The sequence below is a fragment of the Psychrobacter sp. JCM 18901 genome (assembly GCF_000586435.1).
Classification (GTDB): Bacteria; Pseudomonadota; Gammaproteobacteria; order Pseudomonadales; family Moraxellaceae; genus Psychrobacter.
In genome coordinates, this window is sequence record NZ_BAWH01000013.1 from 1 (window position 1) to 57,671 (window position 57,671).

At 42.5% G+C, this 57,671-nt stretch carries 45 protein-coding genes, 15 pseudogenes and 1 riboswitch (1 of these 61 running past the window's edge); of the genes and pseudogenes, 31 read left to right on the forward strand and 29 right to left on the reverse strand.

Annotated features, from left to right (window positions below):
- The coding region (locus tag TT11_RS10135) for a hypothetical protein (protein ID WP_261870331.1) at positions 1–348 on the forward strand (348 nt) is incomplete at its 5' end.
- A 34-nt stretch (positions 349–382) separates the two neighbouring features.
- Entirely contained in the window at positions 383–1,261 is an 879-nt protein-coding gene (locus TT11_RS10140; RefSeq protein WP_261870332.1) for an HNH endonuclease family protein, read from the forward strand.
- A 384-nt stretch (positions 1,262–1,645) separates the two neighbouring features.
- Here TT11_RS10140 and TT11_RS10145 read toward each other — a convergent pair whose 3' ends face one another.
- From TT11_RS10145 to TT11_RS10150, 3 genes and pseudogenes are all read right to left on the reverse strand, one after another.
- A complete protein-coding gene (locus TT11_RS10145) occupies positions 1,646–1,876 on the reverse strand; it encodes a hypothetical protein (protein ID WP_261870335.1) in 231 nt (76 codons plus the stop codon).
- Positions 1,877–1,900: 24 nt separating this feature from the next.
- A pseudogene (locus tag TT11_RS17285) lies at positions 1,901–2,086 on the reverse strand (ABC transporter substrate-binding protein); the annotation flags it as partial.
- On the reverse strand, positions 2,040–2,543 hold the full coding sequence (locus tag TT11_RS10150) for a hypothetical protein (RefSeq protein WP_261870337.1): 504 nt from the start codon (positions 2,541–2,543) through the stop codon (positions 2,040–2,042). The gene TT11_RS10150 and the pseudogene TT11_RS17285, both read right to left, overlap by 47 nt.
- Before the next feature lie 170 nt (positions 2,544–2,713).
- Positions 2,714–2,830: riboswitch (TPP riboswitch) on the reverse strand.
- On the opposite strand from TT11_RS10150, the gene TT11_RS10155 reads away from it, so the two are divergent.
- The 3 genes and pseudogenes from TT11_RS10155 (at position 2,791) to TT11_RS10165 (ending at position 4,126) form a co-directional block, all read left to right on the forward strand.
- Positions 2,791–2,952 (forward strand): hypothetical protein, encoded by a 162-nt coding sequence (locus TT11_RS10155; RefSeq protein ID WP_261870339.1) that lies wholly within the window; start codon positions 2,791–2,793, stop codon positions 2,950–2,952. It overlaps the preceding riboswitch by 40 nt.
- 384 nt (positions 2,953–3,336) lie before the next feature.
- A complete protein-coding gene (locus TT11_RS10160; RefSeq protein ID WP_261870340.1) occupies positions 3,337–3,600 on the forward strand; it encodes a YbaN family protein in 264 nt (87 codons plus the stop codon).
- A gap of 317 nt (positions 3,601–3,917) precedes the next feature.
- Positions 3,918–4,126: pseudogene (locus tag TT11_RS10165) on the forward strand (cold-shock protein).
- 240 nt (positions 4,127–4,366) lie between these two features.
- Here the strand turns inward: TT11_RS10165 and TT11_RS10170 are convergent.
- Complete coding sequence (locus tag TT11_RS10170) at positions 4,367–5,488, reverse strand: YeiH family protein (RefSeq protein ID WP_261870342.1); 1,122 nt, start codon at positions 5,486–5,488, stop codon at positions 4,367–4,369.
- A 221-nt stretch (positions 5,489–5,709) separates the two neighbouring features.
- Here TT11_RS10170 and TT11_RS10175 point away from each other — a divergent pair, with 221 nt between their 5' ends.
- Positions 5,710–6,186 (forward strand): LysR family transcriptional regulator, encoded by a 477-nt coding sequence (locus TT11_RS10175; protein ID WP_261870343.1) that lies wholly within the window; start codon positions 5,710–5,712, stop codon positions 6,184–6,186.
- Positions 6,187–6,256: 70 nt separating this feature from the next.
- On the forward strand, positions 6,257–6,574 hold the full coding sequence (locus tag TT11_RS10180) for a LysR substrate-binding domain-containing protein (RefSeq protein ID WP_261870345.1): 318 nt from the start codon (positions 6,257–6,259) through the stop codon (positions 6,572–6,574).
- 182 nt (positions 6,575–6,756) lie between these two features.
- On the opposite strand, the gene TT11_RS10185 is transcribed toward TT11_RS10180, so the two are convergent.
- Together TT11_RS10185 and TT11_RS10190 are read right to left on the reverse strand one after the other, a co-directional pair.
- On the reverse strand, positions 6,757–7,218 hold the full coding sequence (locus tag TT11_RS10185; protein ID WP_057761630.1) for a universal stress protein: 462 nt from the start codon (positions 7,216–7,218) through the stop codon (positions 6,757–6,759).
- Between the two features lie 99 nt (positions 7,219–7,317).
- A complete protein-coding gene (locus tag TT11_RS10190; RefSeq protein ID WP_261870347.1) occupies positions 7,318–7,779 on the reverse strand; it encodes a universal stress protein in 462 nt (153 codons plus the stop codon).
- A gap of 295 nt (positions 7,780–8,074) precedes the next feature.
- Here TT11_RS10190 and TT11_RS10195 point away from each other — a divergent pair, with 295 nt between their 5' ends.
- Positions 8,075–11,140 (forward strand): insulinase family protein, encoded by a 3,066-nt coding sequence (locus TT11_RS10195; protein ID WP_261870348.1) that lies wholly within the window; start codon positions 8,075–8,077, stop codon positions 11,138–11,140.
- A gap of 83 nt (positions 11,141–11,223) precedes the next feature.
- On the opposite strand, the gene TT11_RS10200 is transcribed toward TT11_RS10195, so the two are convergent.
- The gene (locus TT11_RS10200) at positions 11,224–11,787 is read right to left on the reverse strand and encodes an NUDIX hydrolase (protein WP_261870350.1); all 564 of its coding nucleotides are present in this window, start codon (positions 11,785–11,787) and stop codon (positions 11,224–11,226) included.
- Between the two features lie 567 nt (positions 11,788–12,354).
- On the opposite strand from TT11_RS10200, the gene TT11_RS10205 reads away from it, so the two are divergent.
- Positions 12,355–13,068: a CoA pyrophosphatase gene (locus tag TT11_RS10205; protein WP_261870352.1), complete on the forward strand. Its 714-nt coding sequence runs from the start codon at positions 12,355–12,357 to the stop codon at positions 13,066–13,068.
- Positions 13,069–13,200: 132 nt separating this feature from the next.
- Here TT11_RS10205 and TT11_RS10210 read toward each other — a convergent pair whose 3' ends face one another.
- The 3 genes from TT11_RS10210 to nhaA form a co-directional block, all read right to left on the reverse strand.
- Entirely contained in the window at positions 13,201–14,574 is a 1,374-nt protein-coding gene (locus tag TT11_RS10210; protein WP_261870353.1) for an oxygenase MpaB family protein, read from the reverse strand.
- Between the two features lie 82 nt (positions 14,575–14,656).
- On the reverse strand, positions 14,657–15,250 hold the full coding sequence (locus tag TT11_RS10215; protein WP_261870355.1) for a DUF2799 domain-containing protein: 594 nt from the start codon (positions 15,248–15,250) through the stop codon (positions 14,657–14,659).
- 215 nt (positions 15,251–15,465) lie between these two features.
- Positions 15,466–16,680 (reverse strand): Na+/H+ antiporter NhaA, encoded by a 1,215-nt coding sequence (nhaA, locus tag TT11_RS10220; RefSeq protein WP_261870357.1) that lies wholly within the window; start codon positions 16,678–16,680, stop codon positions 15,466–15,468.
- A 453-nt stretch (positions 16,681–17,133) separates the two neighbouring features.
- On the opposite strand from nhaA, the pseudogene TT11_RS10225 reads away from it, so the two are divergent.
- A pseudogene (locus TT11_RS10225) lies at positions 17,134–17,888 on the forward strand (TSUP family transporter).
- A 116-nt stretch (positions 17,889–18,004) separates the two neighbouring features.
- Here TT11_RS10225 and TT11_RS10230 read toward each other — a convergent pair.
- The 3 genes and pseudogenes from TT11_RS10230 to radC all read right to left on the reverse strand — a co-directional run bounded on the left by TT11_RS10230 (position 18,005) and on the right by radC (position 23,860).
- Positions 18,005–19,381 (reverse strand): dicarboxylate/amino acid:cation symporter, encoded by a 1,377-nt coding sequence (locus TT11_RS10230; protein ID WP_101206037.1) that lies wholly within the window; start codon positions 19,379–19,381, stop codon positions 18,005–18,007.
- A gap of 515 nt (positions 19,382–19,896) precedes the next feature.
- Positions 19,897–22,826, reverse strand: a pseudogene (locus tag TT11_RS10235) (acyl-CoA dehydrogenase).
- A gap of 350 nt (positions 22,827–23,176) precedes the next feature.
- Positions 23,177–23,860, reverse strand: coding sequence for a DNA repair protein RadC (radC, locus tag TT11_RS10240; protein ID WP_160023559.1), 684 nt, complete (start codon positions 23,858–23,860; stop codon positions 23,177–23,179).
- Between the two features lie 128 nt (positions 23,861–23,988).
- On the opposite strand from radC, the pseudogene coaBC reads away from it, so the two are divergent.
- Together coaBC and TT11_RS10260 are read left to right on the forward strand one after the other, a co-directional pair.
- A pseudogene (gene coaBC, locus TT11_RS17290) lies at positions 23,989–25,388 on the forward strand (bifunctional phosphopantothenoylcysteine decarboxylase/phosphopantothenate--cysteine ligase CoaBC).
- A 68-nt stretch (positions 25,389–25,456) separates the two neighbouring features.
- A pseudogene (locus TT11_RS10260) lies at positions 25,457–26,240 on the forward strand (TSUP family transporter).
- Between the two features lie 45 nt (positions 26,241–26,285).
- Here the strand turns inward: TT11_RS10260 and TT11_RS10265 are convergent.
- The 3 genes and pseudogenes from TT11_RS10265 to TT11_RS10275 form a co-directional block, all read right to left on the reverse strand.
- Positions 26,286–27,189 (reverse strand): annotated as a pseudogene (locus TT11_RS10265) (histone deacetylase).
- A gap of 110 nt (positions 27,190–27,299) precedes the next feature.
- The gene (locus TT11_RS10270) at positions 27,300–28,055 is read right to left on the reverse strand and encodes a YbjN domain-containing protein (protein ID WP_261870367.1); all 756 of its coding nucleotides are present in this window, start codon (positions 28,053–28,055) and stop codon (positions 27,300–27,302) included.
- A gap of 79 nt (positions 28,056–28,134) precedes the next feature.
- On the reverse strand, positions 28,135–29,244 hold the full coding sequence (locus TT11_RS10275) for a hypothetical protein (RefSeq protein ID WP_261870368.1): 1,110 nt from the start codon (positions 29,242–29,244) through the stop codon (positions 28,135–28,137).
- Between the two features lie 163 nt (positions 29,245–29,407).
- Here TT11_RS10275 and ccmA point away from each other — a divergent pair, with 163 nt between their 5' ends.
- The 5 genes and pseudogenes from ccmA (at position 29,408) to ccmE (ending at position 32,900) form a co-directional block, all read left to right on the forward strand.
- Complete coding sequence (ccmA, locus tag TT11_RS10280) at positions 29,408–30,037, forward strand: heme ABC exporter ATP-binding protein CcmA (RefSeq protein ID WP_261870369.1); 630 nt, start codon at positions 29,408–29,410, stop codon at positions 30,035–30,037.
- Positions 30,038–30,120: 83 nt separating this feature from the next.
- The gene (locus tag TT11_RS10285) at positions 30,121–30,828 is read left to right on the forward strand and encodes a heme exporter protein CcmB (protein ID WP_102094084.1); all 708 of its coding nucleotides are present in this window, start codon (positions 30,121–30,123) and stop codon (positions 30,826–30,828) included.
- A 300-nt stretch (positions 30,829–31,128) separates the two neighbouring features.
- Positions 31,129–31,916 (forward strand): annotated as a pseudogene (ccmC, locus tag TT11_RS10290) (heme ABC transporter permease CcmC).
- 16 nt (positions 31,917–31,932) lie between these two features.
- Positions 31,933–32,154 carry a heme exporter protein CcmD gene (ccmD, locus tag TT11_RS10295; protein WP_261870371.1) on the forward strand — a complete coding sequence of 74 codons (222 nt, stop codon included), beginning with the start codon at positions 31,933–31,935 and terminating at the stop codon, positions 32,152–32,154.
- 244 nt (positions 32,155–32,398) lie between these two features.
- Positions 32,399–32,900, forward strand: a pseudogene (gene ccmE, locus TT11_RS10300) (cytochrome c maturation protein CcmE).
- A gap of 75 nt (positions 32,901–32,975) precedes the next feature.
- Here ccmE and TT11_RS10305 read toward each other — a convergent pair.
- The 9 genes and pseudogenes from TT11_RS10305 to TT11_RS10340 form a co-directional block, all read right to left on the reverse strand.
- Positions 32,976–33,728: an aldo/keto reductase gene (locus TT11_RS10305; RefSeq protein ID WP_261870373.1), complete on the reverse strand. Its 753-nt coding sequence runs from the start codon at positions 33,726–33,728 to the stop codon at positions 32,976–32,978.
- 446 nt (positions 33,729–34,174) lie between these two features.
- Entirely contained in the window at positions 34,175–35,143 is a 969-nt protein-coding gene (locus TT11_RS10310) for a MetQ/NlpA family ABC transporter substrate-binding protein (protein ID WP_261870374.1), read from the reverse strand.
- A gap of 170 nt (positions 35,144–35,313) precedes the next feature.
- Positions 35,314–35,970: a methionine ABC transporter permease gene (locus TT11_RS10315; RefSeq protein ID WP_370587210.1), complete on the reverse strand. Its 657-nt coding sequence runs from the start codon at positions 35,968–35,970 to the stop codon at positions 35,314–35,316.
- A 49-nt stretch (positions 35,971–36,019) separates the two neighbouring features.
- Positions 36,020–36,220 carry a hypothetical protein gene (locus TT11_RS10320; RefSeq protein WP_261870376.1) on the reverse strand — a complete coding sequence of 67 codons (201 nt, stop codon included), beginning with the start codon at positions 36,218–36,220 and terminating at the stop codon, positions 36,020–36,022.
- Positions 36,214–36,645: an ATP-binding cassette domain-containing protein gene (locus TT11_RS10325; RefSeq protein ID WP_261870378.1), complete on the reverse strand. Its 432-nt coding sequence runs from the start codon at positions 36,643–36,645 to the stop codon at positions 36,214–36,216. Before TT11_RS10325 ends, TT11_RS10320 begins: the two co-directional genes overlap by 7 nt.
- 401 nt (positions 36,646–37,046) lie before the next feature.
- Positions 37,047–37,683: pseudogene (locus tag TT11_RS17295) on the reverse strand (sensor histidine kinase); the annotation flags it as partial.
- Positions 37,684–37,925: 242 nt separating this feature from the next.
- Positions 37,926–39,167, reverse strand: a pseudogene (locus TT11_RS17300) (HAMP domain-containing protein); the annotation flags it as partial.
- 85 nt (positions 39,168–39,252) lie between these two features.
- Positions 39,253–39,975: a response regulator transcription factor gene (locus tag TT11_RS10335; protein ID WP_057761578.1), complete on the reverse strand. Its 723-nt coding sequence runs from the start codon at positions 39,973–39,975 to the stop codon at positions 39,253–39,255.
- A gap of 227 nt (positions 39,976–40,202) precedes the next feature.
- Positions 40,203–41,444, reverse strand: coding sequence for an efflux RND transporter periplasmic adaptor subunit (locus tag TT11_RS10340; RefSeq protein ID WP_261870380.1), 1,242 nt, complete (start codon positions 41,442–41,444; stop codon positions 40,203–40,205).
- Positions 41,445–42,131: 687 nt separating this feature from the next.
- Here TT11_RS10340 and pilG point away from each other — a divergent pair.
- From pilG to TT11_RS10410, 14 genes and pseudogenes are all read left to right on the forward strand, one after another.
- Positions 42,132–42,510 (forward strand): annotated as a pseudogene (gene pilG, locus TT11_RS10345) (twitching motility response regulator PilG).
- 179 nt (positions 42,511–42,689) lie between these two features.
- Positions 42,690–43,052 (forward strand): PleD family two-component system response regulator, encoded by a 363-nt coding sequence (locus TT11_RS10350; protein WP_057761573.1) that lies wholly within the window; start codon positions 42,690–42,692, stop codon positions 43,050–43,052.
- A 141-nt stretch (positions 43,053–43,193) separates the two neighbouring features.
- Positions 43,194–43,585 (forward strand): annotated as a pseudogene (locus tag TT11_RS10355) (chemotaxis protein CheW).
- Between the two features lie 516 nt (positions 43,586–44,101).
- A pseudogene (locus tag TT11_RS10360) lies at positions 44,102–45,174 on the forward strand (methyl-accepting chemotaxis protein); the annotation flags it as partial.
- 185 nt (positions 45,175–45,359) lie between these two features.
- Positions 45,360–46,211 carry a protein-glutamate O-methyltransferase CheR gene (locus TT11_RS10365; RefSeq protein WP_261870381.1) on the forward strand — a complete coding sequence of 284 codons (852 nt, stop codon included), beginning with the start codon at positions 45,360–45,362 and terminating at the stop codon, positions 46,209–46,211.
- Between the two features lie 37 nt (positions 46,212–46,248).
- Entirely contained in the window at positions 46,249–48,765 is a 2,517-nt protein-coding gene (locus tag TT11_RS10370) for an Hpt domain-containing protein (RefSeq protein ID WP_261870382.1), read from the forward strand.
- Positions 48,666–49,202, forward strand: a complete 537-nt coding sequence (locus TT11_RS10375; protein ID WP_261870383.1) for an Hpt domain-containing protein — start codon at positions 48,666–48,668, stop codon at positions 49,200–49,202. Before TT11_RS10370 ends, TT11_RS10375 begins: the two co-directional genes overlap by 100 nt.
- Positions 49,189–49,566 (forward strand): Hpt domain-containing protein, encoded by a 378-nt coding sequence (locus TT11_RS10380; RefSeq protein WP_261870384.1) that lies wholly within the window; start codon positions 49,189–49,191, stop codon positions 49,564–49,566. Before TT11_RS10375 ends, TT11_RS10380 begins: the two co-directional genes overlap by 14 nt.
- Positions 49,567–49,711: 145 nt before the next feature.
- Entirely contained in the window at positions 49,712–51,019 is a 1,308-nt protein-coding gene (locus tag TT11_RS10385) for an Hpt domain-containing protein (protein WP_261870434.1), read from the forward strand.
- Positions 51,000–51,623, forward strand: coding sequence for a hypothetical protein (locus TT11_RS10390; RefSeq protein ID WP_261870386.1), 624 nt, complete (start codon positions 51,000–51,002; stop codon positions 51,621–51,623). Before TT11_RS10385 ends, TT11_RS10390 begins: the two co-directional genes overlap by 20 nt.
- Before the next feature lie 22 nt (positions 51,624–51,645).
- Positions 51,646–53,124, forward strand: a complete 1,479-nt coding sequence (locus TT11_RS10395; protein WP_261870387.1) for a response regulator — start codon at positions 51,646–51,648, stop codon at positions 53,122–53,124.
- Positions 53,114–54,109 carry a chemotaxis protein CheB gene (locus TT11_RS10400; protein WP_261870389.1) on the forward strand — a complete coding sequence of 332 codons (996 nt, stop codon included), beginning with the start codon at positions 53,114–53,116 and terminating at the stop codon, positions 54,107–54,109. The genes TT11_RS10395 and TT11_RS10400 overlap by 11 nt, the downstream gene beginning before the upstream one ends.
- Before the next feature lie 17 nt (positions 54,110–54,126).
- A complete protein-coding gene (locus TT11_RS10405) occupies positions 54,127–54,624 on the forward strand; it encodes a hypothetical protein (protein WP_261870390.1) in 498 nt (165 codons plus the stop codon).
- A 138-nt stretch (positions 54,625–54,762) separates the two neighbouring features.
- Positions 54,763–55,356: a cytochrome b gene (locus TT11_RS10410; RefSeq protein ID WP_261870391.1), complete on the forward strand. Its 594-nt coding sequence runs from the start codon at positions 54,763–54,765 to the stop codon at positions 55,354–55,356.
- Between the two features lie 19 nt (positions 55,357–55,375).
- Here the strand turns inward: TT11_RS10410 and minE are convergent, their stop codons facing one another.
- From minE to TT11_RS10430, 4 genes and pseudogenes are all read right to left on the reverse strand, one after another.
- A complete protein-coding gene (gene minE / locus TT11_RS10415; RefSeq protein ID WP_201570690.1) occupies positions 55,376–55,666 on the reverse strand; it encodes a cell division topological specificity factor MinE in 291 nt (96 codons plus the stop codon).
- 2 nt (positions 55,667–55,668) lie between these two features.
- Positions 55,669–56,482: pseudogene (minD, locus tag TT11_RS10420) on the reverse strand (septum site-determining protein MinD).
- Positions 56,483–56,771: 289 nt separating this feature from the next.
- Positions 56,772–57,596, reverse strand: a complete 825-nt coding sequence (gene minC / locus TT11_RS10425; protein ID WP_261870395.1) for a septum site-determining protein MinC — start codon at positions 57,594–57,596, stop codon at positions 56,772–56,774.
- Positions 57,597–57,667: 71 nt separating this feature from the next.
- A protein-coding gene (locus TT11_RS10430) for a hypothetical protein (RefSeq protein ID WP_261870396.1) crosses the window boundary here: on the reverse strand, positions 57,668–57,671 show its 3' end. Its footprint extends 452 nt past the window's final position; only the last 4 of its 456 coding nucleotides appear in the window; its start codon lies off the right edge, out of view; the stop codon is at positions 57,668–57,670.

Genomic DNA, 57,671 nt, shown 5'->3' on the forward strand with positions numbered 1-57,671 from the left:
ATAGAAAGAATTGATATCTTAGATAAGATCACGAATATATATGTACATTCGAAAATAGGACTAATTGAGGTAAAGAATCTAAGCTCAGTAGATTCTCAAAAGATCTTCAATATTATTAACTCAAAAGGTACAACGCTGAGTGCAGTAGAAATTTTGTCAGCCAAACCAAGTTGGAATATTATTATAGATAATTTGAACCTTATGCAAGTTGATGTAGTAACACAGCTTTATAAGCAAATAAATGTTCCATATAAGGATATTGTAAAGTGGGATTTACCAGCTACTTTATTATCAAGGTTAGAGAATTCAGCTTTCTTCTTCAAAAAAATTTTCGGAGTCTCAAACTGATCTTTCTAAGACAATAACGTTAGGTTTTAAGCTTTTGTCTGGTATTCTTGAAGGTGGAGTTAAGAAAGAAGATATTGATAGTTTAGGTAAGGATAAAAATATTAGATGGGATATAAAATTTGAAACAATAATATCTGAAATTAACGATGTTCATAAAACTATTCTAAGTTATAGTTATTTTAAGTATTTAAAGTCTTGGAAATTTGAATTATCTGATCTTTTAAGTGATGCCATCGCATTGAATTTTACAATTTTGGTATATCAAGACTGGGTACGAAAAGGCAAACCTAAATCCAAAGACTCAAAAGTTCGGCAGTTTCAAAAAAACAGCTTTATTTTGCTAGACTCTCTGATTTATGAGTATGTCAATCAAATGTGGCGAGGTGCGAGTGACTCTAGAATAGCCAATAATATTAGTAGCTTTGCAAGCAAAGAGGAAGCATTTGTTCCAGTGACCCAAGAAAAATGGGAAGAGTTACTGAATGAAATATTTGAAAGTCAAACTATTGACGGTAGTAGAATAACTCGTCCATTAATGGATCCACTACTTTATCATTTTTATGCTCTATCTGGAATTTCAGGTCCTGATTCTATTTATAACATTGAAGTCGATCATATTCTCCCTCAAGAATTATTTAACAATACTTTTATACAAAATAAAGAGGGGTTAGTGCATAGTCTCTTCAATCTAGCACTTTTGCCTAAAGATGAAAATGCTAGTAAAGGAAAAAAACTCTTAGTTCAAATAACTGATAATTGGTTGAAAGATCAAATTGAAAAATATGCTTTTATACCAAAGGATGACTACCAAATATATTCTGATATAGCTAATTTTGAAAAGCTTAAAAAGCTTAGAGAACCTATATTTCTTGAAGCTTTCACAGTGAAGAGAAGGAAAATTCTTAATAACTAGTAGGTTGAGTGATTTTGGACCTCTACTTCATAGTTGGTTATATATTAATAGAAACCACACATAGATTAGAATATGTGTGGTTTTTTTAATGTCAGTAATTAGTCTATTATTTTTAAAGGAATAAAAATCTAACGTAAGGAACACCATGAACCTCTCACCGTCGGACAACGCGCGCCTTTAAGCAATCTTGCTATTGACGATACCGCACCCATCACCCTCAAATTCACTCGTCAAAGCCCAATAGAGATGGACATCAGCTGCTTAGTATTAGTTTAACTTTGCGCTTATTTAAAACCAATAAAAAACCGCCATAGCGAAACTATGGCGGTTTTTTTTATGGTTCAACCTATCTTAATTTCTAAAAGAACTTAACTTCTAAAATCTCTACAGTTCCCACAGCGACTGATACTGCTTATCAGTCAGCGTCACAATATCGATCTCTGCCAGCATTTCACGCAGGTCTTCCCACTTATTGGCATTAGGCCTGATAGGTGTGATCAATCTACCCAATGTATTATCGATGATCGCATCCATCAGCGTATCCGCCTCGGTTTTACTATAGTTGTAATACATATGGTGGGCAGTCTCTGGATCATTTTTACACAGTTCCGTCATCTGATTAGTCACTTGGATAAAGGTATCTATCGCGTCCTTTTTCGCGCTATAGATCTCATCTGTCGTGAGAATCTCTAACGCCGAAAAGTTAGGATAAGGTGACAGGTGTTGATCGATAAATTCAAACTCTAAACCCTCGTGAGTCGCCTCAACGCCTTCAAAGTTATAAAAGCATAACCATGCACCATCTAGGCTTGGGTCTTCTTGCAGGTTTTTTTATATGATAGAAGTCTTTTTGTACAAAGGTCACATTATCACGGCTGATACTAAAGCCATTTTTCTTGGCATAGCGCGCCAATATCTCAAAGCCAATACGATTGGTCTTTTCTTCAGCGGCAGGGGTACAGATGCGAATAGGCTGATTGTTTTTGAGCTTATCCATACTAGACTGCTGCATCAATATGCCACCATCGGTCTCAAAAAAAGCAGCCCAGCGCGCGCAGGTTGGGCGCGTAATGCTCAAACAGATGGATAGCTCATTGACGTGCAGAGCGATACTTTGGTTCTGTAGTTCGGCAAAGCCATCATAGTGATCATCTGGCTCGATAATAGTGATATCAAGCCCTGCTTGCTCATATGCGCCCGTGGTCACACCAGCGATAAAGGGCAGATGATCAGGGTTTAAAAACCATTCGAGGGTCAGAGTAAGTTTGGTGGTCGGCTGCATGGTTGTTTCCTTTTTAGGTATGGAAAACAATCAGACTGATACGATTAAGTAAAACAAGAAAGGCTAAATAAGAAAAGTGAGGCCGCAATGCTAACTGTCAGATGCTCGGCGTTTGATATAGGTATCACGAGTACATCATCTATAGACTGCTCTTATTTATAGACCTCTGAGGGCGTGTCACGCTTGTTTCCTACGTCAGTGCTAACTGCTTCAGGTTCACGGGTGTATCTCAGCGATGATGTGGGCTGTGTCTACAGCGTTAAATCAAAGCACCCCGACAAGATTTATTGGTATTGCATTATTTTTGATCAGTACTGCTAATGAATCCGTACTGCGAATGGCTATTATCGATAGTTACTGCATCATCATAGACGACTTACAAGATGGGATGCAAGCGTATCGGGAATGACGATGGTAGGTGATGACTGATGTTCGTTAACCGCTCTTTATAACAGTTCTCATTTGTAACGGCTTTTTATAAGCGCTTTCAATCGACGTGTTAATAGAAGAGTGCAGCATTTATTATTGGTACTTACCCAATTACTAACCAAACATACCTATCAATAGCAAAAACCTTATATAAATAGTCTTGTGCGCAGACGGGCGATATTGCATGATTAGCTTCTATGCCGCTGCTTATCTAATAGGCGCTACTCTAAACAATTGACATTTGGTATAACTGACAACTTATATGACCGACAATTTATATGACCGATAATAAAAAAAGCGTTCTATTACCGACCCAAGACTGATCAATCCAACAGCCCAATGCTGCGTTGGACCTTTGTGACGCTTGGTTGGTTGTTTTTTTATCTTGGGTATTATCGGTATATTGCTGCCAGTGATGCCTACAGCGCCTTTTATCTTGCTAGCAGCAGGTTGCTGGGCACGTAGTTCTCGACGCTTTCATTTTTGGCTGATTAATCATAAATACTTTGGTAAATTCGTCCGTGATTGGGAAGAGAATCATGCCGTTCCGCTTTATGCCAAGTGTTTAGCGACGGTTATGATGCAGCATCGACAATTATGTTATTTTATCGTTTGCCTGCCGATATGATGTGGATGGCATGGGCGGTAGCCACTGTCTGTAGTGGGGTAGCGATATATTTGTTCCGTTTACCAAATGCCTAAATCCGTTGCAATTTGCGCCAAAATCGGTCAATAAACGGCTCTGGTTACACGAAATATGAGATAAGACTTGCGATACTGGGATGTACCCCTTATAATACGCCCAAGCTTAAGAGCAGTTCTGCACCAAATCATTACCTCGTAGTATTAGTTATAATCCTTCGTTTTAATATTTATCGTTCAGTAGCTATTTGCAAGCGTTACCGGTCACTAGACCATTAATAAATTTAAAAGTAGGATTATACTATGTCAGACGTTCAAAAAGGTACAGTTAAGTGGTTCAACGAAGCTAAAGGCTTTGGTTTTATCGCTCCAGAAACTGGCGCAGACGTTTTTGCTCATTACAGCGAAATCACTGGTTCAGGTTTCAAAACTTTGGCTGAAGGCCAAGAAGTTGAGTTCACTGTAACTCAAGCCAAAAAGGCCCACAAGCACATAACATCGTTGCTATCTAATTTGTCTTTATAGACAGATAGATGAATAGATGTAGAAAAGCGAACCTTCGGGTTCGTTTTTTTTCGTCTGTGATTTGGTATTTAAGATATGAGTACTTAAGCGAGTAGAAGTCTTATTCGAAAGATTTTAACTAATCATATTAGACCGCGACCAATGCAAAAAGGCCTCTAGCTATTTATAACTAGAGGCCTTTTATGTTGTGCAATGAAGTAATAAGCTAAAAATGAACAGTCGAATTATTATATAAAGCTAATGCCGATATTGATCAGACCACCGCCCAGTATCAACCAACCAAACATAATGGCACCCAATATAAGCGGTCTAACGCCAGCTTGCTTGATCGCACTTAGATGCGTGGTCAGACCTAATGCAAACATGGCCATCGTAAGTAGCACATCGTCCAACATAACCATACTGCGTACGATACTCTCAGACATCGGCACCCAAGTATGTATCAACACAATGCCGATAAAGATAAACGCGAACCATGGCACTTTGACTTGTTTGACACGAGTCATAAATGACGCCGTCTCGTCTTTATTATCTTCTTCTACAGCTGCACTATCTACGGTGTGATCTTTGGTTAACGCAAACGATAACACAAGCAGGAAAGGCGCGAGCATCATGACGCGTATCATTTTGGTCACGACAGCGGTATCGCCAATCTCAGTATTGATTGCATTACCTGCGACCACGACTTGCGCCACTTCATGAACGGTTGAGCCAGTGTACATGCCGTACTGCTGGGCGCTTAGCCAAGGCTGTAACCAACCAAGATGATATAAAAAAGGATAAAGTAGCATTGCGATAGTGCCAAAAACCACCACAGTTGCAACGGCGATAGTGACTTTATGAGCTTGCGCGTTGACGACTGGCTCTGCAGCAATGACAGCAGCAGCACCGCAAATACTTGCCCCTGAGCCAATCAAGATCACCGTTTCTTTATCGACTTTTAACCATCTAGTACCTAAACAATAGGTCAGCATAAAGGTCGATGTTAGTACCAGTGCGTCAGTCATAATCGCTGGCATACCGACGCTCGCAACTTGTGTTATGGTCAGCTTAAACCCATAAAACATAATCGCAAGTCGCAATATCTGACCCTTGGCAAAGCAAACGCCGCCGTTTAAACGTTCAGCGAATTTAGGATAGACGGTATTGCCCAAGATCATGCCTAGCAAAATCGCTAACGTTAAAGAGGATAGTCCAACGATACGTCCGTTTGACCATACATCCAGACTACTGTCCAACCATAAGCAAAATAAACTACCAATCAGAACGACTACCAATCCCGCCAAGTGACGGTGATTAGGGGTATAGTTATGAACGGAGTTGCTGACTGATTGGACGAGTGTGTGCATGACGCGGCATCCTATTACTTATATTAAGATAAGCATAAGCTTATGAATAGACAGTATATGCCTGCTATATTTATAATAAAAACAGATTAATAAGATACAAACTATCGATTTTTTAGGTTAGTATTTGTTATAGAAATAAATATACCGCGCATGAGCAGCAAAAAAAGACACGTATAGCAAATAAGACAGGCTAAAAACTGACATAAGGTATTATCAATATCATGAAAAAATCTGTGCAGACAGTGCCAAAGATTACGCTTAAGCAGCTTGCTGTTTTTGTCAGTATTTATCAGACAGGTAGCACCAGTCGTGCCAGTGAGGAGCTGCATTTATCACAATCAGCGGTCAGTAGCGCACTGACAGAGCTGGAGTCTAGACTACAGATGCCGCTATTTGAGCGCGTCGGTCGCAGGCTTAATCAACACCCTAATGCCCATCCCATTTATATACAGGCACAGGCTATCTTGGGTCAGTCGCTCACGCTTGAGCATTATCATCAGTATCAAGCAGGACAGATTCACATCGGTGCTAGTACCACGATTGGCAATTACGTACTGCCATCATTGCTTGGCAAGCTCTATGAGGCGCTACCCGATGCCAATGTCGATATGTATATTGCCAATACGCAAGAAGTGGTAAGTGAGGTTGAGCAACTAAATATCGATATCGCGCTGGTAGAAGGATGCCACGTCCGATAGATATGAAAGTTATTGAGCAGCACAAATGGCGTACCGATACGCTAGTGATATTTGCCAAGCATGATAGCAAGTGCTAAAGAATGTGGCTACCTATAGCCAAGATGAGGACTGCTATCAGCTGACCATTAATCAGTTGGCGCAGTTGCCGCTACTGGTACGTGAAGCAGGGTCGGGCACACGGCAGATTATCGATGAGCAACTGCTTAAGTATCTACCCAATGCAGAAGTGGTAAAGGCCATACATCAGTCCGAGGCCATCAAGCACATGGTGAGTGCAGATATTGGTCTTGGTTGTCTATCGCAGCATGTGATTGAGACAGAACTGGCAACAGGTGAGCTGGTACAAGTGAACGTAGCGGGAATTGATCTATCAAGACATGGTGGCTAGTTTGGCACAAAGCTCGACACCAGAGCCCTATTTGGCAAACCTTTATAGATATTATTCAACAGGGTTAAGCAATGAGTTTGGATTAACCTAAAACCTATTAACCATAAAAAAGCGCAGCGTTAAAAGTTACGCTGCGCTTTTTTTAGAGATTCTTTAATAATATAAGACAATCAAAGCATATTTTATGCTGAAACAGGTTTGTCCAATCTCACTACAAAGCTATCGCAAGGTACATTGGGCAAGATATTATCCGCAGTTGCGCCACTTATCCATGCAGCGATACCAGTACGCTTATGACGACCGATGACCAACAGATCGACATCGTGTTTATGACAGTAGCTGACGATACCTTCACTGCTAGAGATGGCAGTCGTGACTTCTGACGTTGCTGCATTTAGCTGATTGCGTTCAAGGAATTGCGCCAGCTTTGCACGTGCTTCTTGGCAGCGTTCATCATCAATCTCATCGTATAGGCTAGAGGCAGGCACCAGCTCATAGCCAAAGCCAACCATGGTGTCTTTGACAATATGCAAAACAGATAGCTTGGAGCCTGGACGGTTTTCGACGATGCGCTTGGCCTTTTGTGCGACTATATCTGCATCAGAGAGTAAGTCGGTAACCAGTAAAATATGTTCGTAACTCATAGCGTCTTCCTCGTGTCAGATAGTATTTACTATAGCACTACTCTAGGGCGCTGTTAAGTAAAGCTTGTCGTCTTTAGCAGCGGATTAGAGTAATGCCAATTATTCCAAGACAGGCTGATCAAGCTTCACCACTAAACTGTCGCAAGGGACATTTGGTAAGATACTGTCGGCAGTGGCTCCTACCAGCCAAGCGGCAATACCATGGCGCTCATGGCGTCCAATGATAAGTAAGTCGACGTCTTTTTCACGGCAGTAATTAATGATACCTTTACTATTAGAGATGGCAGCGGTGATCTCAGAGTTGATTGCTTCCAGCTCATTACGTGCCAAAAATTGCGCTAATTTCGCCCGTGCTTCTTGCCACTTTTCACTATCGACATCACCCGAGAGGCTAGAGGCAGGCACGAGCTCGTAACCGAAGCGAACCATGTCATCTTTGACTATATGCAAGACAGACAGCCTGGCTTCAGGAGAGCCTGCGAGGATACGCTTGGCTTTTAGCGCCACTTTGTCCGCATCGGATAGTAAGTCAGTGACCAATAAAACGTGTTGGTAGCTCATAAAGTACTCCACTCCTGTTAATAGTTAACTTTATAGTAGCAGCGCAGGCTGTCTTTGTTAAGTGATAAATCCATAATAAAATTGTGGATATTGATGAATTTGTAACTATAAGGGATTAATAGTTAAAGTTGATAGCCGCGTAGATTATGTGGTGGATTATTGCATGGCTGTTGCCTTGACTTATCCATGTCGCAGCCCCACTAATAGCGCTAAGCCAACTCTTTTTTAGCCAATTTATTACTCTATTTTCCCTGACAGTCAGGCACTATACGCATGATAAGCGATAAGGATAACTATGACGGACACGCCATTTACTGCTGATTTAACGCTGCATCCAGCATTTGAGCTGATTGAGCATCGCCATATTGAGGCGTTATCGATGGATGTGCTGATCAGTCAGCATGTGAAAACAGGAGCGATGCATTATCATCTGGCACACCCAAGTGATGAAAATGCGTTTTTGGTCGGTTTTCGCACCCAGCCAATGGATTCAAAAGGCGAGGCGCATGTCTTAGAGCACGTGGCTTTATGTGGTTCGAATAAGTTCCCAGTACGTGATCCGTTCTTTTCGATGATTAAACGCTCATTAAACACGTTTATGAATGCGATGACCGCCGCTGATTGGACGGCCTATCCGTATGCGACGCAAAACAAAAATGACTATTTTAACTTGCTCGCTGTCTATCTGGATGCGTCGTTTTTCCCGAATATCCATCCGCTCGATTTTGCCCAAGAAGGCATCCGCGTGGAATTGGACGAAAATGATAAGCCGCAGTTTAAGGGTATCGTTTTTAATGAGATGAAAGGCGCGATGAGTGGCGAGATTGATCAGCTATATCATACGGTTGCTCATCATCTGTTCCCAACGACGACCTATCATTATAATTCAGGCGGCGATCCTGCTGATATCCCTGACTTGACACACACTGAGCTGATAGAGTTTCACCAGAGCCATTATCATCCGTCAAACAGTGTCATTATGAGCTTCGGTAATATCCCTGTTGCTGAGACGCAAGCGAAAATACACGAAGATGCTTTGATTCAATTTGAAGCAGGCAAAAAGCATGTATCGCGTCCAGAGCAGCGTTTGTCTGCACCAATCAGTGCGGTTGATACTTATACTGCTGACGAAGCGGGCCCAGATCAGACGCATCACGTGGTTGCTTGGTTACTACCATCGATTACTGATCCTAAGCAGCGCTTGGCATTACGTCTATTAGAGGGTGTGCTGATTGAGCATGCAGGCTCGCCATTGCGTGCTTATCTTGATAGCCATCCACTGGGTAAAGCACCAAGTCCGCTATTGGGACTTGATGACAGTCATTATGAAATGGTCTTTTATACGGGACTGCGCGGCTCTAACCCTGAACATGCCGAAGCGGTCGAGCAGGGCATTATTGATTTGCTGACCGAAGTGGCCAATTCACCAGTTGATGATGAGACAATCGAAACCATTCTGCATCAGATTGAGATTGATCAGCGTCACATCGGCGGCGATAGCATTCCTTATGGTCTAAACCTGATGTTAGAGGGCTTTAGTACCGCCATTCATGATGGCAACCCTATCGACGTCTGGGAAGTAGATGAGCATCTACAATGGCTACGCGAGCAAGTCGTCGATCCGCAGTGGCTACCGAACTTGATTAAAACGCATCTATTGGACAATCAGCATCGTGTACGCGTAACGATGACGCCTGATAGCGAAAAAACAGCGCGTTTGGCAGCAGCTGAACAGACTCGTTTAGATACTATCGCGATGGATTTGACTGCTGATGACAAAGCTATTTTAAAGCAACAAGCTTTAGATTTGGCTGCACGTCAAGCTGCGCCAGATGATTTGAGCTTGTTGCCAAAAGTTGGTTTAGAAGACGTACCAACGGATATTAGCTTTAAAGAAGGCACGCAAAAGCAGGTGCGTTTGAGCGGGCAAGACAGCACGCTATTTGAGTATGAAGCTGGCACTAATGGCATTTATTACTATCAGGTGATCATACCGTTGACCGATGCGATTGGTAATGCGAACGCGGATGCGCTACCAGTCAATGATGTGATCAATCATCCATTGTTGCCTATTTATTTAAGCCTACTGTCTGAGCTAGGTACTGACTCGCTTAGCGCTCATGAGATGCAAGCCAAGCAAGCAGCGCATTCTTCTGGTGTGACCGCTCGTATCAGCCAGCGTACCAACGTCGATGACAGTCAAGCGATTAGCAGTTATTTCGTTGTGGCAACGCGTGCGCTGAATCGCAAGCCTGAAGCGATTGATTTGCTCAAAGAAGTCATGGAGCACAGTATCTTTTCTGAGCATGACCGTATCAAAGAAATCTTGCAACAGCGTCAAGCGGGTTGGCAGTCAAACCTTGCAGGATCTGGTCACTCTTATGCCATGCAAACGGCCAGTCGTGGCATGAGTCGCCAAGCGCAGTTGGAATATGTGCGCAGCGGTTTACCAGCATTGAACGCGCTTAAAGATTTCTTAGCACATGCTAGTACAGATGATGCTCAGTGGGATCAATTGGCTACCAGCTTGATGGACTTACATCAACGTCTGATCAGCTTGCCTAAGCATGCCGTTATAATCTGTGAAGCAGAGCAAACCGAACGCTTAAGCAGTTTAATCGTCGATAGCTGGAAAGACAGCCAAGCACCAAAGATTACTGAGAATTTGACCAATGTTGAGGCGAATATCCCAAGCGAGTTTGCAAATCTGCAATTAGATACTGCGTTAAATGGTGAGACTGATAAAGTCAAAACATTAGAAAATGGGGTAGCGCTTGATGTTGCAGATCTAGCATGGCTAGTACCGACCAACGTCTATCATAACGCCAGTGCATATACTGTACCTGCTGCTGACCATCCTGATACCGCTGCATTAATGGTATTAGCGCCTTACTTACGTAACGGCTATTTGCACAGTGCGATTCGTGAGCGCGGCGGTGCCTATGGCGGCGGTGCGGGCTATGATGCCAATGCTTGTGCCTTTAAGTTCTTTAGCTATCGTGATCCACAGTGCGCTGAGACCTTTGCTCACTTTGACGCCAGTATCGAGTGGTTATTAAACGAGCCACAGACCGATGAGCAATTGGAAGAAGCTATCTTAGGTATTATTTCAGGTATGGATAAGCCGGGCTCTCCTGCAGGCGAAGCAATCAAAGCCTGCTTTGCAAATCTGCATCATCGTGGTGTTGACTGGCAGCGCAAAATGCGAGCGTCGATATTGGCCGTGACGGTCGCTGATTTGCAGCGCGTTGCCAAGCAATATCTACAAGGTCAAAAGCATGTACGTGCGGTGCTAGCGCCTTACGACAAAGAAGAGGCAGTAAAAGGCCTAGGCTTTGAGGTTTGTAGAATTAAGAGCTAAGACCATTAGGTTTGTTTTTGATTAAAAGTTAAGCACAAAAAAAGCCAAGCATCATGCTTGGCTTTTTGCGGTTAGGTAATTGACTAATATCGCTTTATACTCAAATCTTTGCCAATTTTATCCTGATGAATCGGGAAGTCAGACAATTCATCAAACTGCTTACGATCAGCAAAGTAGCTTTTTAAAGTACGGCGAATGGCTTCAAACGCCAGTGTATCCCATGGGATATCTTCTTCGCTAAACAGTGCACAGTCGAGACTTTCTGAGCCAATACCATACGCGCCATCTTTTAGATCGGCCAGATAGATAGAGTAGATCTGCCCAATATCTGGTAAGTCATAAATGCAGTATAGATGCGGATTCAGTACGATGGCATCAGCTTCTTCGTAGCTCTCGCGTGCTGCGCCTTCAGCCATGGTCTCGCCGTTTTCCATAAAACCTGCAGGTATCGTCCATAGCCCATATTGTGGCTCAATCGCTCGGCGACATAGTAGTACTCTGTCTTCGTGTACGACTAGCGATCCACAGATAACTTTTGGGTTTTCGTAGTGGATATAGTGGCAATTGGGGCATACCAAACGCGGCATATTGTCCGTAGATGGGATTTTTCGTTCTGCTTCATGACCGCATTGGAGGCAATAGCGCATATCAACTACCTTGTTATAAAAGTTATTGTGTATGATGTTTTTTTATAGATTATAAGACCTATATTCTGAAGTGCTGCTGTCATCGTTTCGAGATAAGTTAGATACAAGGACAGTGAGACAGGTACCACAAGCAGTAAACTGAGTAAACCTGACTTAAACGTACCTGACTTATATAAGATCGACTATATAAGATATTATTCTAAAGAGCAGCTATCGTCTTAAGATAGCACATATTATCGACAGACAGAATCACGATAACAGTAACGCATCATTTCGCAGATAGGCTGACTGTTATTGGTCAACAAGGCCGTTATTGAGCATTAATAAGCAATGAATCAGTCACATAAATAGCATGCAGCCACTATTATATTGCGCTAGTCTAGTGAGTGTTCAGTAATTATTGATATCAAAGCCGCTAACAAAACGAGTGACCGAGACAAATAAAAAGATTGTTGGTTTTATTTATTAGTCGCGATTTTAATAATAGAAAATAAGAAAGATGCTGTTGATACCGCTTAATAACGATAAAAATATAGGGCAATTATAATGTTATTCCCACCGGAGGCTGTGAGCTTCGATAACCTGTCAGTTGCTGTACCTACTTTTATTCGTCATCCGACGCTTCGTCAATTAGCCGAGCGAGTGCAACATGAGACATTGAACACGCTGACGAGTCCAGCGATGTACGAGAGTGGCAACACCTCACAAAGTACGCGTATTCTAGACAGCTTATATCAGACACCAATTGCTGATGCATCGATATTGGTTGCGATTACTCATGAGCGCAGACCTAAATTATTATTAACACGGCGCGCCGCCCATATGAACAGCCATGCGGGTGAGGTGTCTTGTGTGGGTGGTAAACATGATCGAGGCGATGGCAGTAACGTCGTCACCGCATTACGTGAAGCCTGTGAAGAAACAGCGCTACCGCCCAATAAAGTCCAGTTGCTTGGTCAGCTACCGATCCAAACGTCCAAAAGCGGTATGAGCGTACGTCCAATCGTAGCACTCATCGCCCCTGGCTTGGTACTCGTACCTGAAGCGGGAGAGATATCACGTATCTTTTGGGCAGATTTAGAGTCGTTAGTCACTCAACCAACGGTAGAATATGAGATTGAGTATAAGATGCAAGAGCAAATGGCTACCATACTGACGCCGAGCTGGCAGGTCGATGGTGAGACAGTATGGGGGCTAACAGGACGGGTAATTGCTAACCTATTAGAAACAGGGTTTGATCGACAGCTAGAATGGTATTACCGCGTAGAAAACAAACGCTGATAAATGTCATCTATTTATAATATAGTCGATGCAATTTAAAAGTAGTACAAGGCAACCGAGTGTAGATGTATATGTAATACTTCAAACGAGGTTAACGCAGTAATGCTTTTATAGTGGAATGACTATGGTCATCTACTTATAATAATCATCGTTCTTTTTAAGCCACCAGTTCATATTGTCTTGGCGCTTGGCACGGAATGCTTCTAGCTTATGAGCAACGGATGCATTATGCTGCCGTGCAGTATCGAGCGCAAAAAGAATCGGTACTGAAGACAACACGCCAAAGCGTATCTTCGATTTTGGTAAGTCCAGCCCATCGCCTATATCATCACCGACCAAAGTCCGAGTGACACTCGCGTTGACCATTTCGACAAAACGTCCACGGCGATTGTCTTCACCCATCAGCTGACGCGGTAAATCATGCAATGCTTTTGCCAGTGGCTGTCCCATCTTAAAGTCTAGCTGCTGTATCGATAGATAGGTATAGAGCCATTCCCAACACGCGGCCTCATCTTTTGGTAAACGATCTAGATCAACGCCCATCCAATAACTGGCAAGGTTCCATAGATGCAGGATACCTTCAGCTTCTTCTGTGCTAATACGTGCGCCCAGCAATCGTAGACCGCGCATAATCAGTAACGAGAACTGCAAGTGGGTGGCAATCATATCGGTTTGATTGATAGGGATGCCCCAATAGTCAGTATTCCAACTACCGTCAGGGTTATGATGTTGCTCGGCATTTGGTATCACGCCTGTAGCAGCACTGCCTTTACCTTTGAGTAAGTTTTGCCGTACCAAAGTATGTATCTGACGTACTTGGATCGATTGGCGCCAGCCCTCAGAACCAATGGCTAACACTTGCTCAATAGGTTTATTTTGATTGCGTGTGCTCACATCAGATGAGGGATGTTCAGACACAGCCAAGATATAGGCATAAGTACGCATCAATCGCGGTAGCGCATCGTGCATCAGTGCACCTGTCTGAATGAGCGGCAGTGATAAGGCAGGAATGCTATAGCCAGCCATCAGAGCAACATTACGCAGTAGCCAAATGAGCATGAGTGGATAGCGCCGATAGGCAACCGCGCCTATTTGAGCAAGCTTTGGGTCGAACCAGTCAGGATGGCTGCTAAATTGCGCAGTGAGCGCGCTAAATGATGGATTGTTTACAAGGTCGTTGTTTATAAGATAATTGCTTGCAGGATTGTTGTTTGGACTATCGCTAAGAATAGTATGCTGTAAGGGCTTCGCAAACTTTATGCTCTGTGCAGCTAACGCGTCTGCAAGCGGATCGCCAATATCATAACCTGCTACTATCTCATCAAGTAGAGCAGGCGAGATCGTAAAGTCTTTTGGTAATAAATAACGTTTAATGCGTTTTAAAACCTGCAAATCGCTATGGTCATCGATAGCAGTGGTGCGTCCGTGGCGCTGATAAGAAGCCAGTAATGGAGGATGGTTATTGCCCGTGGAGGTACTTGCTGTATTGGTGGTTTTCTTATCCATATTATCAAGTACCTTTTTAATTAAACACCCTTATGCTTAAACGCTAGGATAGTATCCGTACTGTGGCTGGGATTTATACTAATTACTGATACGAGCGCATAGATGAATCCAATTGCTTTTGAGTAGATTGGATGCGTCGCTTCGTCTGACGAATCTCATCAGATAAAGATAGCAGCCGAGCACGAGCTTCTTTTTCATTAGCAAAATCTAGCATTTCACCATTTTCTAGCTTATCGAATTCTGATTGATAAGTATTTAAGAGGCGATTATCTTTGTCTAATTGACTGTCTAAGGCGTAATAATCTAGCCCTTTTTGATTAGCCGCTTGCAATGTGTTGGCCATAGTGATTGGGCAAACGTTGTTCAATTGACGACCACGTCTACCGATGTTATAGGCATTATTGATGGTGCAGTATTGTTGCAGACCAAGTTTACGACCGCGCTCCCATGCTTGATAGTCAGGGGCGACGCTGGCTTTGGCACAGGCTTTTGTATGAGATGCTAAGCGGTCTGAATGATAACCTGCTACGCCATCGTTATAGCCGATAGCTTGCCAGTCACCGACGAGACATTCTTGCTTGGAGAGTGTTGCACAGCCTGCTAGCAGATAGATACTACCGAACACAGACAACCCTAATGCCAGTTGACGTACAACGCGGTGTATAGGTCGGTACATGGTTAGCTCCGATAGCTGTGATAACTATGATAACGATAATAACTACGAACACAAATAAATGATGTAATCAATCACATTATGCAGACTTGTCATTAATTGCTAAGTCACTTATAAATATCTCGATAACGCATATATAAATAAAATAGAGCAGCTTATAAGTGGGATCAATATTAAGCAATACCACCATAAGCTACTCTATATCTCAAGGGTATTCATTAATGCGGGCGAGTCAAGTCGACCGATGTACCACTAGCATTGTCTTTTAAGCTCATTTTTAGCATGATGTAACCAGCAATACCAGAGACGATTGAACCCATGATAATACCCAAGCGCTCATCAAACATAGTGGTGTCGCCAGCGAACGCCAAGCCACCAATGAACAAACTCATGGTAAAACCAACACCACACAATAGAGCTGCACCGTAGATTTGCTTATAGTCCATACCTTTTGGCATGGTTGAGATACCAAGCTTAAAGATTAACCAACACATGAACATGACGCCTAACTGCTTACCAATAAACAAACCAGCAGCAATACCTAGCGGCACTGAGTGGAATAGCTCAGCAAAACCTGCGCCTTCGAGCGAGATACCCGAGTTGGCAAAAGCAAAGATTGGCAAAATACCAAAGGCGACGGTATTGTGTAGATCGTGCTCTAGCTCTTCAAGCGGAGAGTGCTCAGGATCAGTACGATCGAACATCGGGATAAACAGTGCTAATACCACACCTGCCAATGTTGCATGGATACCAGACTTGAGTACGGCAATCCACATGATCAGACCGATGAGTAGATATGGCGTGATATTGGTGACGTTACGGCGATTAAGAACATATAAGAACGGCAAACATAAACCAGCTACTGCCAATGACTCTAACGACAACTCACTGGTATAAAACAAAGCGATAATCAGAATCGCACCAATGTCATCGAAGATAGCAATAGAGACCAAAAATACCTTTAAAGAGTTAGGTACACGATTACCTAAGAGACTCAAAATACCGAGTGCAAAGGCAATATCTGTAGCCGCAGGAATGGCCCAACCTTTCCAAAACTCAGGCTCATTGTAGTTAAAGAGCAGATAGACAATCGCTGGCATAATCATGCCACCCAATGCGGCACCTGCTGGCAGTATTATCTGCTTGACGTTGGACAGCTCACCGATGAGTACTTCACGCTTAAGCTCTAATCCAACCAAGAAAAAGAAAACCGCCATCAGACCATCGTTAATCCAGTGATGAGCGTCTTTGGCAATCGCAAACTCACCAATCTGAATGGCGACTGGTGCATGAATAAAACCTTCGTACCAAACATTAAGAGGGGAGTTGGCAATGATCATTGCAGCAACGGCAGCCAATGCTAAGACGATACCGCCCGCTGCCTCAAATTCAAAAAAATGCCTTAATCCTTCGTATTGCCATATTATCCTCATCTCCTAAGTACAATTTACTAAATAATCTCAAATATCCATCAATGTCTGCGCTACCTATAATTTTGAGGTAGCAAATAGACAGAAACAGTTTCTCATACTCTTATCAATATAGACAACAAAATACGTTGAGCCAGTGCCAACGGTCTACTTTTTTATATTCACAATAGCAATATTATAAAGAGGATTTGACGAGCACAATAGTTGTAAGTCGTTACATCTTTTTAATAAGTCGCTATTTTGCTGAGCATATTCGGAATGTTATTAGACAAATTTAGCAGACTTTGTTACGTTTTTGGCTTTTTTTACGGTTTTATCTTTATAATGAGCAGCGCTGTGCGACATGTCATTATTTCTTTTGCTAGCACTGGTAAGCTGTCAGCTTATCGATAACGATATTTTAGCCTTATCTCAGAACTCCTTTTCTCTTCTTATAATATTTTGCAGGTCAGTGTCATGGACTTAACTTTCTCGTTAGAGATTATTTTAATGCTTACTGCGGTGGCCGCATTGGCAGGATTTATTGATGCTATCGCTGGCGGCGGCGGGTTGTTGACTATCCCTGCCATGCTACTGGCCAACATCCCACCAGTATTGACGCTTGGCACCAATAAACTGCAAGCGGCATCAGGCGCACTAGCGGCGTCTATTACTATGATTAGAAAAGGAGTCGTCAAACCGCAACGTATCAAAGTAGCTATCATCGCCGCTTTTATTGGTTCCGTTATCGGTACCATCGCTGTACAGATGTCACCACCTGACTTGCTTGAAAAGGTCATTCCGTTTTTAATCGCGGCTATCGGTATCTATACATTATTTGCCCTAGGCTTGGCGAAGTAGAGGCTGCACCGCGTATCTCAGAGAGCAAATGGCAAAAAGTCGTGGCACCGTTGATTGGTTTTTATGATGGTTATATTGGCCCAGGTACTGGTATGTTTTTTGCGCTTGGCAATGTGGCATTACGTGGTCGTCAAATTATCGAAGCAACAGGTGCGGCTAAAGTGTTGAATTTATCGACCAATATTGGCTCGCTAATTTTCTTTATTTTGGGTGGTAACGTACTGTGGAAAGTGGGGCTAGCGATGATGGTTGGACAAACCATCGGTGCCTATTTTGGCTCACATATGGTAGTTAAAGGCGGTAGCAAATTGATTCGTCCAGTGATTGTACTGGTCTGTCTGGCAATGTTGACCAAGTACGTGTTTGGCTAATTAGTTGTTGATAGAACCGTATCAACCATTATTATTTACTGATTATTGATCATAAAAAACCTCAGCCAATTTGACTGAGGTTTTTTATTTTATGCACTTCTATCTAGCAAGCGTGGTTAGCGGCGACGATCGACATCATCGTATTCACTACCCATGATGCCATCACTAAAGACTTCAGAGAACTCACGCTCATTGTCTTCATCGATATGACCATCAAATACGTCTTTTGCACCAGCGTTAGGATCGTTGTAAATAGCCAGATCCATTTTGCCTTCTGATTTTGCCACGATAGTAGTTACAGCAGCATCACCACCGACGTTTACAGCAGTACGTAACATATCAAGGATACGATCCACACCCAAGATTAGACCGATACCTTCGATTGGTAGACCTACTTGAGCAAATACCATAGACAGCATGATTAGACCAACACCAGGCACACCAGCCGTACCAACAGACGCCAGTACTGACATCAAGATAACGGTTAAGTATTCGGTCACGCCTAAATCAATGCCGTAAATGTTGGCAATAAAGATGGTCGCAGTACCCTGCATGATAGCCGTACCATCCATATTGATGGTAGCACCAAAAGGAACAGTGAACGACGCAACTGAGTTGTTTACACCCATACGCTTAGTAACCGTACGCAAGGTAATAGGAATCGTCGCGTTCGAGCTTGAGGTACTAAAAGCAAAGATCTGTACTTCACGCATTTTTGCCAAGAACGTCTTGATAGACAAGCCTGAAGACACTTTTAGTACAATCATCATGGTGATAAAGAAGTGGAAGGCCAATGACCCGACCAATACCGCGACATAACCAAGTAGTGACCAAATCAAGTCTAAACCTAGCTCTGCCATTGCTTTGGTTAATAGCGCAAATACACCATATGGTGCAAGGTTCATAATGATCGTGACCATCTTTAAGATGACTTCGTTGATTAGCTCTAGGCTCTGCACTAAGCCTTTGGCAGGTTTACCGACCATCAAGATACTGACGCCGATCAAAATAGCAAAGAAGATGATCGATAACATATCGCCATTTGCCATCGCGCTGATGGGGTTCGATGGGATAATGTTAGAGAACACATCAAGTAGAGGCGGCGCTGACGCAGCTTCAAACTCGGCTTCCGTTCCGATATTCATGCCTTTACCGATACCGAATAGTGAGCCAAGACCAATCGCAGTCGCAATAGCGAGTGCAGTGGTTATCATATAAATAATGAACGTTTTGGTACCAATACGTCCAAGTAGGCGAATATCACCAATACCGCATACACCGCAAATCAGTGAGATAAGCACCAAAGGTACGACCAACATTTTTAGCGAGTTGACAAATAGTTTACCAACAATGGCAAGGAAGCCATTGGTGATATAAGTATTAACAAAGCCACCTTCGCCGTTCAATCCTGAGTAGTTTAGAAATAGGCCCAGTCCAATACCGAGCACCATGGCAACAATGATCTTGCCCGTCAGTCCCAAATTCTTCCACATAATTCATATCCTTTGTGTGCATAACAGCTTTATAGTAAGTGTTCAGTAGCCAACATGATTGTACTTATCAGCCTTACTACAAAGCTTGTTATGACTATTAAGTTCCCGTGATTGTCGCTCGATGTCACATTTTCGTGGACAATATAAAAGAATAGCTAAGGGCACTGCAAGATTTTTTTCTGTTTTTATTCTAAATGTACATTCCTCGTTACAACTATGTGCCCATAATATAGTCAATATTTATTCTAAACGGTTTGTTTCCTATATGAAACAAAATATTTATGAAAGAGTTTTTAGGGTAAGCAAATATGTCAAACTATTGATATTGAACCATTGATTTCAAATTATCGAAATGTAAAGAAAAGAATATGATTAATTAAGCTTGAAATTTCCAATAGACCTAAAAAAGCCAGACTATCATTTATAGATAATCCGGCTAATAAAAAGTAAAAATTTTACTATAAAATCTAATAATACTCAGTTTCTAATAGCAATATTAAAAACAAAATAGACTATTAAGCCTTATCGTCTTCTTCGCGTGATGAGGGTGATTGGCGCTCTAAAGGTTTGATATCATTATCACTTACTTCAGTATTGATCTCGTCAGGTGGTGTAATATGACGATTATGATTATTGCCCATACGCTCGTTAAGATGTGATTCAGCATCACGATGGCGATGATCGAGTGCCTCTACTTCAGGCTCTGACTCTTCAAAATCTGTCTGCGAATTTACTTCTTTGATAGTATCTTGCTCACTGACCAACTCTACATCGCCATCACTTTCATAACCATGATTAGGATTGGCATCACCAGTATGATTGTCTGTATTTGCAGTACTGTCTAGATATTTAATAGCTGGTTCGTTAGTGGCTAGCTCATCAACGGCAGCTGCATCGGTATCCACAGCGATACCGTTTTTACTCTGAGCTTGTCTTTTTAGCTGTGCGTAATCAGTCAGTTGATGAACTGCATTTTCAAGCGCATGCGGATTGTCACGTTCTAGCGCTTCCGATAAATGCTCGTCAAACGTATCAGTCAATAATGAATCAAAACGCATGGCGTTATATTGAATCAGCACTTCTGCTTCTTCTTCGGTAATGCCGCCATTTTGACTGGCATGTACCACATGGTCTTCAAAGGTTAGACCTTCAAAGCTGTCTTGATGCTCTGCCTTTTTGAACTTCTGCCACAACGGTTCGATTTCGACCAACGTCTGATAAGCATGCTCCATACGACCAGTTACATCGTCTGCATCTGTGTTGTAATAAACCATGGTTTTCAGATAATCGCGGAACGGGTTGGCTGCAAAGTCATCCATGAAAGTATCACCCAACTGGCGTTTTAACTCATCGCTTGCTGGGGTGAAGATACGTCCACTTGGGAAAGTCACAAAGCTAACCACATTGGCTGCCATACGATTCGGGAAGTTGGCAAAGAATGACAAAAAGGCTTCTTGAATCGTGTACAAGCTGTTTTGTAGCGCAACTTCGGCATGTAAGCGCTCAGACTCTGATTTACTACCATGCTCATAGAATTGCAAAATAGCAGTCGCAATAAATAAATGACTATGGATGTCTGCTAAGCGACCAGAGAGCATCTCTTTACGTTTTAAATCCCCTGCTAGTAGTCCTAAGGCCATGTCAGCAGTTAGGGCAAAGCTCGCACTTAGACGGTTAATATGTTTGTAATAGGGACGGGTAAAGGCATCTGCGAAATTCGGCGCCTTATCGCTACCACCGATGTAACCTGCGACAAAAGCTTTTGCACCACGGTTAAACGTGTAGCCTAAATGCTTAAAGAAAAGGGTATCAAATTTTTCAGTGGCAGCCGCTTTATCTTCGCTCTGTAGTAACTGAAGCTCGTCGAATAAATAAGGATGACAACGCATCGCACCTTGACCAAAGATCATGAGCGAGCGGGTCAAAATGTTGGCGCCTTCGACAGTGATAGAAACAGGAATCGCTTGATAAGGTGTCGCTAAGAAATTGCGTGGACCCATTTGCACAGCACGACCACCGACCACATCCATACCGTCGTTGACGACGCTACGCATGGTTTCAGTCGCATAGTATTTTGCCATGGCCGTCATAACAGATGGCGTGCCACCTTGGTTTAATCCGCAAGTGACCAAATGACGGAACGCTTCTAACATATAAGTGTTACTCGCCATACGGCTAGTAGCGTCCTGTACACCTTCAAACTTACCTACGGATATCTTGAACTGTTCGCGAACTTTGGCGAATGCGCCGACAGATAGGTAAGTCATTTCACTGGCTGATGTCGACAGAGCGGGTAGAGAGATACCTCGACCAACGCCCAAGCACTCCATCAGCATACGCCAGCCGCGACCAGCATTCTCGACACCGCCAATAATATAATCTAGTGGGATAAAGACGTCTTTACCATCGACTGTACCATTCATAAATGGTGAGCCGATTGGATTATGACGTGGTCCTGTTACCACACCTTCGTGATTAGCTGGAACGAGGGCACAGGTAATGCCGTAATCGGTTTTTTCAAGATTGCCAAGCAGACCTTCAGGATCGTGCATTTTGAATGCTAAGCCAACAACAGTAGCGACAGGTGCTAGGGTAATCCAGCGCTTAGAGAAGTTCATGCGCAGGCCAAGCACTTGTTCGCCTTCGTGCATACCGTAACAGACCACACCTGTATCAGGAATCGCGCCTGCATCAGAGCCAGCTTCAGGCCCAGTCAAACCAAAGCAAGGCACTTCATCACCTTTTGCAAGACCTGGCAACCAGCGCTGCTTTTGTTCGTCTGTACCGTAATGCATCAATAGCTCACCAGGGCCGAGCGAGTTGGGAACCATACAGGTTACAGCGGCAGTCGGCGAGCGCGAAGCAATCTTGCTCATTACACGACTTTGCGCATAAGAGCTAAATTCTAAGCCGCCAAATTCTTTTGGAATGATTAAACCTAAGAAACCATTACTTTTGATAAATTGCCATGCTTCAGGTGATAGGTCTTTATCTTTATGCTGAATTTGCCATTCATCAAGCATGGCACATAAAGTTTCTACTTCATTATCGATGAAACTTTGCTCTTCTTCCGAAAGCTGCGGATAAGGATAATTGGCAAAGGTATCCCAGTTTGGCGCACCCATAAACAGCTCTTTTTCCCACCAACTAGTACCCGCATCAAGCGCTTCACGTTCCGTATCACTCATACTCGGCATCGCACCGCCTAGCGCCTTATAAACAGGCTTAGTAATTAACGATTGGCGAAGCGGTGCAACGAGTAAGACCAAGCACAGTAATGCCATTGGTATACCCAAAATGAGCGACCATGGGCTGATAATTGCGGTGACGATAACCGTAATCAGGCGACGATGCTACCGGTGACCCGTGATAAGGACAACAAAAAGATGGCCAAGACCACGGCTAACTGAATGATGACTGCCAAAATAAACAAGCCAATTGCCATGACTATCTCCTTTAAAGTGCTGAATAAAAAAATGCGAAAAATACGTAAATGAAAGAGCTAACTATAATTGTTTTTCGTCTTGCCATTTAGTGTCTTACAAGTAAATCTAATGATTTGTTAATTCATAAATGCTCGGTTTTACGTCTCTTAAGTACTAGTATTAACGCCCTAGTAAGTAATTGACAAATAAATGACAAGAATGGCTACTAATATGAAACAGTTGTCGATAACTATCAAGAGCCAAAATGCTACGCTCTGTCGATGATATGTATCAAACATAATTGTTTGCAGGTTTTCCAAACAGACACGTGGGCTACATAACTAAATATTATCGAAAACTTGCCAAAGAGCTAACCAAAAGGGGCAAGGCAGCTTTCGGCATAAGACAAAGTGTCGTTACGTCCGACGATGATGTGATCGACAAGCGAGATATCTAACAGGTCACAGGCTTTTTTTAATTCATAGGTCAGTAAGTTATCAGCGGTCGATGGCTTGGCATCGGTATGAGGATGATTGTGGGCGATGATAAGTTGGCTAGCAGCATGGCTTAGTGCATGCCGAAGTACGTGCTTGATGCATACCGAGCATGATGAGATGCCACCTGTAAATAATATCTCGAAGTTTAAAAGGTTCAACGCATTATCTAGACAGAGTACCGCAAATACTTCACGGTGCTCGCCGCGCAACTGGGTGCTGATATAGTCTTTGACTGCTTGTGAACGGCCGAGTGCTTGCCCAGTTTTGAGTTGACTGTCCAGATAGCGCGTACCCATCTCAAGTGAGGCTAATATTTGGGCGTACTTTGCAGGGCCCATACCATGACAGGCAAGAACCGTCTTTTGAGGGGCGGCTAATAGCTCGGCTAAGCTACCAAACTGATCAATCAAATGCCGCGCTAATTCAATCGCTGATTGAGACTGAGTACCCGTACGCAAAAATATGGCCAGTATCTCGGCGTCAGACAAATGAGCTGCACCAAATTTTAAAAGTTTTTCGCGTGGCCTGTCATCCTCATGCCAGTCTTTGATCGCCATGGTCACTCCTTGAAAATGGTTGATACTTGTTATCTGAGATAGATACGGAAAATCTTACCCAATTTATCTCATAATTGTTACTATAAGCGCAATTTTATCTTTTCACTTTTTTTGTTGATGCCACGCTTATGTCCAATATTGTGCTTGCTATTACTGGCGGTATCGCCGCTTATAAATCTGCTATATTTGCCCGCTTGTTAGTTAAGGCAGGCTTTGATGTGCGCGTTATCATGACGACAGGTGCACAAGCATTTATCACACCGCTGACTCTACAGGCGTTGACGGGTAACGAGGTGCACGTGTCGTTGCTCGATGAGCAGGCAGAGGCAGGCATGGGGCATATTGAGCTGGCCAAGTGGGCCGACTTAATCGTCATTGCACCTGCTTCAGCCAATACGCTTGCGCGTCTGGCCATGGGTATGGCTGATGATCTATTGACTACAGTGTGCTTGCCACTACAGCGCCTGTCATTATTGCTCCTGCCATGAATCAGCAGATGTGGCACATCCGGCAGTCAACCTAAACGTGCAAACATTGCGCGATATGAATTATCAGATTATCCAGCCAGCTAGCGGTGAGCAAGCGTGCGGTGATGTCGGAGCAGGGCGATTGCCTGAGCCTGAGCAGTTATTGGATGAGGTGTTGCTGTTCATAGCGATGAATACGACGCCGCAATTGTTGGCAGGCAAAAGAGTAGTCATTACCGCAGGTCCAACCGTAGAAGCGATTGACCTGTGCGTTATTTGTCTAATCACTCTTCAGGAAAAATGGGCTTTGCATTGGCGCGCGCTGCGTGGCTGCTGGTGCAGACGTTGTCTTGATCTCTGGTGGTAAAGTGGCATTGCCCACGCCGCTCAATGTCACACGAATCGATGTGCTGTCTGCCGAAGATATGCTGATAGCCGCGCAGCAATGTGTGGAAGGTACGCATAGCAAGCTTCAATTTGTCCTTGAAGATGAGCATGACCATTCTCATGAACACGATCACTCTCATAACCATTCTCACGAGCATCATCATGGCGACTGTGGTTGCGGTGATGATGATGTAAGCGACCATAATGACAATAATGACTCGCTACAGTCTTACGATGACAACCAATTTGTGAAAGCAGATATTTTTATCGCGACCGCCGCCGTGGCAGATTATCGTACGGAAGAAGCTGCACCGCAAAAAATTAAAAAGACACAAGATGCCATGACGCTCAGTTTGGTTAAAAATCCTGATATTCTAGCGACGATTTCTTTGGCACATCCAGAGCTATTTGTCGTTGGTTTTGCAGCAGAGACGCAAGATGTTGAGCGTTATGCCCGTGGTAAATTGGTCGCAAAAGATTTGGATATGATTGCTTGCAATGATGTCTCACGTGCAGATATCGGTTTTGCCAGTGATGACAATGCGATGCAGGTGTTTTTCTCTGAGCACTATGAGCGTGACGCGGTAACACTTGAGAAGACCAGTAAAGATAAAATTGCTGAGCAGTTAGCAGGTATTATCGGCCAAGTAATCAATCAACGTCAAAATGGCTAAAGCCACAGTTTCAAAGCGTGTAGATAGCGTGTAGATATGGATGCTGAGCCTAAAATGGTGTGACCGATATGATGAATATAGCTGGTAACGATAGCACTCAAATGCTAGTGCTGACGGTCATTTTTGCGCTTGCATCACTGCTGCATGGTATTAGCGGACTTGGCGCAACGCTAGTGACGACCACTGCGCTTGCTAGTATGTACCCATTGCAACACGCCATTGTGTTAGTGATTTTTCCCTCGCTAGTCGTTAATGTGATGACCTGGCTAGTAGGCGGTGAACGCACCATTTGGCAAAACCTTATCTACTACGGCAGACACTATTGGTTGCTTGCGCTTACTAGCTTACTAGGTAGCATTTTAGGTGCTAAACTCTTGCTATGGGTCGATAGCGCTTATATTCTCTTATTGTTGGCCGCGGTCATTGCCTTCTACGTTGTGAGTAGCTTACTCGGCAAACAAATCCGTCTACCAAACACCAAGCCTATGTTGATTGCCGTTGGTTTTGGTGCAGGCGTCATCGGCGGCTCGACCAATGCAATGTCGACCATACTGATGATGTATTTATTGTCTGCTAGTGACGATAAAAACACCATCGCCAAAGTCGGTAACATGTGCTATTTCTTAGGAAAGGTTGCTCAAATTATCGTGTTGCGTGAGCCTATCATGGCACTGAGCAGTGGTGAGTGGCAGCTGATTACTTTTTTTGAGTGTGCTGTCTATAGTGACTCTTTTGGTTGGAATCCGTTTGCGTCGCTATTTACCGCAAGCGCATTTTCGTCAGCTTATTTTATTGATTTTAATCGTGCTTGGAATACGTGTGGGTTGGCAAGGCATTACCGCATTGTTATAGCTAAAGATATAAGCCTTTTCAGCGATATCTTATTAGACCAATTCTTCAAAAAAATATCTGCTGTGCCAAACGAAAGGTATTACAATGCGCTTCGACCACGTCTTCGATATCTTCTGAGTAGCCGCCACCCATCACGATAGCGACAGGGATATTGGCGGTTTTTGCTTGCTGCAGAACGTATTCATCACGCGCCTTACATCCTGCTTGTGTCAAACCAAGTTTGCCGAGCTTATCGGTAGCGAGCACGTCGACTGCAGACTGATAAAAAAATCATATCTGGCGCAACCTCAGCGATTAAGCGTGGCAGCGTATCTTCTAATATCTGTAAATACTCAGCATCGCCAGTATCATTGTCTAGCTCAATATCTAAGTCTGATACTTGCTTACGAAACGGGTAGTTCTTTGCACCATGCATGCTAAAAACAAAAACGCGTGGTTCATCTGCCATGATACTGGCGTTGCCATTGCCTTGATGAACATCCAAATCGATAACTAAAATCTTCTGTGCCTGTCCACGATTTAGTAGTAAGTTGCTAGCGATACAAACATCATTGAAGACACAAAACCCTTCTCCATGACCAGCAAAGGAGTGATGAGTACCGCCTGCAACATTCATCGCCACGCCATATTGCTGAGCATATAGCGCGCATTCATACGTTGCATGGGCAATATAACGACCGCGCTCCACCAGCTGCGGGGTCATCTCAAATCCGATCGCACGAGCAGCCTTGCGCGGCAGTGTTTGAGTTTTAAGCTGATACCAGTACTCTGCGGTATGCGTGGTCAAAATCTCATCTTGCTTAAGCGAGCAGGGGCAAAGAAGTTATCTTGGCTGATAGTGCCTTCTGCCAGTAAGCGCTCAGGAATCATAGTGTACTTTTGCATGGGGGAAGCGATGTTTTTCTGGCACGGAATAGCGAAAGACGTCAGAGTAGGCAATTTTTAGCATAAGAATTCTAGCTTAGTATTAATGGTTTTTGGATAGAAAAATAAAGAGATAAGTATCAGCTATCGCGGATTATGGCTTGATTGAACAACCAGTTTATCGAACGAACTGAGCTATTGAACAAACTGAGTCGGCAAAAAGAACGTGCGCGCGTCTGACTGTTGACGTAGCTCGACAAGTAGCGTTTGCATGTCTTCAGCAGGGTCTTGATTATTGACCAAGTTGCCAAATAGCTCGTTGGCAACCGTGGTCATCGCGACCACGCTTTGTAGTAAATGCTCAATAATCTCATTATCTATACCAACTGCTTCGACATCGATAGCATTTTTGTAGCGTATCTCACCATCGTTGACATCCATTTCTAGATTACCGACTAGCATGTCATAGTTGATTTGGGTGATAAGTAGCATCGCAGCGCTTTGATGAGTTTCTGGTATCAAAAATGGCAAGATGCCATAGATGGCCAGTAGTTTGTTTTTTTCTTGCACCCGAAACAGATAGCCACAATTTATTTGCTTATGACGCATTCTCAAGGATAAATGATGTGATTTTTGGCTGTCGTTGGTTTTGGGTCGATAATGCGTGTAGTGCCATTGTTTGTCATTGAAGTATTGTTTTAAACAGTCAACAATGGGCGTGTCACTTTGGTTTTGAGGTTCTGCATTTGCGCTATCGGTTTTAAGTTGAGATGTATTTGCTTGTGCTTGAGCGTTATCCTGTTTGCTGCCCTGATTCGCCTCTAACTCATGAGAGATATCAGAAATATCAGCTGATATATTTTTTGTATTATTAACCTCGCTGTCAGCAAGTAATGCACGCCCTTGCTCGCTTGCACCATCGATGACTGACTGCGGTGCGGAAGCAGTCAATAACCGTTTGATTTTTTTGCCATAAGCTGAGTTTATTGCGTTGACTCATAATAGTATGCTGACAAGTAAGAGTTATAAATTAATCGTGAGTGAATGCCAAGCCTTCCTTAATAGCAGGCTGTGCATAGAACGCTTCTAGCATTTCACGAATATGAGCTGTCAACCAAGGCGTCTCAAGAGCATCGTACACGATAGGCAGTAGAGCCGTACTACATTGCTTCATGGCCGCTTCGTCAATGTGTAAACTCGCCGCAATGGTCGCCATCGTGTCAGCCTGATGGTTGGCATACCAAGTGTTAATGCTTGCCGAGACTAAACTGTGTAGATACGGTGACAGTCGCAGGCGATTATAGCTCTGTTGGATACTGGCTTCGATATGGTCAATGCTACTATTACCGGGCTCATCGCTTAAATAGGTTTGTAGCTCACTGATCGGTTGGTCTTTGATGCGCTCCCAGCCCATAACCATCAGGCGCGCCACCTCTTCGTTTGATAAGTGTTCCTGCGCATTGGCTTCGGCTTTGCGCGTCAAATCTTTGATATTGCGATGCAGGTACGTTTGTAGTTTTTCATCGAGGTTTCTGTTGGTTGCCTTTTCAAAAGAGCTGCGCCCAAGCTTCATCAATTTACCAACGCCACCTGCTTTATCGAGGGTGCTTTCCATAAAGTCGTTGATAGCGTGATAGAGTGTTTGGGTCAACAAATCAGCGAAGGTTTCGTTACCGACCAGTGTGTGAATCAATATGTTACGCTGCTGCTCGTGACTACCGATATAGTTGGCCAGCGTTTCGACTTGGGCATCATCGACCAGCTCAGACAAAGGCACGTTGTCATTGACTGGGTGATAAATAATGGTGTGCAAAATATCACGGATATCGGTACGCATCACCTCAGTCATCGGCTGATTTAACAGCCAGTCTTTCATCAGCTGCTGTAAATGGTCACAGGTAATATATTTGCTTAAGGGCTGCGCACCAAACCATTGCCAAGCTTCCATCGCTAGTGGCTCAGCTTGATTGTGCAACCACTGCTGCATAAAGTTGACTTGAGCATCGATCAAGCTATCTACTGTCAAACGGCTAGCTGATGGCTGTTTTGACAAGTTGGTGTCTGCGTTGTCACTTTTAGTCTCTGCATTAGGCATTTGTGTTTGGCTATCTGGTGAAGTCGGCATAGGTTTTGAAGTCATATTTTAAAGTCGTATTTTTTTTGAGGTCGTACTTTTTGAAGTCAGAGTAATCGACAATTTGTTATACTGTGTGTTTGTAGCGAGCATAGGGTATTATGCCACGAACATTGCCTTTGTTTGTGATGAATATTGACTGCTGCTTGATAAATAACCAGGGGTTTTGATGACGGTTTTGGATACGCCTTTACTTGCACTTGATGAGCTGACGGTTCAGCGCGGTGAGATACCGCTGTGCGAAGGAGTTGCGTTGCAGCTATCTGCTGGTAGTATTTGCCATTTGATTGGGGCAAATGGGACGGGAAAGACCACGTTACTCATGCAATTGGCTGGATTGTTACCTGTTTTGTCAGGTAGAGTTATTTATCAAGGACAATCGTGCCTGCCTATCCAGCCCTTATATGTCTCACACCAGTTGGGCATCCATCCGAATCTGACAGTAGCACAAAACCTAACGTTTCTACTGAACTTATATGGTATTACTCCAAGCGCTGCTGATATTGATAATGCGCTCACATGGGTTGGGCTACAAGGGTTTGAAACGATCAGCTCCAGTCATTTGTCCGCTGGGCAAACGCGGCGCATCACGCTGGCACGATTGTACTTGTTAACTCCTGACGTGACACCGCTCTGGTTACTTGATGAGCCTTTCACGGCGCTGGATGTTGATATGGTGGCACGTATGGAAGAGCGGTTATGCGACTTTGCACAGGCTGGCGGGTCGATACTAATGACCAGCCATCAGGCAGTCTGTGTCGCCAATCAAGTGCTCGATTTGTCAAATTACATGGTATAAGTTTGATTGCTATCAGTACCATCAGTATACGTGCAAGGACAAATAATGACAGACAGTCCAATACAAGTAGGATCAGTAGCAGCATGAATAAAAGCCCAAATGCTATTGTCGCAGTGCCTCGCAGTATTGGCTTCCTGCAGCTGTGGCGCCGTGAATGGCAAGTCAAGCAGCAAGGAGCGGTACAATGGTTGTATCCGTTAGTACTGTTCTTAGTGATTATTACTTTGTTTCCGTTGGCAGTCGGTAGTGAGCCTGCGCTATTGCAGCGTCTGGGCGTATCAGCAGTGTGGATTGCTGCATTGCTGTCACTGGTAATGGGTGTTGATGGATTATTTAAGCCTGCGCTTGATAATGGTACGCTTGCGCAATTGGTCGTGGCCAAAGCGTCACTACCGCTATGGGTGCTGATTAGACTGGTCATTCATTGGATTTTTAGTAGTGGTATTGTGGCAGTGCTTAGCTTGCTTGCCGTGCCGTTATTTCAGCTCAGTTGGTTTGAAGCGTGGATCTTGATGGCTTCTATCGTGACAGGTAGCCCAATGCTTTTGATGTTATCAGCAGTGGCCAGTAGTTTGACGCTATCGTTAAAGAATGGGGCAGTATTAGTGCCTTTGATTGCTTTACCGATGCAGTTGCCAGTCTTGATTTTTGCTACGGGTGCGGTTGATTTATTTGCCTCTGGGCTGAATGGTTTGCCTATCTTAGCTTTATTACTAGCAGGAAGTATTGTTTCTGTCCTAGTTATGCCTTGGGTGATTGCTACCACTTTAAAGATGTCATGGCTCAATTAAACGATTTGCTTGTTGCAATCTTAAAATCCAGATTTCGAAATTTGATTATCTAAACCCAGTTATATAAATCTAGTTATCTAAACCTAGCAATATAAATCTAGTTATCTGAACCTAGTTGTTTGAACCCTATATATTAACATCGTGGTGAAAACTGACAATTTTGCTATAATAGTCAATTGAATACGTAAACAGCTCTTTGTAGATTCTATCCAGTGTTTAACGCCAGCAGGTGAGTTGATAGTGTTGCTTTGATAGACCGCATCATTTATCACCAGTAAGCTGTGTAATAGGTTTCTTCCCATGCCCAACCTGAATAACGTCTCATCCCCTAGCTTGTGGCAGCGCATTTGGCAGGGTTTCTTGACCACTGTGGGTACCAAGCAGTTTTTTCGTATCTTTAGCCCTTGGGTCAAGTGGTTAGCGATATTGGCTAGTCTCTGTTTGCTCATTGGTAGCGTATGGGGCCTTGCTTTTGCGCCGCCTGATTATCTTCAGGGCAATAGCTATCGCATTATATTTATCCATGTGCCAGCGGCCAGTCTTGCCATTTCTATTTACTTTTCCCTTGCAGTTCTAGGGGTAATCTATTTGGTATGGAAGATTAAGACGGCCAGTCTGGTCGCGCAGGCACTTGCTCCGATGGGGTTTTTGCTGTGTGTCATCAGTTTGCTTACAGGCTCTATCTGGGCAAAGCAACATGGGGCACTTACTGGGTGTGGGACGCACGCCTTACGTCAATGCTGATATTAGCGTTTCTATATGCGGGCGTGATGGCACTGTTTGCCGCTTTTGAGCATACGGCCAATCGCGGTAAAGCGGCTGCTATTTTATCTATTGTAGGCGCAGTGAACCTGCCTATTATCAAGTACTCAGTAGAGTGGTGGAATACCTTGCACCAAGGCGCGACCTTTAGCTTGACGGCAGCACCGAAGATGTCGGCAGATATGTGGATGCCTTTACTACTGATGATTATCGGCAGCTATTTACTGGTTGCGACATTAGCGATTTATCGTACCAACACGCTGATTCTATACCGTGATCAAGGCAAAGCGTGGGTTAAAGAATACATTCGTGGTCAACACAAATAACGGCTAGGAAAATACTATGCAGCCTTACTTTTATAGCGTATCTGAGTTTTTCGCCATGGGTAAGCATGGGGTTTTTGTATGGTCGTGCTGGGCGATAACGATCGGCGTGATGTTGGCGTTTATTATCTATAGCCGCAGACAGCGACAGTCACTTATCAAACAGCTGATCATCCAGCAAGCGCGACAAGCACAACGAACGACCAAAACCTCAACGCCTGTAACCAAACAGGCGGAATGAAAAATCATCTTAATATCATGGTTTTAGCGTAAGAAGCCGTATCCTTACACTGACAAAAATATGACCTTATAGGCAGTGATGAGGCTTATTGATTTGTCTGAAAAATGCTACCATATAGCGATTAGAAGAGTACGATTAGAAAGACATTTTTAGAACGTTTTTCTAATGGTAGTTTCTTCAAAATTTTCTATTTTATAGATTGATTATGGTTTATAAAATAGTGACTCATTAATGGGGTAGTGGTATGAATGCAGTTCGTCGGAAAAAACTGACATGGGTTATGTTTACACTGGCAGGTGCGGCAGTGGCAGTTATGTTGGTTATCTATGCCATCGGGCAGCAAACTGACTACTACTTTGATGCAACCGCTATTGCCCAAGGTGAAGCGCCTCAAGACAAACGTATTCGTGCTGGTGGTATGGTGGTTGCAGGTAGTGTGCAGCGTGCAGCAGACAATCCATTAAATGTTGAGTTTGCGATTACTGATTTTCAATCAACCGTGCCAGTGACTTACCAAGGTATCCTGCCAGACTTATTTGCTGAAAACTCAGGTGTCGTAGCCACGGGTAAAATGCAAGGCGATACTTTCGTCGCTGGAGAAGTATTGGCCAAGCATGATGAAAACTATATGCCGCCAGAAGTCGCTAAATCTATGAAAGAAAATAACCGCAGTGGAGCGATACCTTCTTCTGAACAGTATAATCCTGCTGAAAAAAATTCATGAGACCGAAACCCTACAACAGTAACGATTATAAGTTGTCGTACCATATAAAAAAAGCCACCGATTATCGGTGGCTTTTCATTGAGCTTTGTTTCGCTAATCAGTTAATCGTACTTATTAACCTATTAGTCATCCCATACTGGCTATAGTCAGGATGTTCAATTTTACGACCGTCAGAGCTAGCTAGGTTGCCGATTTTTTCTAATTCGTCTGCACTTAACTCAACCTTGATGGCATCTAGATTACCTTGCAGGTGATCAGGGTTAGACGTTTTTGGAATAGCCACACGATGCTTGTCTGATAAGATCCAAGCTAGTGAGATTTGTGCTGGTGTTACGTTGTGCTTATCTGCAATCTCTTTAATTACTTCGTTATCAAATACATCACCACGCGCTAATGGCGAGTAGGCCTCTAATAGAATATGATGATTATTCAAAAAGGTCTGCAATGTGTTTTGCTTAATGAACGGATGAAACTCTACTTGGTTCACGACGATAGGCACATCAGCATATTTCTTGGCTTCAATGATATTAGCAATATTGAAGTTTGAAACACCAATATGGCGCGTTAGACCTTGCTTTTGGAGTTCACACAGCGCAGGAATGGTCTCAGATAACGGCACGCGGTCATCAGGCCAGTGCAATAGCAACAGATCGACATAATCTGTACCCAAATCTTCCAAAGAGCGCTTGGCTGCTGCGACCAGTTTTTCTGGTTCAAACTTCATGTCATCTGGAAAAATCTTGGTAGTCAAAAAGAACTTATCACGAGCCACGCCTGATTGTCTGATGCCTTCGCCAACTTCTTTTTCATTACCGTAAGCTTGAGCGGTATCAATATGCTCATACCCCATTTCTAACGCTTTTTTTAACCACGTCCACGCAATCTTGTCCTGTTGACTGCCAAGTACCTAGCTAGGATGGGGATATTTGCTTGTCCAGCGGTACGAATATTATAGTTTTTAGCACTCATATTATTATCCTTATTATTTGTGTCTTATAGCTTTTCATTAGTTTAAAATGTCATCAATAGTGAGATCTAGCTAGTAAATTACTATTGAGCCTGTCTACTATAAGAAAAACCAAAGGTGAGTGGAAGCGTGAGTGACGGTTTCCTACAAAGGGCAAACAGGCTGTAACGTGATTTTTGATAGTTATTTAATGCACAGTTAGTCTTTTAATAACTGTATCGGAAGATAGCAATTCCAAAATCAAAGACAAAAAAACGCCCATCACTCTAAGTCATGGGCGTTTCTATTAATCATAACACCTAAAAAACTAGGTACTTTGATTTAAAGTCTTATTGAGCAGCAGCTTCTGGAGCGTCAGCGCTTTCAGTTTTAGCAGCAGTGTCCGTATGTGCGCTATGATCAGTACCCCAGATTTTTGGGTACTTGTAGCCAGGGAACGTTTCATGAGCGTACTTTTTGAAAGCTTCTGAGTTATAAGCGTTGGTCACATCTTCAACCCATTTTTTACCAGTATCAGCAGATTTGATCGCTGACCAGTTTACATAAGCAAAGCTTGGCTCTTGGAACAATGCTTCGGTCAATTTGATACCAGAGTCAGTAGCATAGTTACCGTTGATAACTGCGAAGTCAACTTCATCACGTGCGCGTGGTAATTGAGCAGCTTCTAGTTCAACGATTTCGATATCGTATTTGCTGTTATCAGCGATATCAGCTTTTGATGCTGTCAATGGATCGATGTTGTCTTTCAATTTGATCCAGCCAAGATCGTTCATCATAACCAAAGCACGAGCAAAGTTACTAGGATCGTTTGGTGCAGAGACACTCATACCTTTAAATGCAGCATCAAGACTGGTCTTTTTACCTGAGTAAATGCCAAGCGGAGCCGTTGGTACTTGGAATGCTTCTACTAGATCAAGATTGTTTTCTTTTTTGAAATTATCAAGATAAGGCTTGTGCTGGAAAATGTTGATATCCAAATCGCCTTCAGCCAATGCAAGGTTAGGACGGACATAGTCAGTAAAAGCAATCAACTCAACTTCATAACCTTGAGCTTCAAGCGTGCCTTTTACTTGGTTACGAACCATATCAGCAAAATCACCCTCAGTCGTACCGATAACAATTTTGGTATGGTCAGGATCGATATCGCTAGCGGCAGTTTCTGCAGTGGCACCCTCGGTTACTGGCTCTTTAGTCGCTTCTGGCGCTGATGAATTGCTGCAACCGACTAAGACTAGACCTGATACACCAACAGCGGCAAATGCGGTAGCTAACTGACGGCTAATATCTGTTAATTTCATAATATGTCCTTAATAATGAATGGGGTTGAGTAAAACGTTTATCGTCTGAACATTAAAAAAGCAACATTATAAATAGTAATGCTGCTTTTGTTGTAAGAGCTGAGATAAGGGTTAAGTGTTGCCAAAAATAAACCTAGTCGCTCGTAAAGTCAAGTATTCTCTAAAGCGGTTTAACGTTTGTCTAAACGATTGGCGAGCCAGTTACCAGAGGCTTGAATCGAGACGACCATGATAGATAGTACAATTACGATAAAAATCATTACCTCAGTTTGATAGCGATAATAGCCATAACGAATGGCTAGATCACCTAAACCGCCACCACCAATCATACCAGCCGCCGCTGAATAAGAGAGCAAGCTGATACAAAGAATAGTGACTGACAATACTAAACCTGAGCGCGCTTCATTGAGTAATACTTTAATAATGGTAAAAGGTCGTGCACCCATCGATTCGGTGGCTTCGATAATACCGCGCGGCACTTCACGTAAATTTTGCTCGACCAAACGCGCAAAATAAAACGAACCAGCGATAGCAAGTACCAGTGATGCAGCGATCGGTCCGATACCTGTACCAACGATGGCCTTGGTAAACGGACTCATCGCAATCATCAAAATCACGAAAGGGAAGGCACGCATAAAGTTGGTAATACCGCCAAGCACACCGTACAACGTCTTGTTTTGCAAAAACTGTCGATCACTAGACAAAAACAAGAATACGCCAAACAGTCCACCGATGACGATTGCGACCGTGGTGGAAATACCAAGCATCACAAACGTATCAATAAATGCGCTCACGATCTCTTTGCGTAACACAAGTAACTTGTCTATAGAGGCGGATAATTCAGTACCAGTTAACATATCTATTTCTCCTGCCTCATTAGTCCTCGACGACTAGGCCTTTGCCAATCGGGGTGGTTGCTTGAATCAGACCATCTTGCACATCCGCAACTTCTAATAGTTGTCCTTGATGCAATAACGCTGCGCGATCACAAAGTCTACGAATCACACTCATCTCATGGGTCACGATGACGATAGTCACGCCAAGTTGCTCATTGATATCGCGCAGACAAGTCAGCAAACTACGGGTCGTTGCAGGGTCAAGCGCACTGGTTGGCTCATCGGCAACAATACTTTTGGACTAGGGGCAATCGCGCGGGCAATACCCACACGCTGTTTTTGTCCACCTGATAGCTGCGCAGGATAGTGACCAGCACGATCGGTCAAATCAACAATCGCAAGACAATCCATAACGCGCTTATGAATGTCGCGACTTGGATAACCAGAGATTTTTAAGTTAAATGCCACGTTGTCAAAAACCGTTTGATTAGACATCAGATTAAACTGCTGAAAAATCATACCGATATTATGACGAGCAATACGCAGCTCACTGGCAGACAGCGTGGTTAGGTCAGTACCGTCTATCACGACTTGACCCGAATCTGGACGTTCAAGCATGTTGATTAGGCGCAATAAGGTAGATTTACCTGCGCCTGAATAACCCATTAGACCAAAGATTTCGCCTTGTTTGATAGTCAGAGATGTCGGCTCAACAGCGGTAAACCAATGTGGTTTGCCGTCTTTGTCTTTGATTGATCGGTCGCTTAAAAAAACTTTTGGTCACATCGTTTAAGACAATCATGTCATTCATGGAGGGCTCAAAATTTAATAAATTTTTTAATGGTCAAAAACGCGTCATCAGGCCTCTTTCAATATGTAAGAAGCTCGTCAAAACGACAACAGTCAATAACCGTATAATAAGGGGCGGTAATATAGCATATTATCAGGCACTTTGGATATGCACATACGTGTCCGACTTATGATTAATAGCTATTAAGAATAAGCAGTTAAAATGCTAAGTATGAAGGTGACAGCGTGATAGCTATCTATATAATAATGGGAATTGATTACTCGTGATAGTTGTAATGAGGGTCATGATGAATTGGGATGGTTACCAAAAATCTAGTATGACCATTTAGCGTATCTGTAATAATGCGCCCTTGATGAGCGGTAACGATTTGTGAGACTAACGATAACCCTAATCCAGAGCCTTTGTTTTTTTGCTGCAAACGTACAAATGGGCTAAAGACTTCTTCTCGCTTGCCTTCAGGGATACCAGTGCCTTCGTCGATTACAGCCAGCACGGCATATTTTGGTAAAGGACGTTCAGGTTCAGTTTTGGCTTTCTTCATATGCTTAGCAAATAAGCCTTCTTTACGCACGACTGCGCCTGAATTTTCACTGTTTGAGTTGTTAGGTTTGGCGTCATCTTTCGTATTATTTGAGCCGTTATTTTTAGTAGCGGTATCAGTAATAGCTTTAGGTGATTGAGCACTATTCTCGATGAGAGTGCCAGTATTCTCGCCTTCTACACTGCTTATAGAGTTTTTTTGATGCTACTTCAGTCGCGTTAGCATTGTTGATATTATCGGCTTCGTTAGTAGGTTCAGTAGAATCTGGAACTGCTTTCCAAATAACTTTCTTAATTCTGTCAGTTAATTCACTAGTAAAGCTGTAATAGTCAGCAAGTAGTGATGATTCGCCAGTAGCAGGTTGGCGTTTGCTAGCATTGTCTATCAAGCTTTCATCTAAAAGGTCGTCATCAATACTGACTTCATCATTGCTCTCATTGCGAGCAGCTATGTCTTCACCGTTTTTATAGATAGTCGGCGTTGGTAGCTCTACTATTGAGTCAGTTGTTTCTGATTTATTTTTGTCAACTGAACTAGTAGCTTCGTGTTTAGCGGTTTGGTGTTCAATTATTTTGGCATCAGCGTTTTCTTCATAATCGTCAAAATCTAAACTGTTGTAATCGACAAAGCTGCTGCATAGCACTGTTTGTAATAGATAGTCAGGTACAGTTCCAGCTTCTTCTATGCTCTGAACACCGTATAGCAATACCGTAACAGGTGGCTTGCCATGTAGCATAGCGTTGGTAAGTAAGTTACGAATCAAATGAGTCAACATTGATGACTGACCATCTATCACGATGTGCTCACCAATGAGCGTGGCTTCAGGATAATGCTGACGCTCTTGATTTACCAAATCGTATAAATCGAGGTTTTCAACTTGCTGTAAAGCATGTCCCGCATCCAAACGGCTAACCAGTAATATGCTTTCTACTAAATCATTAAGACCTGACAAGTCTCTATTAATGGCTTGTGCCCGTTTATCGAACTTTGCTTTGGTATCAGTTGGCAGCGCACCAGCTAGCATATCCATCATTTCAATCTGTAGACGAATACGTGTAATCGGTGTGCGTAGCTCATGAGAGGCATGTGCCAGTAGCAAATTATTGGCATCAATTAAGTGTTCAATTTTTTTGTGCCGCTTGGTTGAATCCACGTGCTAATGCAGCAATTTCATCGTTACCACGTGCATTTACTCGCACCGTAAAATCACCATCACCCAATTGAGTCATTTGTTGGCTCAACTGGTCAATACGCCATGTCATCGTCCGTGCAATCAACCATAGTACACCTGCCATAATGAGCAAGAGTAGTAGCGTACCAGTGAACAAGTTCAAGGCTGCAGAAAGGACAGGTTTTTTTAGGCGTTAGACGTGATTCATACAGTAAGGTATAACCCGTACTGCTATACACTTGAGCTTGCTTGGTAGGTGATGTATCTGCAAGTGAGGGGAAAACGCGCGAGAATAAAGACGGAGTAGGGGGAAGCTCTAGGGGTAGGTCGCTATTGTCGGTTTGCATGAGCAGTCGACCTTCACTGTCATACAATCCCATTTTCGCTTGCAGTGATTCGTCAAAAATATCAAAGCTTTTCTTAACGACAGCCAGCATAAAACGCGACTGCAAACGATTGTCTTTGCTGATAGAAATATTCAATTCATGCAAGAATGGATCGATCTGACCCAGAATCTGTGTGGCTAATATCTCTGAGCGAATACCAGCGTCTTTGTCATGAACAAGTTGGGTCAACAGCACCATTGCCACAGCAAATAAAGTAAGTGCCAGCATAACGCTGGCAAATAGTTTGGCAAATACGGAACGAAAACCCAATTGCTGCATTAAACGATCTCTATTATTAAACGCTTGTACTGACTCATGGTATAGAGTTTACACCATGAGTCAGCTAATTAGGTATCCTTTACGATTACACCTGATCAGTAGCAAATTGATAGCCGACGCCGCGTACAGTAATAATACGTTTTGGCTGGCGTGGATTGTCTTCAATCAAAGCACGTAGACGCGAAATATGTACATCAATTGCACGGTCAATATTGTCTGAGCTGTCATCATTTGGCATCGCTTGCCAGAGTTGCTCACGATTTAACACCTTGCCAGAATGAGTGGCAAAGTAGTGTAACAACTGAAACTGATGCGTGGTTAGACGTACTGGTTGGTCATCGATAGTGACTTCATGACTATCAGGGAACACACTCAAACGACCAAAGGTTAAGCTGTCTGATTGGCTATCGGCTTGATTTGGTTGTTCATGACGACGAATAACCGCACGGATACGAGCTAAAAGCTCACGTGGCTCGAAAGGCTTGGCAATATAATCGTCAGCACCCATCTCCAGCCCCAACACGCGATCAGTTGTATCGCCTTTTGCGGTCAGCATAATAATAGGTACTTTATTGGTCATGTTGTTCTTGTTGCCACGAATCTTTTGACACACTTGCATACCGTCCATATCAGGTAGCATAAGATCCAATACAACCAAATCAATATCGCGCTCTTTGGTGTCTAATAAGTCGAGACCTTCTTGACCAAGCCCAGCATGATGCACATCATAGTAGTTCATGGTCAAATAATCGCTGATCAGCTCAGCCAAATCTGGATCGTCTTCAATCAATAAAATCTGCTTACTCATGGGGTGTCCTCTAATTGTTATTGTGATTTATAAAAATATAACGTTTCTGGTAATAATGACTGTTGGTAATAATAAACAGTTAAACCTCAGCCTCTATGTTTTCAAATATACAGAATAGTGAATAATTAAATATGAGTCGTATTTCAATACTCGGATAATGCTATATATAGTAGGGTCATATTGCCTAATTATGCTGTTACAAAACAAGAGAAGCTTTGTTAATGTTTCTACGCAATGTAACTGTCAGCATAAGCTATTATGACACAATGACTTTTTTTACCTTTAGAATCAACAGGTAAGTCCGCCAAACAAATCAAGCTATCATTGCTCACACCTGCTATCAAATACTGCTGCGTAGTAGGATCGTATTCAACTACTTCAATAGGTTGGCGCGTTAAACGCTGATCTTGACCTATAATCCAAACATTTGCAGTCAATGGTTGTAGCGGCATATAAGGAGGAGTTTGCAACTCTGTCAGATCAACATCATGTAGCGCGCGCTTAGGTACGATAGTACCGACATCTATTTGACCATAATTGACGCGGCCTGTGACTTTCATATTTGGTAATAATTTATCACGACTAACTTCGTTGTCGATGACATTAACATAGACCAAGAGCTTTTTGGGCTGACTGGTCGATACCAGTTTGCTGACCTGTCCCGTAAACTTGTCTGAGACACCTTCGGCGGTAAAATTGACTGTCTGACCAACGGAAAGCTGTGGTTTTGCTTGTATAGGCAGGGTAGCCATAAAGTGCAGTTTGGTCTCGTCACTGATCTGTAGTAGAGACGTGCGCGCCGCTAACTGTTGTCCTGCATCAGCAGATAAGCTTTCTACTCGACCCGAAAAGCTGGCATGAATGGTAATCGAATTATACTGCATATCTTGTTTAGCAGTATTAACGTCTGCATTCTGACTAGTAGGGATGTTGCTATCAGTATCTATCGCAGATTTTGCTTCTAAATTTTTATCATTGTTAGTCTTTCTTACAACAGCGATATCTGTGTTTGGCGCAGCTTGTACGGAATTAAGCGTATCTTCTGAATTAGTTTTATTAATATCGTTGGATTCTACATTGCCTTGTTCAGGCTTTTTCAAATCTTCAGCTTTGCTAGCCGTGCCCACACGCCTAAAGACTAGCAATGGCGTTCCTTTTTCTACCCATTGACCTTCACTAACCAGTGTCTCTTCTATACGAATCGGATGTACCGCAACAAATGTGGTCTGCTTGATAGGTTCGATATTACCTTGTAACCCGAGACTTGGCTGATACCTTGAAGGTTTGATACTCAAGATATGTTCAGGTGTCATGGTGACACTGTCGCTTGTGATGATAATTGGCGTGTCAGCGGTCTCTGCTTCAGTGTCAGTAACAGTCGGTTCATTTACAGGTGACGGCTGACAAGCAGCGATAAATAGTACGCTGAATAAATAAAAGATTTTTCTTAAATGTTTAGAAGCTGTCATAGCAGTCACCATTGTAATCGTCATATTATTATATAGTGAATTGTAACGCGGTGGAACGACTGTAAAATATTTACTAAGCTTAAGAAAGTTGATGATTCAAATACTAGGAAAAGTTAAAGTTATACCTTTAATAAATAAGAACAGCTATTTGTGATACTAATGAGTTCGAACATAATTTTACTAATTACTGGAAAAGCAATAATAACTGTGCTAAAACAAACACTATAAAATGCATTGATACATTTTTATTACAAATGAAAATTATCCAGTAATATCATTGCCAGTTATATACAATACAAAAATATAATAACGCTACCTTCAATTCAAATTTCAATCTATTTATATGTTAGAAAATGGATTTATAGTTAATTAGAATCGTTGTTATATTTGACTTTTCTATTAGATATTCGCGGGGTAAGTTATCTTATTCAAAGCACTCAAATAACGCTAGATTTTGTAAGATTAATAATAATAAAGTGCGTATAGTACGCTATATTGATACCGCGATTAGTCAGTAGGCATCAATTGCAGAAGATTCGCTGTTATAACAAATTTCAACGCAGACAATGCAAATGTAGGTACTTATATCGATCTGACAAGAGATGATATAAAAGTTTAAAATAGCCAAGAAGATTTTGTATTGTTAGATAGCGTTACGAACAAATAGTCGTTTACAGGACAATGAGAATGGAAAATAATTTTGAAGGTTTAAAAGTAATGGTGATTGATGATTCAAAAACCATTCGCCGTACTGCAGAAACTTTATTACAAAAAGCGGGCTGTGAAGTAGTGACAGCTATCGATGGTTTCGATGCGTTAGCAAAGATTGTAGATAACAATCCAGATATTATTTTTGTCGACATTATGATGCCACGTCTAGATGGATATCAGACTTGTGCGCTGATAAAAAAATAACCCTGATTATGCCAATAAACCGGTAATCATGTTGTCATCTAAAGATGGTCTATTTGATAAGGCGCGTGGTCGTATTGTGGGTTCTGATGAGTATCTGACCAAGCCATTTAGTAAAGATGAGCTTTTTGATGCCATTAATCAGTACCGTTAATCGAATAAATATAGACTTACAGGGAGTGATTGATATTATCGCTCCAGATTATTCAATACTGAATAATTATGATTAAAGAATGGCTACCAGTAAATTTATAAGTGCTATTTTTAATCATTTTATCTGAACCATATATCAATATATCTTCACAGATATTTTAGAACTTAAAGGAACCTCCTATGACTACCGTTCTAGTCATTGACGACTCGCCATCAGAAATGGCGAAATTTCGCGATATGCTTGCCAAAAACAACTTCCAAGTGTTGGAAGCGACCAATGGTGAGCAGGGTTGCCAAATGGCAGCTGAACATTTACCAGATGTAATCCTGATGGATGTGGTAATGCCTGAAATGAATGGTTTTCAAGCCACGCGTAAGATCACCCGCGGTAAAACCACTGCTCATATCCCTGTCATCATGATCAGTACCAAAAACCAAGAGACAGATAGAGTTTGGGGCAAGCGTCAAGGCGCTAAAGAATATATGAACAAACCAGTTGATGAAAGTGGTTTGGTCAATATGATTCGTAAAGTGATGGAGTAACTTGTGGCTTCTAGAGGATTTATCGAGCTTCTGCGTTTAGCAGATTTGGCACGTGCGCGCAAAAGCGGTCGCCGCGGTGGCCAAGAGTTTGATTGGCAAGGTGTGGTATTTGAAATAGGTGGGCAACGCTTAGTTGCCCCTATGGGTCAGGTATCAGAGGTATTATCTATGCCAGAATATACTAGCCTACCTCTAGTAAAGCCGTGGATGCTAGGTATTGCCAACATTCGTGGGCGACTATTACCTTTGACAGATCTGTCGCATTTTTGCAAGTACCTAGTCGCTTGACACAAATGAGCCAACGAAAAGTTATCGTCATTGATTATGACAATAACTTTTCAGGACTGCTGGTGGATCAAGTACTTGGTATCGAACAGTTCACACAAGAACAGTATCGTCCAGAAGCCATAGATCCAGAGTCGCCGTTTGCGCCTTATAACCATGGCAAGTTTTTCAAAAATGACCAAGACTGGTATGTATTTATGCCAAGTTTGCTCGCACAAGATCCTCAGTATTCAGATGCTGCAATATAGCTATTAATTATAAAATACCTGTCTGTTAAGTAACGACAGAGAAATAGCGACTGACATAATAGGGTTCGATGTCAGCATTTATACAGGCTTTGCTAATCATTGTTTAGATAACAATACGATTGTCAAAGTCAGCCACAATTAGACTTTGATGACTGTTTGAAAGGAAGACGCAAGATGAGTGATGTGATAAAAAAACCTGTAGCTGGTATGGCCAAAACATCAGCAGATGGCAAAGACGCTGATAGTACTTGGAAGCTATTGTTAGGATTTTTTGTTCTATTAAGTTTGGCTTGTCTGATTTGGCTAGTTAACTCGCTATCATCGGTAAGTCAGTATTTCGATAGTTTCAATCAATCCGTTATCTTGCCAGCGGCTGTATTTGCAATCGGCGCATTAGGGATTGTGTTTGCTTTGTACCAGCTACTGAAACACCGTGGTGGATCAGAGCGATCACTTATTGAGAAAGAAACCTTGCGTCGTCGCCAAGAAGCAGAAGCTGAGTCTGAGCGAGCGCGTCAAATCCAAGAAGAAAACGAACGTAACCAGATTGCTATTCTACGTCTGCTGGATGAGTTGGGTGATTTGGCAGAGGGTGATTTGACCGTTAATGCGACTGTATCAGAAGATTTTACAGGGGCGATTGCTGATTCAGTCAACTTTGCAATTGACCAATTACGACAGCTGGTACTGGTTATTAACAGCACTGCTGACCGAGTATCGCAATCTTCAGATCAAACGCAGATGAATGCTGTTGAACTGGCCGAAGCTTCTGAACACCAAGCACAAGAAATTGCTGGTGTATCAGCCGCTATTAATGAGATGACTGTCTCGATTGATCAGGTTTCAAACAATGCTGCGGAATCTGCAATGGTTGCCCAGCGTTCAGTTGCTATTTCTCACAATGGAGCAGAAGTTGTACAACGCTCTATTGAGGTATGAACGTTATTCGTGACCAGATTCAAGAAACATCAAAACGTATTAAGCGCCTTGGTGAATCTTCGCAAGAGATTGGTGATATCGTTGGACTAATTAACGATATTGCTGACCAGACCAACGTTTTGGCATTGAACGCCGCTATTCAGGCATCGATGGCAGGGGAAGCGGGCCGAGGCTTCGCGGTTGTTGCTGATGAGGTACAGCGTCTGGCTGAGCGTTCAGCGAACGCTACTAAGCAGATTGAAACATTGGTAAAAACCATTCAGGCCGATACCAACGAAGCAGTTATGTCGATGGAATCAACAACTTCTGAAGTTGTACGCGGTGCGCGCTTAGCGCAAGATGCGGGTGAAGCACTAGAAGAAGTACAGAGCGTTTCTAATACTTTGGCTGATTTGATTCAAAACATCTCAAATGCTGCTTTACAACAGGCTGAGTCTGCTGGTCACATTTCTCACACCATGAACATCATTCAAGATATTACCTCGCAAACTTCTTCTGGAACGATGGCAACAGCCCGTTCTATTGGTGAGCTAAGTGAAATGGCAGCAGCACTACAGGAATCGGTAACGGGCTTTAAGGTATCGAACGACGACGAGCTAGTAGATTATGAAGTGTTAGATACGGAAGCCCCATTGAAAGAAAGCGTTTAGTGATTAGTTATTCTGTTAGAGCAAGATTGGTAGCATTTGATTGTTCTGCGTATTGAATAAAGTTGCTGCTGTAAGAATGATAAGAAGAAGCCGTAATCATAGTAGGTGATTTATCTAGCTTAAATAACGTTAATAAGCCAAATCATCTGCTTAATACAGTTGATCTGACATTGGGTAATACTTTGATGAAAGTCGACAGTTTGGATGTGCAGCGATGGCAGAATTACATAGAGCAAGAGACTGGATTTGTGCTGCCAGACATACAGCTACAGTGGCTGGCCAATGCAATCGACTGTACTGCGATGTCGAACGGATTGAGCGTTCGGCAATTATGGTATCAACTATCGAAAAATGATAGGTTGCGTCAGCAGTTGCTAGATAAAGTACTCATTCATGAGAGTCGCTTCTTTCGACATAGACCCTCTATCGACTTTGTCACAGAGTATGCATTGCAGCATCATAAAGCGGACAACATTGATATTTTGTTTCGTATTTGGAGTGTTGGCTGCGCAAGTGGACAAGAAGCTTGGTCATTGGCCATGAGCTTAGCCGCACAGCGATGTCAAAACTATGAAATATTAGGGACAGACATCAGCGAAGAGGCTATTAAAAGCGCACGACTGGGGCAATACGATAACAGGCAGCAATCTTTAATCCCGCAATCGTGTCAGCCGTTCGTTCAGCCGCTGCCATCTAAGATTACATCAAACAGATCGAAGCCTGACACACCAGAAGCGGCTAATAGTATGCAGGAGAATTGGCAGGTAGCACCTGTATTGCAGCCATATGTCAATTTTTCTGTACACAATATTATTGAACAAAAACCACCCACTACGCATCTTCAGAATGTGATTATTTGCCAAAACATGCTGCTATATTTTCGTAAATTTGATCAGCGTGATATTTTGGCACGGTTATCAGAGCAGTGCGCGTTAGAGGGATATATTATATTGGCTCCAGGTGAGGCGTTGTTCTGGCGTCCTTCAAATATGCGCCGCATTGCGCACCCACAGGTTAATGTGTGGCAAAAAAATTAGTGCCTAAATTAGTGCATAGACGAGTTAGGATAAACCTATGAAAAACCAGCCCAATGACATCGTGACATTTCAGTGGTTGCTACCATTATTCAATCAGCAGTTAACACAGATATCTGACGGTTGGCAATTAGGTGAATCTAGCATCGACCATGAACAGCTGATATCAAGTTATCATCAGGTTAGTAGTGCACTCATCATACTTAAGCATCCCTTATTAGCAAATGTTGCTAGCAAGTTGAGTCAACTCGCAGGATTACAAAGTTGTGACGATTTTTCTATTAAAGAGCGCCGTATAGGTCAGTTCTCTCATCGATTATTACAACGAGAGATTAATCAGTATGCGCGTACAGGAATCTATCATAGAGGTCTAATAAGTAGAGCAATTGATGAGCTGACCCAAGCTTTGTCTCAACGAGATATAGAAACTGACATTCTTGTAAACATTAGTGATATTCAGCATGAATACACGAATGATCATGCGAATAACGAAAATATTATCAGTAGTATTGAAGTGGCCGTGCCTACACAACAAGCTACCGCTAGCTTGACAAGTGAACAGTGTCAGCAGTTGCTACTCGTATGGCGTCAGCAAGTACAAGCATTACTGATCACCAATACAAATCAGTCGTCAGCACTCAGTACCTTAGAAAAAGCTAGCCAGTATCTCAGGCAGACAACACAAGATAGTGGTTTACAAAGACTATGGTGTTTAACCGAATTACTGCTAAGCGATCTGGCCCAAAACGAGAAACCACTTCCTGAGCGTTATGCGCCATTATTAGGTCAGCTTGATCAAGTTATAGAATCTTGTGCCCAATCAAATGAAGTACCTTCAACTATAGTTGTAAGATTGACCACCGCAATCTATGTCGAATTGAGTTATCTAGCGCACAGTAGCAAACGTACTCAGTCTATTTTGGATAAAGTATCTCAAAGTAGCACGACAGCGTCTCGTTTTTTACCGCAATTATTAACTCAGCTCGATGCGCTTATTTTCAAACTGGATGATCCAGATAGCTTGGTAGCTCCTTTACAACATATCAGAGAGCAGCTCAAAAACCGAGGCTGGACTTACTACGTGTCTCAGGTGGAATCCATCCTTGCAGATTTGAAACAGTCTCTTGTATCAGAAACGAGTTTTGCGCAAGAGCAGTGGCAAATTGAACGCAAGCTGCAAGAGCTATACAACGCTATTTATAGTACTGAGCAAACCATTTCTCTTAAGATTGGTGATGCGACCTCTTTCGCTACTATGCCTGAAGTGATAAATAGTAACGAGACAGAATTAACAAGTAAACATGACTCTATTCCTACCGATGATGGCCTACGTGAGCTTCGAATTGCAGTAGAAAAGATAAAGCAAAATTTCAACGATTATATACAACATCAAGATATAGGATTATTACCAGCGTCTACTGAGTTTACCAGTATTGGTCAAGCTTTTGACGATATGGAATTGCCAGAAATTCGTCATACTATGGATGATATCGGTAGTCTATTTACACAGTTAACTACTCGTAATGTCACTACCCCGAGCTGGAGTTTGGTGCAGGCGTTGGCTGAGAGCTTAACGTCTATTGAGCTATTACTTGATTATCTTGCGCAGCAGGTTTTTGATCAGCAGTTGCTCACTTTAGCAAATGAACATACGGCCAGAGCAACACAGCTTCTTGATACTGATATCAATTCACCAGAAACGCTTAACGAGACTGTATTCGCTCAAGAGTCAACTGCGACGAATGTTGTACGTTATGATGATAGTGGTGAAATTAGCCCTGTTATCAATACAGACGATGCAAATGTAGTTGAACAAGATAATGTGAGTCTGTCCAACAGTACTGAAAGTGCTGCACTAAAGCAAGCTCGTGAACACGTGAAGCCTGATAACTTTGAAACAGATGAAGATGTCCACGATATCTTTATTGAAGAAGTGACTGAAATTATTACTGATCTTGAAGATTTTCTTCCTATCTGGGCGCAAGACTCACAAGACCTAACACCATTGACTGAAGTGCGTAGAGGTTTTCACACTCTAAAAGGCTCAGGTCGTATGGTTGGTGCCTTTAGTATCAGCGAGATAGCATGGTCAATCGAAAACCTACTCAATCGTTTATTAGATAAAACATTGCCAGTAACAGATGATGTGGTAAATCTAGTGGTTGATACCACAAAAATTCTACCAGCATTGGTAGCAGATTTTTCAGCCCAGCGACCACCAAGCTTTGACCCTGCGATTACTATTTTACAAAGTAGTAATCTTATGAGCCAGCAGCCGGTCAACACTGGTCTGACGCTAACTGAACTTGCTCCTAAAGAGGTTATGTCAGATGAGGCAGAATTAGAAAAATCGCTACTAGAAATTGATGATGTTGATAACGATTCTAATAACGATAGTACTGAGTTGTTACTGACTCGAATAATAAAGAAGCGAATATCAACGAATATCTCTCTACGTTGGATATTCCAGAGAGTCTTGCACCTTTTATTAAAGAGACTAATCAACTACCAGCTGATGCCGACGATGCAGATCCTGATATCAAAGAGATATTTATAGAAGAGGCCAATGAAGTATTGGTAGAAATTGTGCCATTGTATGAAAGCTGGCAGAAATCACCGAGCGATCTAGAGGACTTGAAAGATATTCGCCGTGGTTTCCATACCTTGAAAGGTTCGGGCCGCATGGTAGGTGCTAAATATACAGCGGAATTGGCATGGTCTATAGAAAACATGCTTAACCGTGTTTTAGATAACAGTGTCGCCATCTCAGCTGATATGCGTCAGTTAATTACAGATGTATTGGCAGCTTATCCTGATATGCTCATAGCATTTGAACAGGGTACTCAAGACTATCCGGCTGTAGTTCCAGTGTGGATTGCGTGTGCTGATGCGTATAGCAAACAGCAGGGTAATGGATTTAGCTATGCTGCGTTATTTGCACAGTCAATAGATAGTTCTATAGATAAGATTGAAAAAAACAATGCCATTGTCTGATACAACTGAGACTGGCAATTTTTATGATGACAATAGTAATGAAGCTATAGACTCTACCTTGCAGACTTTTCATTCGGTCAATGAAAGAATGGCCGAGGCAGCGGTTGTCCTTACCCCTCAAACTGAGGAAGAAAAAGCATTTTGTAAGATATTTATTGATGAAGCAGAAGAGCTGCTTGACTGTATCGAACAGTTTGTCAAAGACAATAGAGAACAGCATCATATAGAAATCACAGATGAAATCGTACGCGCATTTCATACTTTGCGCGGCGCTTCTGGTTCTAGTGCTTTGGCTGCTATCAGCGAAGTCAGTGCGACCATCGAGCATAGCTTGGAGTCATTACAACAACAAGATATAGCATGAATGCTCAGCATTTAGCAGCATTAGCCAGTCAGCCACATTAATAGAGGGTTATCTAAATAATTATAAGCAAAATATAGAGCAGCACGATGTATCAACAGAGGACGATGGTTCGCAGAGTCAGCATGATATAGCGTCATTGCAGGCCATGCTTGGTAAGCAATACGTGGCTAATGACACTACTGTCATGACCAATAAGAAACCGACGATAGAAGAGTTATTAGACAGTAATATTGATACGTTGCTCGATGCTGAGTGGGAATTAGATGATGCGTTGAATCATGCTGAGATAGAGTATATTCAAGGTTATATAGAGCAGCAAGTTTCACAAATAGCTTCTATTATGGAAAAAGCGCAACCATTTCCAAAATTTGTCACAATTTTAGATGAGCTGGGTAATGCGTATCGTTATTTAAGTAATCATATCGATATAGCTCAAAATCAAGACATTCAAGCAGTATTACATGCAGGTCACGCTCAACTGATAGGCTTGTTCGATGCCTTAGCTGGCAGTACTTCTTTAAAGATAGATAAACAAGTCATTGATGATCTACAGAGTATCTATCAAGAAAGGGATGAAAACGAAGACGTTGGTTTTATCGTTAGAGCCGTTCCAGCAACTGAGCTACAGTTTGAAACCATTGACACTGATATCGAGCTATTAGAGATATTTTTAGAAGAAGCACAAGAGCTTGATACTGCACTAGATGAAAGCTTCAATAAATGGCGTGCCGATATCACCAATATCAATGCGCTGAAAGTTCTACAGCGTCATTTGCACACGATTAAAGGTGGTGCACGGATGGCCGGTATCCGTAGTATTGGTGATTTGACTCACGAAGCAGAAAGTGTCTACGAGTCTTTTGTAGAAAACCGAAGAGCGCCAACCGCGCAGTGGCTTGAAATTATGCAAATGGTGCAAGACACGATGTCACTACAAGTGATGCATATTGTGAGTCATAAGAAATCTTTCTTTACTCCAGAGCTGATTGAACAGTTGCGTCAGCTTGAAAAAGCAAAAACGTTACCAGAGGTAGTCGATCTAGTCATACCAGTACCAAAAAATCATTTTGAACCTACAGAGCGTAGCATTGCTGTCAATGTTGTTGACAGTGATAATGAGGCAGTGAGTACTCTAAGTCTGGATAGCATGATTAAGCAATCGTGGGCTAACGGACTCCCTGATCCTGATATATTAGCGGTATTTTTAGAAGAAGCAGAAGAGCTTACCAATCGTAATAAGTATCTGCACTTGTTCTTAAAAGACACGAATAATACCACAGCGTTACAAGCGCTCCAACGTGACTTGCATACCATAAAAGGTGGCGCACGAATGGTCACTGCCTCTGGTATTGCTGACTTGGCTCATGAAATGGAGTCAGTTTATACAGACTTTGTCAGTAATCGACGTCCAGCCACCAAAAAAAGTATTAGAGTTGCTGGTTGCAAGTCATGACTGGCTGGCTGATGCAGTATTTATTCTTCAACAACAAGTTAATCCACCAACGCCTACGTTGTTGATTGAAGCATTGGAGCAGTTTGGTAGAAACCCTGATAGCCTAAAAACGATACCTAAAGAGTCTCTACAAGCCCAGCGTGAAGCAATCTTGATTGCCAAAGAAAACCAAGATTCACAGTATCTTGCAAAAGATATCAGTGAAATGCCGTCTATGCTTAGAGATACTCATGAGGAAGATCAGAGCGCTAGTAGCAATGAGATGATTCGTATCTCAGGTGGTTTGATTGAGCACATGATTAATTTATCTGGTGAGTCAGCGATTAACCGTGCTCGTATCGATATGGGTATCAGTAGTCTAACAAACAGTATTGAAGAGATGGGTACGACAGTACAACGCTTGGCAGATCAGCTACGTCGTATGGAGATCGAGCTAGAAGCACAGATTTTGTCTCAGATAGATGAGGAGCTCATCGATAATGAAGACTTTGACCCTCTAGAGATGGATCAATACTCATCTTTGAATCAGCTATCTAAATCTTTAACAGAGTCAGCCTCGGATTTGGTTGATATTAACCATACATTATTAGAAAAAAACCCGTGATAGTGAAAGCCTACTGCTACAGTTGTCTCGTACCCAGACTGAACTGCAAGATGGTTTGATGAATTCACGTATGGTACCATTTACGCGCTTGACACCACGTCTTGAACGTATCGTACGTCAAACAGCTAACGAGCTTAATAAGTCTGTTGAACTGTCCATCATTAATGCTGATGACGAGATGGATAGAACCATCCTAGAGCGCATTACGTCACCGCTTGAGCATATGTTACGTAATGCTGTCGACCATGGTATTGAAACCACCTCAACCCGTCTGAAGTCAGGCAAAGAGCGTAGTGGCCGTATCACCCTTGAAGTGCATCGTGAAGGTAGTGAGATCGTCATCCAATTAACAGATGACGGGCGAGGCATTGATGTTGAAGCAGTACGTAGCAAAGCCATCTCTCAGGGTCTAATTGATGCAGACGATAATAGTCTATCAGACCTTGATATTATGCAATATATTTTCAACGCTGGATTGAGTACTAGTCAGCAAGTGACTCAGATTTCTGGACGCGGCGTTGGTATGGACGTTGTTATTAGTGAAATTCGTCAACTAGGTGGCTCAGTATCCGTCGTTTCAGAGTTGGGTAAAGGCTCAAGTTTTACGATGCGCCTACCATTGACGGTAGCCGTGTCTGACGCATTGGTTGTTCGTGCTGCAGATCGCTACTATGCGATTCCATTGGTACAGATTGAGCGTGTGGTTCGAGTGAATCCAGAGAAGCTCTATGACTATTATCAATCAAATGATGCCACATTGAATTTTGAAGACACTGAGTATCGAGTACGTTATTTAAATGAGATTTTATCAGGCAATAAGTTGAATGAGTTGGTCGTAAATACCAATACTAGCTTACCGCTTATCATTATTAAAAACCGTACCGGACAGAATATTGCTTTGCAAGTGGATCAGATTGCAGGTTCGCGCATAGAAGTTGTTGTCAAACCTTTAGGTCAACAGTTATCAAATATTCCAGGAGTTTCAGCTGCTACTATCATGGGTGATGGCTCGGTCATGCTCATCTTAGATCTGATTGCTCTTATGCGTAATGCGCAATTGGTCAAGAATATTACGAAAGCTGCTGATGCTAAAAGAGGACGTATAGAATCTAAATCTACCATTTTAGTCGTCGATGACTCCGTGACGGTACGTAAAGTAACCTCACGTTTCTTAGAGCGTCAAGGGTTCAATGTGGCAGTCGCTAAAGATGGTATTGATGCAATTGAGATATTGCAAGATATGACACCAGACATGATATTGCTTGATATCGAAATGCCTCGTATGGACGGCTTCGAGGTCGCCACTCAAGTCCGACATAATAGTCGTCTAAAGCAAATTCCGATTATTATGATAACGTCACGTACTGGCGAAAAGCATCGTGAGCGTGCCTTAGAGATTGGTGTGAATGACTATATGGGTAAACCATTCCAAGAAAAAGAGCTGCTTGATAAAATGCAAAAACTACTAGGTGAAGGGGTCAGCCTGACTAATGAAGGATAATGCACGTGTTTTAGCGCTGCGAAAGAAAAATAGAAACGATATTAAAGTGATGGTGGTGGCAGAAGACCACCGCCAGCGCATGGCTTTTTCAGATACGGTACGTGGTTTCGGCTTTATGCTAGTCGGCTGTGTGTCACGAGCACAGTGGCAGGAGACAGGTGAGCTTTCTAATTCAGCTATCGATATTTGGCTGATAGACAGTGATTATGATGACAGTGTGGCAATAGCGACGGTGGCATCTAAACCAGCAGCAGTACTGGTAGGCTTCAGTCAGGCTCCGTATCTAAACGAATCACAAGAATATGCAAAATGGCAGCGTAAGTTGAAGCGTAAATTTGCTCAACTGCTTGACTTGCCAATATTGGTAGATGCTCCAGCTTACAAGAGTGCTGATACTGACTGGCATTATGTCGTATTTTTGGGTGCTTCTATGGGTGGCCCTAGTGCGGTTAAAGAATTCTTAGATAATGTGCCAGCCACACTGCCAATTTGTATTTTATTGGCGCATCATTTCAATCAGGCCATGATTGGTACGTTGCCCCGCATACTTAACCGTCACAATGACTGGCGCTGTAAGATTATCGCTTCTTCACAGCGGCTACGAGCAGGAGAGTGTCTGATAGTCCCTATTGATAAGCAGGTTGTCTGCGATTCAACAGGTCGCGTGATACTATTGGATCAAGATTGGCATGGTGAATATAAGCCTGCAATTGGGCAGCTGCTCAAAAATACCAGTGATGTTCATGGTAGCGAGCTTATTAATATTATATTTTCAGGTATGGGTAATGATGGCTCTCAGTATCTAGACTTAATCCAAGACAATAACAGTCAATTATGGGCACAAGATCCGAGCTTGAGTGCATGTCCAAGTCAGCCTCAGGCTATCATTGACTCAGGGTATTGCAATTTTGTTGGTAGCCCTACCGATTTAGCAAAAAAACTAACCGATTACATTGGTGAAAAGGCAGCTAGCCATTCACATTAACTTATTGCGAGTGACGTATGACACAAATTTTAAAACATTCGTTTGAGGCTGTGAGTCTGTTGACTACCAACAACGGTATGCTTGACGTCACTATTGTTCCAGCAGTTAACCAGCCGGACTGGATTATTCCAAGTAGCCTAATTTTGAGTGTGGATGAGTTCCAGCAGCAGGTTTCTAAATACGACTGGCAACAACAAGATTTGGCTGTATTTAATTTGCTACTGCAAGATCAAGCTCCAGACAAAATGATTGTTTTGGAAGGTAATACGACTGATCACCGTTTTGCCTTACAGACGGCAGGTGATTTGCGTCAGCTGCAAGCACGAATTTCTGAAGTGAAAGATGTAGAGACACCTGAACAATTTAGTGGTGCTAATATCGAAGGTAGGGAAGAATATTTTGATAAAAATGACGTCTCATCCTACCTATATCAAACAGTGATGATTGATGACGAAATCTACTTAGTGCCAGACTTGGATCAAATTGCCTATCACCTGATTGATTCGGATAGCTAGATTCTTATCGCTATTTAAGGTATTCTCCGTTCTATAAATAGTAAGCCAGTAATGTTAATGACTTCATCTGTTGAAGAGCATTAGCTGGCTTATAAAACTGATTAGAGATAATTCCTGATAAAGGTAGTAGAGTCACTCATGAATAATGCCAACTCGAATGTATCAAAGTGGTCGGTTAGTAGCCGTATTTTTCATTGGATTAGTGCAGCCTTACTGTTAGCCACATGGATAATGATACTGCTATATGAGAATTTAGATAGCAATATGTTTATTGGATACCATAAAGCGTTCGGCGTGAGCTTATTATTCTGGATGATTGCTCGAGTCATCAACCGCGTTTTTACTAAGGCGCCACCACCGTTAGCTATGCCAAAATGGCAAATGCTCGTATCTCAGCTTTCACATTTTGCTCTCTATGCCATACTGATTGCTATGCCAATGGTTGGCTTATTGATGGCAGTATATGGCGGTCGACCAGTCGATATTTTTGGTATTTTTCAGATACCTGTATTCGTGACCCCAGATAGAAGTTTGGCTCGTTTTTACAATAACTTGCATACTGAGATTATCTGGCCAATGATTATTGGTTTTACGGTTTTGCATATAGCAGCCGCGTTATACCATCAGTTTGTCAAAAAAAGACAATCTTATTGCCCGTATGAAATAATCTATAATCGATCAACATCAAAAAGCCCCAAGTATCACACTTGGGGCTTTTTTATTCGTCAATAAAACACGGACTGTTAGAATGCTATTTCTTATGCTCAGGTAAATTAATATTCATTTCTAACACATCTAAGCTGTCTTCAGAACGATGATTAATATTGACATCATCAATCTGCACGCCGTTAACGTATTTGTTCACAACTTCTAAGATTTCACGTTTCATTTTCTCGATACGATCAACCGTTAAGCGATTGTTCAATCTGTTTTCGCTAGCAACGATAACTTTTAAACGCTCAGTTGCTAAATTTGCGCTACCTGCGTTATTGTTGTCGTCAGTACCAAATAGGCTACTCCAAAATCCTTTTTTCTTAGTCATCATTATCCTCCAAACCAGCGCTGTAATAGACTCTTTTTCTTCACGTCAATATGACGTAGTGGACGCTCTTCACCCAAGAAACGGGCGACAATGTCTTCATAACATTGACCAGCAACAGAGTCGGTATAATGAATAACTGGTTCGCCATGGTTGGACGCTTCAAGCACTGAATGGCTCTCAGGAACAACACCAAGTAGTGGAACTTTTAGGATATCATTTGAGATAGTATCAATATCCATCATCTCATTGGCAGCCGCACGTTCAGGATTATAACGAGTGATAATCAAATGCTCGCGAACAGTCCCTTGGTTCTCTTCTACTTTTTTTCGTCTGACTCTGCAGAATACCGATGATTCTATCTGAGTCACGTACTGAAGAGATCTCAGGGTTAGTGACGATAATAGCTTCATCTGCATGGTACATCGCTAGCTGTGCACCGCGCTCAATACCAGCAGGTGAGTCACAAATGATGTAGTCAAACTGTTTAGAGAGTTCAGCCATTACCTCTGATACCCCTTCGTCTGTCAATGCGTCTTTATCACGCGTCTGACTAGCTGGCAGGATATATAGGTTTTCAAGCTGTTTGTCTTTGACAAGTGCTTGCGACAAGCGCGCGTTTCCAGTGATGACATCTACGAAGTCATAAACAATTCTGTTTTCGCAACCCATGATTAAGTCTAGATTACGTAGACCTACATCAAAGTCGATAACAACTGTTTTATAGCCACGTAATGCCAAACCAGCGGCAAAAGAAGCACTTGTCGTGGTTTTACCCACACCGCCTTTACCTGAAGTGATTACAACTATCTTCGCCACAATGGCACACTCCTATGAATCAATGGGATATCTTTTATATAAATAGCAAAATTACATGTTATTTACCTAACATATATACACTATCTTCGAAGCTAGCCTAGCATAAATAAACAAAAATTTATAGCAGCTCGATACTAAAGCAGAAAAACAACCTATTTATCGCTCAATTAGCCTCTTTGCGTGGTATTGGTAGGGTCATAGTCATGCTTTTTGGCTTGTTGAATAGAGCAGCTTAACTACCTTAGTTTTCTATAAAGTCACTTCACCGTGTATTATTTTTAATGGCGTCTTAAGCTTCATCCATCACGGTAAACACTAAGCCTTCGCCTTCTACAAATTTTACTTGCACCGACTTGTCGATAACATGCTCAGGTAAGTTGTCTCGTAAGCAATAGGTTCCTGCTACTGACACCAGTGAAGGATTAAAGACTTGGCAGAATATACGGGCATCTTTATCCCCTGTTGCGCCTGCCACCAAACGCCCTTGTGCACGGCCATATACATGCAAGCTATTGTCAGTAATCGCTTCAGCCCCGCTATTAATACTACTGGTCAAAATCAAGTCGCCGCCAACGTGATTGAGGCTTTGTCCTGAACGCAGCATTTGATCATAGATTAAGCTAGTAATATGCTGGGTACTTACCAATGTCTCGGTTGGCATATTAGATAGTGTCGTTTCAGTAGCAGGTTCGCTCGTGGTAGAAGTATCATCGACGCTATTAGCATTAACTACTTCGGCGTTGTTGTTCTCTACTGCCTTTTGAGTAGGGATGGGGGCTTTTTTACTTGGTAATATACGTTCAATACGCTTACCATCTGCTGGAAATATCGCTAAGCGCTGCTCACGTGCTTGCGCATCCAGCACTCCCGTCACCACGCCAATAGGCTGCAATCCCCATGCCCATAACAGCTCTACCAATGCTGATAAATCCTGCTCAACGTCACTATCAATAAGGATAGGAATATTGCTCGATTTATTACTGAGCGTTTCAGTTAGCTGAGCTTCTATAGCTGCTAAATCGCTTGTACTAAACTGTACGCGTGAAAACGTCAGCATCTTGCCGTAGAAAGCTAGCGCTGGTGCAGTCTGGTTATCGTTAGCTGAAACTGTCATATACAAACCCTTAAAAATAATTCTGTCACGGTATTATGTCTCTTATTACATCATGCTATTAGATAGCTAAACTAT

What these genes read in the sequence shown, in the direction of transcription:
- TT11_RS10145 (WP_261870335.1), bottom strand. Translation starts at nt 1,876, where the DNA reads ATGACGGAACTGTGTAAAAATGATCCAGAGACTGCCCACCATATGTAT.
- TT11_RS10150 (WP_261870337.1), bottom strand. Translation starts at nt 2,543, where the DNA reads ATGCAGCCGACCACCAAACTTACTCTGACCCTCGAATGGTTTTTAAAC.
- TT11_RS10170 (WP_261870342.1), bottom strand. Translation starts at nt 5,488, where the DNA reads ATGCACACACTCGTCCAATCAGTCAGCAACTCCGTTCATAACTATACC.
- TT11_RS10175 (WP_261870343.1), top strand. Translation starts at nt 5,710, where the DNA reads ATGAAAAAATCTGTGCAGACAGTGCCAAAGATTACGCTTAAGCAGCTT.
- TT11_RS10185 (WP_057761630.1), bottom strand. Translation starts at nt 7,218, where the DNA reads ATGAGTTACGAACATATTTTACTGGTTACCGACTTACTCTCTGATGCA.
- TT11_RS10190 (WP_261870347.1), bottom strand. Translation starts at nt 7,779, where the DNA reads ATGAGCTACCAACACGTTTTATTGGTCACTGACTTACTATCCGATGCG.
- TT11_RS10195 (WP_261870348.1), top strand. Translation starts at nt 8,075, where the DNA reads ATGACGGACACGCCATTTACTGCTGATTTAACGCTGCATCCAGCATTT.
- TT11_RS10200 (WP_261870350.1), bottom strand. Translation starts at nt 11,787, where the DNA reads ATGCGCTATTGCCTCCAATGCGGTCATGAAGCAGAACGAAAAATCCCA.
- TT11_RS10210 (WP_261870353.1), bottom strand. Translation starts at nt 14,574, where the DNA reads ATGGATAAGAAAACCACCAATACAGCAAGTACCTCCACGGGCAATAAC.
- TT11_RS10215 (WP_261870355.1), bottom strand. Translation starts at nt 15,250, where the DNA reads ATGTACCGACCTATACACCGCGTTGTACGTCAACTGGCATTAGGGTTG.
- nhaA (WP_261870357.1), bottom strand. Translation starts at nt 16,680, where the DNA reads ATGAGGATAATATGGCAATACGAAGGATTAAGGCATTTTTTTGAATTT.
- TT11_RS10230 (WP_101206037.1), bottom strand. Translation starts at nt 19,381, where the DNA reads ATGTGGAAGAATTTGGGACTGACGGGCAAGATCATTGTTGCCATGGTG.
- radC (WP_160023559.1), bottom strand. Translation starts at nt 23,860, where the DNA reads ATGGCGATCAAAGACTGGCATGAGGATGACAGGCCACGCGAAAAACTT.
- TT11_RS10275 (WP_261870368.1), bottom strand. Translation starts at nt 29,244, where the DNA reads ATGACTTCAAAACCTATGCCGACTTCACCAGATAGCCAAACACAAATG.
- ccmA (WP_261870369.1), top strand. Translation starts at nt 29,408, where the DNA reads ATGACGGTTTTGGATACGCCTTTACTTGCACTTGATGAGCTGACGGTT.
- TT11_RS10285 (WP_102094084.1), top strand. Translation starts at nt 30,121, where the DNA reads ATGAATAAAAGCCCAAATGCTATTGTCGCAGTGCCTCGCAGTATTGGC.
- ccmD (WP_261870371.1), top strand. Translation starts at nt 31,933, where the DNA reads ATGCAGCCTTACTTTTATAGCGTATCTGAGTTTTTCGCCATGGGTAAG.
- TT11_RS10305 (WP_261870373.1), bottom strand. Translation starts at nt 33,728, where the DNA reads ATGGGGTATGAGCATATTGATACCGCTCAAGCTTACGGTAATGAAAAA.
- TT11_RS10310 (WP_261870374.1), bottom strand. Translation starts at nt 35,143, where the DNA reads ATGAAATTAACAGATATTAGCCGTCAGTTAGCTACCGCATTTGCCGCT.
- TT11_RS10325 (WP_261870378.1), bottom strand. Translation starts at nt 36,645, where the DNA reads ATGGGTTATTCAGGCGCAGGTAAATCTACCTTATTGCGCCTAATCAAC.
- TT11_RS10335 (WP_057761578.1), bottom strand. Translation starts at nt 39,975, where the DNA reads ATGAGTAAGCAGATTTTATTGATTGAAGACGATCCAGATTTGGCTGAG.
- TT11_RS10340 (WP_261870380.1), bottom strand. Translation starts at nt 41,444, where the DNA reads ATGACAGCTTCTAAACATTTAAGAAAAATCTTTTATTTATTCAGCGTA.
- TT11_RS10350 (WP_057761573.1), top strand. Translation starts at nt 42,690, where the DNA reads ATGACTACCGTTCTAGTCATTGACGACTCGCCATCAGAAATGGCGAAA.
- TT11_RS10365 (WP_261870381.1), top strand. Translation starts at nt 45,360, where the DNA reads ATGAAAGTCGACAGTTTGGATGTGCAGCGATGGCAGAATTACATAGAG.
- TT11_RS10370 (WP_261870382.1), top strand. Translation starts at nt 46,249, where the DNA reads ATGAAAAACCAGCCCAATGACATCGTGACATTTCAGTGGTTGCTACCA.
- TT11_RS10380 (WP_261870384.1), top strand. Translation starts at nt 49,189, where the DNA reads ATGCCATTGTCTGATACAACTGAGACTGGCAATTTTTATGATGACAAT.
- TT11_RS10385 (WP_261870434.1), top strand. Translation starts at nt 49,712, where the DNA reads ATGCTTGGTAAGCAATACGTGGCTAATGACACTACTGTCATGACCAAT.
- TT11_RS10400 (WP_261870389.1), top strand. Translation starts at nt 53,114, where the DNA reads ATGAAGGATAATGCACGTGTTTTAGCGCTGCGAAAGAAAAATAGAAAC.
- TT11_RS10405 (WP_261870390.1), top strand. Translation starts at nt 54,127, where the DNA reads ATGACACAAATTTTAAAACATTCGTTTGAGGCTGTGAGTCTGTTGACT.
- TT11_RS10410 (WP_261870391.1), top strand. Translation starts at nt 54,763, where the DNA reads ATGAATAATGCCAACTCGAATGTATCAAAGTGGTCGGTTAGTAGCCGT.
- minE (WP_201570690.1), bottom strand. Translation starts at nt 55,666, where the DNA reads ATGACTAAGAAAAAAGGATTTTGGAGTAGCCTATTTGGTACTGACGAC.
- minC (WP_261870395.1), bottom strand. Translation starts at nt 57,596, where the DNA reads ATGACAGTTTCAGCTAACGATAACCAGACTGCACCAGCGCTAGCTTTC.